Origin of the sequence: Amycolatopsis sp., assembly GCF_035546795.1 — a bacterium.
Taxonomy (GTDB): Bacteria; Actinomycetota; Actinomycetes; order Mycobacteriales; family Pseudonocardiaceae; genus Amycolatopsis_E.
The window spans coordinates 1-55070 of sequence record NZ_DASZWC010000065.1; the positions used below are offsets into that span (position 1 = coordinate 1).

Annotated in this window: 54 protein-coding genes and 2 pseudogenes (1 of these 56 running past the window's edge); 22 read left to right on the top strand and 34 right to left on the bottom strand. The window is 69.1% G+C overall.

Annotated elements, in window-relative coordinates:
- Positions 1-2047, bottom strand: a 2047-nt coding sequence (locus tag VHD82_RS31800) for an AfsR/SARP family transcriptional regulator (protein WP_325712388.1), incomplete at its 3' end; no start/stop codon positions are given.
- Between the two features lie 120 nt (positions 2048-2167).
- Between VHD82_RS31800 and map the strand changes: the two are divergent.
- The 3 genes and pseudogenes from map (at position 2168) to VHD82_RS31815 (ending at position 4873) form a co-directional block, all read left to right on the top strand.
- Positions 2168-2934 (top strand): annotated as a pseudogene (gene map / locus VHD82_RS31805) (type I methionyl aminopeptidase).
- 56 nt (positions 2935-2990) lie between these two features.
- On the top strand, positions 2991-3827 hold the full coding sequence (locus VHD82_RS31810; protein WP_325712390.1) for an SDR family oxidoreductase: 837 nt from the start codon (positions 2991-2993) through the stop codon (positions 3825-3827).
- A 5-nt stretch (positions 3828-3832) separates the two neighbouring features.
- Positions 3833-4873, top strand: a complete 1041-nt coding sequence (locus VHD82_RS31815) for an alpha/beta fold hydrolase (protein WP_414637604.1) — start codon at positions 3833-3835, stop codon at positions 4871-4873.
- On the opposite strand, the gene VHD82_RS31820 is transcribed toward VHD82_RS31815, so the two are convergent.
- Positions 4870-5496, bottom strand: coding sequence for a YdcF family protein (locus VHD82_RS31820; protein WP_325712392.1), 627 nt, complete (start codon positions 5494-5496; stop codon positions 4870-4872). The two genes, VHD82_RS31815 and VHD82_RS31820, sit on opposite strands and share 4 nt — an antisense overlap.
- A gap of 62 nt (positions 5497-5558) precedes the next feature.
- On the opposite strand from VHD82_RS31820, the gene VHD82_RS31825 reads away from it, so the two are divergent.
- Positions 5559-6116: a GrpB family protein gene (locus tag VHD82_RS31825; RefSeq protein ID WP_325712394.1), complete on the top strand. Its 558-nt coding sequence runs from the start codon at positions 5559-5561 to the stop codon at positions 6114-6116.
- A gap of 33 nt (positions 6117-6149) precedes the next feature.
- Here VHD82_RS31825 and VHD82_RS31830 read toward each other — a convergent pair whose 3' ends face one another.
- From VHD82_RS31830 to VHD82_RS31845, 4 genes are all read right to left on the bottom strand, one after another.
- Positions 6150-6491, bottom strand: coding sequence for a DUF1801 domain-containing protein (locus tag VHD82_RS31830; protein WP_325712396.1), 342 nt, complete (start codon positions 6489-6491; stop codon positions 6150-6152).
- Positions 6492-6533: 42 nt separating this feature from the next.
- Positions 6534-7742 carry an acyl-CoA dehydrogenase family protein gene (locus tag VHD82_RS31835; protein ID WP_325712398.1) on the bottom strand — a complete coding sequence of 403 codons (1209 nt, stop codon included), beginning with the start codon at positions 7740-7742 and terminating at the stop codon, positions 6534-6536.
- Between the two features lie 15 nt (positions 7743-7757).
- Positions 7758-9053 carry an acyl-CoA dehydrogenase family protein gene (locus VHD82_RS31840; protein ID WP_325712400.1) on the bottom strand — a complete coding sequence of 432 codons (1296 nt, stop codon included), beginning with the start codon at positions 9051-9053 and terminating at the stop codon, positions 7758-7760.
- Positions 9054-9115: 62 nt separating this feature from the next.
- Positions 9116-10336 carry a TetR/AcrR family transcriptional regulator gene (locus VHD82_RS31845; protein ID WP_325712402.1) on the bottom strand — a complete coding sequence of 407 codons (1221 nt, stop codon included), beginning with the start codon at positions 10334-10336 and terminating at the stop codon, positions 9116-9118.
- Positions 10337-10445: 109 nt separating this feature from the next.
- On the opposite strand from VHD82_RS31845, the gene VHD82_RS31850 reads away from it, so the two are divergent.
- The gene (locus VHD82_RS31850) at positions 10446-11657 is read left to right on the top strand and encodes an acetyl-CoA C-acetyltransferase (protein ID WP_325712404.1); all 1212 of its coding nucleotides are present in this window, start codon (positions 10446-10448) and stop codon (positions 11655-11657) included.
- Positions 11654-13819 (top strand): 3-hydroxyacyl-CoA dehydrogenase NAD-binding domain-containing protein, encoded by a 2166-nt coding sequence (locus VHD82_RS31855; protein WP_325712406.1) that lies wholly within the window; start codon positions 11654-11656, stop codon positions 13817-13819. Before VHD82_RS31850 ends, VHD82_RS31855 begins: the two co-directional genes overlap by 4 nt.
- A 326-nt stretch (positions 13820-14145) precedes the next feature.
- Here VHD82_RS31855 and VHD82_RS31860 read toward each other — a convergent pair whose 3' ends face one another.
- From VHD82_RS31860 to VHD82_RS31875, 4 genes are all read right to left on the bottom strand, one after another.
- Complete coding sequence (locus tag VHD82_RS31860; protein ID WP_325712407.1) at positions 14146-15699, bottom strand: acetolactate synthase large subunit; 1554 nt, start codon at positions 15697-15699, stop codon at positions 14146-14148.
- A 7-nt stretch (positions 15700-15706) separates the two neighbouring features.
- Positions 15707-17080 (bottom strand): FAD-binding oxidoreductase, encoded by a 1374-nt coding sequence (locus VHD82_RS31865; protein ID WP_325712409.1) that lies wholly within the window; start codon positions 17078-17080, stop codon positions 15707-15709.
- A gap of 650 nt (positions 17081-17730) precedes the next feature.
- On the bottom strand, positions 17731-18231 hold the full coding sequence (locus VHD82_RS31870; RefSeq protein ID WP_325712410.1) for a DUF3830 family protein: 501 nt from the start codon (positions 18229-18231) through the stop codon (positions 17731-17733).
- Positions 18232-18244: 13 nt separating this feature from the next.
- Positions 18245-19501 (bottom strand): aspartate aminotransferase family protein, encoded by a 1257-nt coding sequence (locus VHD82_RS31875; protein ID WP_325712411.1) that lies wholly within the window; start codon positions 19499-19501, stop codon positions 18245-18247.
- Between the two features lie 66 nt (positions 19502-19567).
- Between VHD82_RS31875 and VHD82_RS31880 the strand changes: the two genes are divergently transcribed.
- The 4 genes and pseudogenes from VHD82_RS31880 to VHD82_RS36920 all read left to right on the top strand — a co-directional run bounded on the left by VHD82_RS31880 (position 19568) and on the right by VHD82_RS36920 (position 22183).
- Positions 19568-21040 (top strand): NAD-dependent succinate-semialdehyde dehydrogenase, encoded by a 1473-nt coding sequence (locus VHD82_RS31880; RefSeq protein WP_325712412.1) that lies wholly within the window; start codon positions 19568-19570, stop codon positions 21038-21040.
- A gap of 68 nt (positions 21041-21108) precedes the next feature.
- Positions 21109-21729 (top strand): annotated as a pseudogene (locus VHD82_RS31885) (isocitrate/isopropylmalate family dehydrogenase); the annotation flags it as partial.
- Between the two features lie 95 nt (positions 21730-21824).
- Entirely contained in the window at positions 21825-22025 is a 201-nt protein-coding gene (locus VHD82_RS36915) for a hypothetical protein (RefSeq protein ID WP_414637601.1), read from the top strand.
- Positions 22022-22183 carry a hypothetical protein gene (locus VHD82_RS36920; RefSeq protein ID WP_414637602.1) on the top strand — a complete coding sequence of 54 codons (162 nt, stop codon included), beginning with the start codon at positions 22022-22024 and terminating at the stop codon, positions 22181-22183. Before VHD82_RS36915 ends, VHD82_RS36920 begins: the two co-directional genes overlap by 4 nt.
- On the opposite strand, the gene VHD82_RS31895 is transcribed toward VHD82_RS36920, so the two are convergent.
- The 6 genes from VHD82_RS31895 to VHD82_RS31920 are packed head-to-tail and all read right to left on the bottom strand — an operon-like array spanning position 22150 to position 28237.
- Positions 22150-24315, bottom strand: a complete 2166-nt coding sequence (locus VHD82_RS31895) for a hypothetical protein (protein ID WP_325712414.1) — start codon at positions 24313-24315, stop codon at positions 22150-22152. The genes VHD82_RS36920 and VHD82_RS31895 overlap by 34 nt on opposite strands.
- On the bottom strand, positions 24312-25745 hold the full coding sequence (locus VHD82_RS31900) for a PrsW family intramembrane metalloprotease (RefSeq protein WP_325712416.1): 1434 nt from the start codon (positions 25743-25745) through the stop codon (positions 24312-24314). The genes VHD82_RS31895 and VHD82_RS31900 overlap by 4 nt, the downstream gene beginning before the upstream one ends.
- Positions 25742-26029 (bottom strand): hypothetical protein, encoded by a 288-nt coding sequence (locus VHD82_RS31905; RefSeq protein WP_325712418.1) that lies wholly within the window; start codon positions 26027-26029, stop codon positions 25742-25744. The genes VHD82_RS31900 and VHD82_RS31905 overlap by 4 nt, the downstream gene beginning before the upstream one ends.
- A gap of 59 nt (positions 26030-26088) precedes the next feature.
- Positions 26089-26763: a GntR family transcriptional regulator gene (locus VHD82_RS31910; protein ID WP_325712420.1), complete on the bottom strand. Its 675-nt coding sequence runs from the start codon at positions 26761-26763 to the stop codon at positions 26089-26091.
- Positions 26754-27467: a maleate cis-trans isomerase gene (locus tag VHD82_RS31915; protein ID WP_325712422.1), complete on the bottom strand. Its 714-nt coding sequence runs from the start codon at positions 27465-27467 to the stop codon at positions 26754-26756. The genes VHD82_RS31910 and VHD82_RS31915 overlap by 10 nt, the downstream gene beginning before the upstream one ends.
- A gap of 29 nt (positions 27468-27496) precedes the next feature.
- Positions 27497-28237, bottom strand: coding sequence for an Asp/Glu/hydantoin racemase (locus VHD82_RS31920; RefSeq protein WP_325712424.1), 741 nt, complete (start codon positions 28235-28237; stop codon positions 27497-27499).
- A 151-nt stretch (positions 28238-28388) separates the two neighbouring features.
- Between VHD82_RS31920 and VHD82_RS31925 the strand changes: the two genes are divergently transcribed.
- The 3 genes from VHD82_RS31925 to VHD82_RS31935 are packed head-to-tail and all read left to right on the top strand — an operon-like array spanning position 28389 to position 30877.
- Positions 28389-29306, top strand: coding sequence for a D-2-hydroxyacid dehydrogenase (locus VHD82_RS31925; protein WP_414637605.1), 918 nt, complete (start codon positions 28389-28391; stop codon positions 29304-29306).
- 9 nt (positions 29307-29315) lie between these two features.
- Positions 29316-30713 carry an amidase gene (locus VHD82_RS31930; RefSeq protein ID WP_325712428.1) on the top strand — a complete coding sequence of 466 codons (1398 nt, stop codon included), beginning with the start codon at positions 29316-29318 and terminating at the stop codon, positions 30711-30713.
- Between the two features lie 8 nt (positions 30714-30721).
- The gene (locus VHD82_RS31935) at positions 30722-30877 is read left to right on the top strand and encodes a hypothetical protein (RefSeq protein WP_325712430.1); all 156 of its coding nucleotides are present in this window, start codon (positions 30722-30724) and stop codon (positions 30875-30877) included.
- Here VHD82_RS31935 and VHD82_RS31940 read toward each other — a convergent pair.
- From VHD82_RS31940 to VHD82_RS31955, 4 genes are all read right to left on the bottom strand, one after another.
- Positions 30874-32079: an MFS transporter gene (locus VHD82_RS31940; protein ID WP_325712432.1), complete on the bottom strand. Its 1206-nt coding sequence runs from the start codon at positions 32077-32079 to the stop codon at positions 30874-30876. The two genes, VHD82_RS31935 and VHD82_RS31940, sit on opposite strands and share 4 nt — an antisense overlap.
- The gene (locus tag VHD82_RS31945; RefSeq protein ID WP_325712433.1) at positions 32076-32504 is read right to left on the bottom strand and encodes a hypothetical protein; all 429 of its coding nucleotides are present in this window, start codon (positions 32502-32504) and stop codon (positions 32076-32078) included. Before VHD82_RS31945 ends, VHD82_RS31940 begins: the two co-directional genes overlap by 4 nt.
- A gap of 104 nt (positions 32505-32608) precedes the next feature.
- Positions 32609-33130 (bottom strand): helix-turn-helix domain-containing protein, encoded by a 522-nt coding sequence (locus tag VHD82_RS31950; RefSeq protein ID WP_325712434.1) that lies wholly within the window; start codon positions 33128-33130, stop codon positions 32609-32611.
- Positions 33131-33190: 60 nt separating this feature from the next.
- A complete protein-coding gene (locus VHD82_RS31955; protein WP_325712435.1) occupies positions 33191-34555 on the bottom strand; it encodes a wax ester/triacylglycerol synthase family O-acyltransferase in 1365 nt (454 codons plus the stop codon).
- A 68-nt stretch (positions 34556-34623) separates the two neighbouring features.
- On the opposite strand from VHD82_RS31955, the gene VHD82_RS31960 reads away from it, so the two are divergent.
- Both VHD82_RS31960 and VHD82_RS31965 read left to right on the top strand, forming a co-directional pair.
- Positions 34624-35625 (top strand): glutathione S-transferase family protein, encoded by a 1002-nt coding sequence (locus VHD82_RS31960; protein WP_325712437.1) that lies wholly within the window; start codon positions 34624-34626, stop codon positions 35623-35625.
- Positions 35626-35769: 144 nt separating this feature from the next.
- Positions 35770-37404, top strand: a complete 1635-nt coding sequence (locus tag VHD82_RS31965; protein WP_325712547.1) for a thiamine pyrophosphate-binding protein — start codon at positions 35770-35772, stop codon at positions 37402-37404.
- On the opposite strand, the gene VHD82_RS31970 is transcribed toward VHD82_RS31965, so the two are convergent.
- The 6 genes from VHD82_RS31970 to VHD82_RS31995 are packed head-to-tail and all read right to left on the bottom strand — an operon-like array spanning position 37394 to position 41794.
- Positions 37394-38365: a zinc-binding dehydrogenase gene (locus tag VHD82_RS31970; RefSeq protein ID WP_325712439.1), complete on the bottom strand. Its 972-nt coding sequence runs from the start codon at positions 38363-38365 to the stop codon at positions 37394-37396. The genes VHD82_RS31965 and VHD82_RS31970 overlap by 11 nt on opposite strands.
- 50 nt (positions 38366-38415) lie before the next feature.
- On the bottom strand, positions 38416-38838 hold the full coding sequence (locus tag VHD82_RS31975; protein ID WP_325712441.1) for a VOC family protein: 423 nt from the start codon (positions 38836-38838) through the stop codon (positions 38416-38418).
- Between the two features lie 48 nt (positions 38839-38886).
- Positions 38887-39717: an alpha/beta hydrolase gene (locus VHD82_RS31980; protein WP_325712443.1), complete on the bottom strand. Its 831-nt coding sequence runs from the start codon at positions 39715-39717 to the stop codon at positions 38887-38889.
- A gap of 10 nt (positions 39718-39727) precedes the next feature.
- Positions 39728-40027: an EthD family reductase gene (locus VHD82_RS31985; protein ID WP_325712445.1), complete on the bottom strand. Its 300-nt coding sequence runs from the start codon at positions 40025-40027 to the stop codon at positions 39728-39730.
- 9 nt (positions 40028-40036) lie between these two features.
- The gene (gene styA, locus VHD82_RS31990; protein ID WP_325712447.1) at positions 40037-41266 is read right to left on the bottom strand and encodes a styrene monooxygenase subunit StyA; all 1230 of its coding nucleotides are present in this window, start codon (positions 41264-41266) and stop codon (positions 40037-40039) included.
- 15 nt (positions 41267-41281) lie between these two features.
- Positions 41282-41794, bottom strand: coding sequence for a flavin reductase family protein (locus VHD82_RS31995; RefSeq protein ID WP_325712449.1), 513 nt, complete (start codon positions 41792-41794; stop codon positions 41282-41284).
- Positions 41795-42015: 221 nt separating this feature from the next.
- Here VHD82_RS31995 and VHD82_RS32000 point away from each other — a divergent pair, with 221 nt between their 5' ends.
- Positions 42016-42708 (top strand): IclR family transcriptional regulator, encoded by a 693-nt coding sequence (locus tag VHD82_RS32000; RefSeq protein WP_325712451.1) that lies wholly within the window; start codon positions 42016-42018, stop codon positions 42706-42708.
- Between the two features lie 58 nt (positions 42709-42766).
- Positions 42767-43891, top strand: a complete 1125-nt coding sequence (locus VHD82_RS32005) for an erythromycin esterase family protein (RefSeq protein WP_325712453.1) — start codon at positions 42767-42769, stop codon at positions 43889-43891.
- A gap of 1 nt (position 43892) precedes the next feature.
- On the opposite strand, the gene VHD82_RS32010 is transcribed toward VHD82_RS32005, so the two are convergent.
- A complete protein-coding gene (locus tag VHD82_RS32010) occupies positions 43893-44723 on the bottom strand; it encodes a PaaX family transcriptional regulator C-terminal domain-containing protein (RefSeq protein WP_325712549.1) in 831 nt (276 codons plus the stop codon).
- 544 nt (positions 44724-45267) lie between these two features.
- Between VHD82_RS32010 and VHD82_RS32015 the strand changes: the two genes are divergently transcribed.
- On the top strand, positions 45268-46119 hold the full coding sequence (locus VHD82_RS32015; RefSeq protein ID WP_325712455.1) for a DUF2127 domain-containing protein: 852 nt from the start codon (positions 45268-45270) through the stop codon (positions 46117-46119).
- On the opposite strand, the gene VHD82_RS32020 is transcribed toward VHD82_RS32015, so the two are convergent.
- The 3 genes from VHD82_RS32020 to VHD82_RS32030 form a co-directional block, all read right to left on the bottom strand.
- Positions 46109-47218, bottom strand: a complete 1110-nt coding sequence (locus VHD82_RS32020; protein WP_325712457.1) for a DUF1015 family protein — start codon at positions 47216-47218, stop codon at positions 46109-46111. The genes VHD82_RS32015 and VHD82_RS32020 overlap by 11 nt on opposite strands.
- Before the next feature lie 25 nt (positions 47219-47243).
- Positions 47244-47960, bottom strand: a complete 717-nt coding sequence (pepE, locus tag VHD82_RS32025; protein ID WP_325712459.1) for a dipeptidase PepE — start codon at positions 47958-47960, stop codon at positions 47244-47246.
- Positions 47961-48052: 92 nt separating this feature from the next.
- On the bottom strand, positions 48053-48337 hold the full coding sequence (locus tag VHD82_RS32030) for a helix-turn-helix transcriptional regulator (RefSeq protein WP_325712461.1): 285 nt from the start codon (positions 48335-48337) through the stop codon (positions 48053-48055).
- Positions 48338-48403: 66 nt separating this feature from the next.
- Between VHD82_RS32030 and VHD82_RS32035 the strand changes: the two genes are divergently transcribed.
- Complete coding sequence (locus tag VHD82_RS32035; RefSeq protein WP_325712463.1) at positions 48404-48673, top strand: GntR family transcriptional regulator; 270 nt, start codon at positions 48404-48406, stop codon at positions 48671-48673.
- A gap of 8 nt (positions 48674-48681) precedes the next feature.
- Here VHD82_RS32035 and VHD82_RS32040 read toward each other — a convergent pair whose 3' ends face one another.
- Positions 48682-49722 carry a J domain-containing protein gene (locus VHD82_RS32040; RefSeq protein WP_325712465.1) on the bottom strand — a complete coding sequence of 347 codons (1041 nt, stop codon included), beginning with the start codon at positions 49720-49722 and terminating at the stop codon, positions 48682-48684.
- 107 nt (positions 49723-49829) lie between these two features.
- Here VHD82_RS32040 and VHD82_RS32045 point away from each other — a divergent pair, with 107 nt between their 5' ends.
- A complete protein-coding gene (locus tag VHD82_RS32045) occupies positions 49830-50435 on the top strand; it encodes a hypothetical protein (protein WP_325712467.1) in 606 nt (201 codons plus the stop codon).
- Here VHD82_RS32045 and VHD82_RS32050 read toward each other — a convergent pair.
- The 3 genes from VHD82_RS32050 to VHD82_RS32060 form a co-directional block, all read right to left on the bottom strand.
- A complete protein-coding gene (locus VHD82_RS32050) occupies positions 50419-50811 on the bottom strand; it encodes a DUF2237 domain-containing protein (RefSeq protein WP_325712469.1) in 393 nt (130 codons plus the stop codon). The genes VHD82_RS32045 and VHD82_RS32050 overlap by 17 nt on opposite strands.
- 119 nt (positions 50812-50930) lie before the next feature.
- Positions 50931-52217 (bottom strand): MFS transporter, encoded by a 1287-nt coding sequence (locus VHD82_RS32055; RefSeq protein WP_325712471.1) that lies wholly within the window; start codon positions 52215-52217, stop codon positions 50931-50933.
- A 99-nt stretch (positions 52218-52316) separates the two neighbouring features.
- Positions 52317-52955, bottom strand: coding sequence for a TetR/AcrR family transcriptional regulator (locus tag VHD82_RS32060; RefSeq protein ID WP_325712473.1), 639 nt, complete (start codon positions 52953-52955; stop codon positions 52317-52319).
- Between the two features lie 52 nt (positions 52956-53007).
- On the opposite strand from VHD82_RS32060, the gene VHD82_RS32065 reads away from it, so the two are divergent.
- Positions 53008-54759: a bifunctional sugar phosphate isomerase/epimerase/4-hydroxyphenylpyruvate dioxygenase family protein gene (locus VHD82_RS32065; RefSeq protein WP_325712474.1), complete on the top strand. Its 1752-nt coding sequence runs from the start codon at positions 53008-53010 to the stop codon at positions 54757-54759.
- Positions 54760-55054: 295 nt separating this feature from the next.
- Positions 55055-55070: the 5' end (the start) of an ECF RNA polymerase sigma factor SigK gene (gene sigK, locus VHD82_RS32070; protein WP_325712476.1), read on the top strand. The gene runs 572 nt beyond the window's last position; only the first 16 of its 588 coding nucleotides appear in the window; its start codon is at positions 55055-55057; its stop codon lies off the right edge, out of view.

A 55070-nucleotide genomic window follows, 5' to 3' on the forward strand; every position in this document is an offset into this window, starting at 1 on the left:
TGGCGGTTTCGGCGAGCCGGCGCCGGATCGCCGCCAGCTGCTCGAAACCACCGCCGAGGTGCAGTGCCGGTACGACCAGATCGGCGAGCCGGGCGGCGTCGGCGTGCCAACCCGCTTCGCAGGCATTGTCGATCACCGACAGCAACAGGTCGCGTTCCCGCCCGGCCCACACCCCTGGCGGGCAGCCCAACGGCGGCAGGTCCATCCCCGGCCTGCTGGTTCCTTGATAGGGCTGGAGTTCCTCGGTCCACCGAGCAGCTTCCTGATGCACTTCCTCGCCGCGCGTGAGCAGTACGTCCAACAGCCGGCGAAGCGGCGCTGTCTGATCCTCTTCGGACGCGAGGTCCTGCGCGAACAACGCGACCAGGTCGTGGGTGCGATAGCGGGCGTCCCCGCACGGCTCCAGCAGCGCCGACGCCGCGAGCGACTCGATCAGCCGTTCGCCGTCGCTCTCGTCGGTGACCGCACCGAGCGCCCAGGCCGGAAAACCCGTGCGTGGCAACAAAGCCGTCCTGCGCAGGGCGATCTGCGCGGGCGGGGAAAGACCGCCGTAGGTCAGCGCGAGGCTGGCGCGGACCTCCATGCCTTCGACCGCGAGTTCGTCCAGCCGCGTCCGCTCGCCGTACAGCCGTTCGACGAGCGTGCTCAACGGCGCCTCCGGCCGGAGCGACAGGCGGGCGCCCGCGATTCGCAAGGCCAGCGGCAACGCCCCGCACAGCCGGACGAGTTCTTCCGCGTGCGCGCGCTCGGCCGCCACCCGGTCCTCGCCGATCATCTGGTTCAGCAACCGGATTCCGCTTGCGCTGCCGAGCGGATCGACCCGCAGCCGCCGCGCGCCGGGCAGATCCAGCAAGGAACGCCGGGAGGTGACGAGCACCCCGCAACCGCCGGTACCCGGCAGCGCAGACGCTATCTGCCCAGCTTCGGCGGCGTCGTCCAGCACCAGCAGGACGCGCCGGTCGGCGAGCCGCGCACGCAGCCCCGCCGAACGTGCCCCGGTCTGCACCGGGATCTGGCCCGCGGGCAGGCCGCTGGCGAGCAGGAGCTGTTCCAGGAGTTCGTGTGCGGAGGCCCGGCCGGAATGGTGGTCATAAAGCGCTGCGAACCATTGGCCGTCGGGATAGCGTTCGCGCAGGCGATGCGCGGCCTGGATGGCGAGTGTGCTCTTGCCGACGCCCGGTTGCCCCCAGACGACGAGCACGCGGGTGGTCTCACCCGGTTCGAGCAGCTCCTCGACCCTGGCCAGCGTCCCTTCGCGACCGACGAAATCTTCGATCCGCGCGGGCAGCTGGCAGACCGGCTCCCATTGCGCGCCCTCGGCGGTGAGCGCGTTCGCGTGCAACTCCCGCAGCTGCGCGCCCGGTTCCACACCGAGCTCCTCGGCCAGTACCGCGCGGGCGTCGGCGTACACCGCAAGCATTTCGGCCTGCGCGCCGGTCTGCTGCAGCGCGCGCATCAGCTGTGCCCAGAACTGTTCGCGTAGCGGATAACGCTGGGTGAGCCGCCGCAGCTCGGGCACGGTTTCCGTGGCCCGGCCGGTCTGCAGGTCCAGCTCGATACGGCGGCTCAGCGCCGTCAATCGCAGCTCTTCCAGCTCTTCCCGTTCGCCTTCGGCGAGCGGCGACAGCGCCAGATCGTCACCCCAGAGCGCGAGCGCGGTAGCCAGCTGTGCGCGCTCCGTTATCGGATCCGGCGCCTGGCGGGCTGCTTCGGTGCACTTGGTGAACTCCAGCAGATCGAGCTCGCATTCGGTGACGTCGATCCGGTAGCCGCCCGGTTCGGCGCGGATCCGGTCCGCGTCGCCCAACGCCGTCCGCAGGCGTTTGACCAGCACGTGCAGGCTGTTGGTGGCGTTCTTCGGGCGCCGCTGCCAGATGGCGTCGATCAGGTCGTCGGCCGGGACGACCTCGCCGGGGTGGGCGAGCAGTGTGGCGAGCAGGCTGCGGTTCAGGCGGGACCGCAGGTCCAGCGGCGCGCCGTCGGCCTCGACGGAGAACCGGCCGAGCAGGCGGAAGCGCCACTTGGCGCGCTGGTTCGCTTTCTCCACGGCGTGATCTCCATTGACGGCTTCCGGAACCAGACGATACGGAAGCCGATCAAGACCGTTGCCGCGCCCGCACCCCTGTGCTAGGAATTCCGGTATAACTATACCGTGAGGATGAGTTCAGTGATCGAGTTGAAGACCGAGAGCGAGCTGGCCGTGCTCCGCGAGGCCGGCCGGGTCGTGGCGACAGTACTGCAGGCCTTGCGCCGGTCCGCGGCGGTCGGCACGAGCCTGCTCGAACTCGACGCGCAGGCGGCCGCCCTGCTTTCCGAGGCCGGGGCGAAGTCCTCGTTCCTGCACTATCACCCGAGGTTCGCGCCGAGTCCGTATCCGGCCGTGCTCTGCACGAGCGTGAACGACGCGGTGGTGCACGGCATCCCCACGGACTACCGGCTGCGTGACGGGGACCTGTTGAGCGTGGACTTCGGCGCGTCCGTCGACGGCTGGCACGGCGACGCGGCGATCAGTTTCGTCGTCGGCACGGCGGATCCGGCGGACGAGGCGCTGATCCAGACCACCGAACGCGGGCTCGCGGCCGGTATCGCGCAGGCCAAGCCCGGCAACAGGCTGGGCGACGTGTCGCACGCGGTGGGTGTCATCGGGCGCCGCGCCGGGTACGGGCTGTTGCCGACCACGGTGGGCACGGCGTCGGCCGGGCGATGCACGAGGAGCCGCATGTGCCCAACGAAGGCCCTGCCGGCAAAGGAATCCGCCTGCGGCCCGGCATGGTCCTCGCGATCGAGCCGATGTTCGTGGCGGGTGGCCGCGACGAGTACCGCTACGGCGAGGACGGCTGGACGCTGTTCACCGTGGACGGCAGCCGCGCCGCGCATGTCGAGCACACCGTGGCCATCACCGAGGACGGCCCGCGAATCCTGACGGCGCTGTGAGAATCCGCCCGGGTGGCTGTGACACCTCCTGGTAAATCCGTCTCGTGGCAGGCAGGATGACCGGTATGGCAAAGACGCTGCTTGGAAAGGTCATCGTCATCACCGGTGGTGCGCAGGGCATCGGGGCGACCACCGCGAAGGCGCTGGTGCGCGAAGGGGCGCGCGTCGCCATCGGCGACCTCGACGAGGCGCGCGCGGAGAAGACGGCGGGCGAGCTCGGCGGCGAAACACTCGCGCTGCGGCTGGATGTCACCGACACCAAGGCGTTCACCGAGTTCCTCGACGAGGTGGAGCGGCGCCTCGGCCCGATCGACGTGCTGATCAACAACGCCGGGATCATGCTGCTCAACCCGTTGGAGCAGGAGGACGACGACGCCACCACGCGCCAGCTGGACATCAACCTGCACGCCGTGATCCACGGCACCCGCGAGGCCGTGCGCCGGATGCGCCCGCGCGCCGGCGGGCACATCGTGAACGTCGCGTCACAGGCCGGGAAGGTCGGTTTCCCTGGCGCCGCAACGTATTGCGCCACGAAGCACGCGGTGGTCGGCCTGTCCGAGGCGGTCCGGCAGGAGCTGCGTGGGTCCGGTGTGGACATTTCGTGCGTGATGCCCACCGTGGTGCGCACCCACCTCGCCGACGGGCTGGTCGAGACCAAGCTGTTCAAGCCGGTGCAGCCCGAGGACGTGGCGACGGCGATCGTCGCGACCCTCAAGGAGCCGAAGTTCGACGTTTACGTGCCGCGCTCACTGGACGCGACCGGCAGGCTGGGCCGGTTGCTCCCGCGCGCGGCTTCGGAGTGGTTCATGCGGACCATCGGGGCGGATAAGGTGTTCTCGAAGGCGCACGCCGGCGAGCGCGCGGAGTACGAGGCGAAGGTGCGGCACTCTTGATCACGATGTCCCCGGTCAGCATGGCCGCCGCCGCGGCGAACGTGGTCGGCAAGCTACAGGGCGGGCTGGCGGACCTGCGGCCGGTGCCGCGCACGCTGATCGACCAGGGGCCGAACCGGTCCCTGTACCGGCTCGCCTCCGCCGGGGAGGCGGAAGGGCCGCCCGTCCTGCTCGTGCCGCCGCTGGCCGCGCCCGCGCTGTGCTTCGACCTGCGGCGTGGTTGTTCGCTCGCGGAGCATCTCGTCGAGGGCGGGCGCCGCACGTACCTTGTGGACTACGGCAATGTGGCCTTCTCGGACCGGCGCCTCGGCATCGAGCACTGGATCGACGAGGTGCTGCCGCGCGCGATCCGGAAGGTCAGCGAGGATTCCGGCGGGCAGGGCGTGCACATCGTGGCGTGGTGTCTCGGCGGGCTGTTCTCGTTGCTGACCGCCGCCAGCGGGGGCGACCTGCCGATCGAGTCCATCGTCACGGTGGCCTCGCCGGTGGACTTCACCGCGATCCCGTTGATCGCCCCGTTCCGGCCGCTGGTGGAGGCGACCGGCGGGCATCTGCTGACCCCGTTCTACCGGATGTTCGGCGGCGCACCGTCCTATGTGGTCGGCCGGGTGTTCTGGGCGACCGGGATCAACAAGGAGATCACCAAGCCGCTGGCGATCCTGCGCAACCTCGACGACCGGGACTACCTGGCCCAGATCGAGGCCGTGGACCACTTCATGGACAACATGATCGCCTACCCCGGGCGCACGTTCGGCCAGATCTACCACCGGTTCTTCCGCGCGAACGACCTCGCCGACGGTTCGCTGGACCTGAACGGGCGGATCATCGCGCTGGCCCACATCAAGGTGCCGACCCTGATCATCGCGGGCGAGAACGACACCATCGCCCCGCGCCCCGCCGTGGAGCGGTTGGCCGGGCTGCTGACGGGCGCGGCGTCCGTCCGGTTCGAGACGGCGCCGGGCGGGCACCTCGGCGTGCTCACCGGTCGCCGCGCACGCGGGACGACCTGGCACCACATCGACAACTTCCTCGACGAGATGGCCTAGATCAGTCGCCGCGTGTATCCGGCGTCCACGAGCCGCTGATAGGCCGCGGCCACATCGGCCGGGACTTCTTGCGGAATGGCGAAACCACGCCGGGCGTACTCGGTGATCCGCTGGGTATCGCCGACCAGCATGTTGATCACCTTGTCCTCGTCGCCGATGGCGGCGAGGTACTCCGCCAGCGGCAGCGGCCTTGACGTACAACGGACTTCTACCTCGGGCCAGAGCTTGCGGCACGTGGCGAACGCCCGCCGCTGCTGGTACGGACGGCAGATCAGCAGGACGGAGCGGATGTCCCGGCCGGCGAGCAGGCGCTGGGTGAACAGGATGTTTTCGCCGGTGTTGCGCGCCTCGGGCTCGACGAGGATCGCGCTGTCCGGCACGCCGAGTTCGAGCGCGTGCTCGCGGTAGTGCACCGCCTCGCCGCGCGGAAAGCGGTCGATCGTCGTGGGCGCGTTGGACCCGGTGAACACGAGCAGCGGGAACAGTCCATTGTGGAACAGTTCGGCGGACCGGGTGGCCACCCCGAGGTCGTGGCTGCCGAGCCCGATCCCGACGTCGGACGGCCGCGGTTCCTGGTGCAGGTCGTGGTAGTCCCACAACGTGCGCACGTCGGCTTCTCGCATCGCGCCGACTCTAGTTGACCGCTGAGATATGCTGGCCTGCTGCCCGGAGGGAGGCACTGGGGATGTCCGAAGGACTGAATGACGAGAAGCTGTCGGCGCTGCTCGTGCGCGGGCCGCGGCCGGCGAAGGTGACGCTCGCCGAATACGACCCGGCCTGGCCCGCGCGCTTCGAACGGCGTGCCGCGGAGCTGCGGGAAATCCTGGGGGAGCGCGCCCGGCTGATCGAGCACATCGGTTCGACGTCGGTGCCCGGCCTTGCCGCGAAGCCGATCGTCGACATCGTGGTGGGGATCGAGGATCCGGACGATGAGCCGGCGTATCTGCCGGACCTGGAGGCGGCGGGCTATGACCTACGGGTGCGCGAGCCGGCGCATCGCGCCCTGCGCGCCGGTGACCCTGGCGAGCCGGTGAACTTGCACTGTTACCCGCCGGATCACGTGGAGACGCGAAAGTACCTGGCGTTCCGCGCCCGCCTGCGCGCGAGCGATGCCGACCGCGAGCTTTACGAGGCCACGAAACGGGAATTGGCCCGGCGTGAGTGGCGGGACATCAACTATTACGCGGAGGCGAAGGGCCCGGTGATCGCGGAGATCCTGGCGCGGGCTGGTTGGCGCGGGTGAACGGCGCGACGATCGCCTTCCGCGAGCGGTCGCTCAGGCTCGGTTGAGGCCGACCGCTTCGCGCACCAGCGCGACGAACGCTTTCTCGTCGAGTTCGGCACCCTCGTGGATGTCGATGGCGCGGCGCGTGCTGGCGCCCAGGCTCGCGTTGAACAGCCCGGCCGGGTCGGCGAGCGACGCGCCCTTGGCGAAGGTGACCTTCACCTTGTCCTTGTAGGTCTCGAGCGTGCAGATCAGGCCGGAGTACGAAAACGTCGGCACCCCGTCGGGGTTCGATGCCTTGCGCCACTTCGCTTCCTCGACCACGTCGGGCTCGGCCTCGACGATGAGCGCCCGCACGCGGTCGCGGATTTCGGCTCTCCAGTCAGCGGTCATGGGACGGGACTTTACAGGCATTCCCCGGTACCGGCAGTCGAGCTACTTCAGTTCGCTCGACGTCTTCCCCAGCACGCGACGGGCCACGATCAGCTGCTGGATCTGCTGCGTCCCTTCGAAGATGTCCAAAATCTTCGAGTCGCGCGCCCACTTCTCCAGCAACGATTCCTCCGAATACCCGTACGCCCCGGCCAGTTCCACGCACTTCAACGTGATGTCCACGACCGAGCGCCCGGCCTTGGCCTTCGCCATCGAGGCCTGCAGCGAGTTCGGCTTGCGGTTGTCCGCCATCCACGCCGACTCCAGGGTCAGCAGGTACGCCGCCTCGTAGTCCGCCTCCAGGTCGAGGTAGGCGGCGGCCGCCGCGTGCTGGGTGTTGGCGGGCTGGTCGTAGTCCACGGTCACGCCCGCCTCGGCGAGGATGCGCGAGGTCTCCTCCAGCGCCGCCCGCGCCACGCCGAGTGCCATGGCGGCCACCAGGGGGCGCGTGTTGTCGAAGGTCTGCATGACCCCGGCGAACCCCTTCTTGGTGTCCACCTCGGGGCTGCCCAGCAGGTTCTCCTTCGGCACCCGGCAGTTGTCGAACCGCAGCACGGCGGTGTCCGACGCGCGGATGCCGAGTTTGTGTTCCAGCCGCACGACCTCGAAGCCGGGCGTGCCCTTCTCCACGACGAACGACTTGATCGCCGCCCGGCCCTTCGACTTGTCCAAAGTGGCCCAGACGACCACCGCGTCCGCGCGCTGGCCCGAAGTCACGAAGATCTTCTCGCCGTTGAGAATATAGGCATCACCGTCCTCGACAGCCGTGGTGGTGATCGCCGCCGAGTCGGAACCGCAGTCCGGTTCGGTGATGGCCATCGCGGCCCACAGTTTGCCGAAGCGCGTCAGCTGTTCCTCGTTCGCGACCGAGGCGATCGCCGCGTTGCCAAGGCCCTGCCGCGGCATCGACAGCAACAGTGCCACGTCACCCCAGCACATCTCGATCGTGCCGAGCACCGTGTTCAGGTTCCCGCCGTTGCGGTTGCCCTTCGAGGTTTCCTTGTCGTCACGCCGGACACCGGCCGCACCGGCACCGCCTTCGCCGGACGAGTTCAGCCCGTCCAGCACCGCGGCGAACATGTCCAGTTCGGACGGATACGCATGCTCGGCGCGGTCGTACTTCCGCGAGATCGGGCGCAGCACCTGGGAAGCGGCCTGGTACGCCTGGTTGATCAGCGCGCCGGCCTTCTTCGGGGGTTCAAGATTGATCACAGCCAAAACCCTTCTCTACAGGAGGACGACGCCCTCGGCGATACCGATCGCGCGCAGATCGCGGTACCACCGTTCCACCGGATGCTCCTTGGTGAACCCGTGCCCGCCCAGCAGTTGCACGCCCGCGCTGCCGATCCGCATTCCCTTGTCCGTGGCCAGTTTCCGTGCCAGTGCCACCTCGCGGGCGTAGGGCTTGCCCTGCTCGGCACGCGCGGCGGCGCGCAGTGTCACCAGCCGCATGCCCTCCACCTCGATCGCGATGTCGGCGACCGAGAACGCGACCGCCTGCCGGTGGCTGATCGGCTCGCCGAACGCGGTGCGGTCGTTCACATACGGCACCACGTAATCGAGCACGGCCTTCGCGGTGCCCGTCGCCAGCGCCGCCCAGCCCAGCCGCGAAAGCCGGACGACGTCGGTGAAGACGTCCGGCGCGGCGCCGCCCAGCAACGCGTTCGCGGGCAGCTTCACGTTCTCCAGGAACAACCTCCCGGTCGCCGCGCCGCGCAGGCCCATCGCCGGTTCGGCCTCGATCGAGATCCCCGGCGTGGACGATTCGACGATGAACAGCGCCGGCCCGCGCCCTTCCAAATCGGCCGAGACGATGAACAGTTCCGCTTGTGCCGCGCGGGGAACCAGCGACTTGACGCCGTTCAGCTGGTAGCCCGAGGGCGTCCGTTTCGCGTGCACGGCGGGCTTGAACGGGTCGAACAGCGGCCGTGCCTCCTGCAACGCGAGCGCTGCGGCCGGCACGTTCTCGCCGACGAAAGCCGGCAGGTAGTCGGCTTGCTGTTGCGCGTCGCCCCACAGGACCAGCGCCGTGCTCACCGCGGAGGGAGCAAGCACCGCCACGGCGAGACCGAGGTCGCCGTGCGCGAGCGCTTCGGCGATCAGCGCGCTGGTGACCACGGACCGCTCCGTGCCCGCGCCGCCGAGTTCCTCGGGTATACCGATCTGTGTAACGCCCAGCTCCGCGGCCCGCGTCAGCAGGCCGTCCGGCGGAGCCAGCTTCGCGTCCGCCTCGGCTGCGGCCGGGCGCAGCTGCTCGGCCGCGAACTCGGCGACCGTCTCGGCGATCAGCTGCTGTTCTTCGCTCGGGGTGAGGTCGAACAGGCCGTTCGTCGAAGGCGCCGCGGGCCGTGCGGGCTGGCCGAGCCGCCGCGCGGAGGTGAAGGTGCGGTTCGCCGCACCCGCCACGCGGAAGCCGTTCTTCGTTGCCGTGCCGACCAGGTTCTGCACCGGCGCGCGGAGCCCCGCGCGCTCCAGTGTCCTGCTTCCGGCGAGCTTCGTCAGCCCGGCGAGCGCGGCGCCCATGACGTCTCGCTTTCGCCGCGGTGTTCGGTTGAGCGCTGCCACGTCGCACTCCCATCAGACCATTACCTACTCGTGAGTAGGTTACCACGAGTCAGGTCTCCGGCCACGTGCAGCGCGGCTTCCATCAACGTACGCAGCTCGGCGGACAGATTCGGGCGGCCGGCGACCCGGCGCGTGCGGGCGAGATCGTTGGCGATGGTGAGTGCCGCATGCACGGTGATCTTGGCTTCCTTCGGCGGAAGTTCCGGCCGCGCGGCGCAGAGCAGGTTCACCCAGCGGCCGACGTATTCCCGCTGCGTACGCAACAAATCCGCGCGCTCGGCCTCGGCGAAGTTCACCCCGTCGACGGCGAACGACACGGTCAGCTCGGCGGAGCCGGTCAGCACCTGAACGTATGAATCGACCAGGCCGCGCAGCGCCGAGGCCTCGTCGGGGCTGCGACGCAGCACCTCGTCGGCCGCGAGCGCCAACCGGTCCGCCGCGCGTCGTCCGATCGCGTAGACCAGGTTGGCTTTGCTCGGGAAATGCCGGTACACGCTCGGGCCCGCGATACCGGCGGCCGATCCGATGTCCTCCATGCTCACCGCGTGGAAACCGCGCTGGCGGAACAACTCCGCGGCCTCGGTCATCAGCTGCTCACGTCGCGACGGGGTGCCGACGCCGAGCGCGGCCACGGGCTCCACCACGTCAGCCTGCGGAGGGAGATCGGCGGACAGGACCCGCTTCGCGAGCTCGACGAGCAACTGCACGAAGCGCCGCTTCGGCACCGTCGTGCGGTGCACGGACACGCTGCCGTACACGCTCAGCGCGGCCCAGCAGAGCAGCTCCGCGTCGGCCGCGTCCAGCTCCGGGCGGACGTCCAGCAGCACCTTCGCCCAGCTCGTGAGGATCGCGCTGGATTTCTTGCCGATCTCGCGCTGGTCCTGGGCCGACAAATGCCGCCCCTCCCAGCGCCACAGCGCCGCCACGTCGCGCCGCTCGACCGACGCCGAGGCGATCCGGCTCAGCAGCTCGTCGACCTGCTCGCCGCTCGGACTGCTCAGCGCGGACAGAGCCGCCGTGGTCTCCGCCTCCATGTCGCCCACGGCCGAGAGGAGCACGTAGGAGAGCACGGCCTGCTTGTCCGCGAAGTGCCGGTACAGCGCCGGGCCGGTGATGCCTGCCGCCGCGGCGATGTCGTTGATCCCCACCCCGTAGTAGCCGCGGGCGCGGAACAGCTCGGCCGCGACGGCGGCCAGCTGGCTCTTCCTGTCCCGTGGACGACGGGTTTTCGAGGGTTGCATGGTTAGACCACTCTAGCTCTGGTGAATCACAGCGCAAGCGGTTGACACCAGGGGATATAGGCGGATTATGTTAGTGGAAATTAGCATCATCCGAGGAAAGGCCGTCGGTGTGAGCAACGAGGCATACATCTACGAGGCGATCCGCACGCCTCGTGGGAAGAACAAGGGCGGGGCCCTGCACGGGACCAAGCCGGTCGACCTGGTGGTCGGCCTGATCGACGAGCTCAAGGCGCGCCACCCGGGACTGGACCCGGCCAAGATCGAGGACATCATCCTTGGCGTGGTTTCGCCCGTCGGCGACCAGGGTGGCGACATCGCGCGCGCCGCATCGATCGTCGCCGGCCTGCCCGAGACCGTCGCCGGGGTGCAGCTGAACCGCTTCTGTTCGTCCGGCCTGGAGGCCGTCAACCAGGCCGCCGCGCGGGTGCGCTCAGGCTGGGAGAGCCTGATCCTCGCCGGTGGCGTGGAGTCGATGTCGCGGGTGCCGATGGGGTCCGACGGCGGCGCGATGTTCACCGACCCGGCGACCAACTACGACTCCTACTTCGCTCCGCAGGGCATCGGGGCCGACCTGATCGCCACCATCGAGGGCTTCTCCCGCGAGGACGTGGACCGCTTCGCGGTGCGCTCACAGGAGAAGGCCGAGGCGGCCTGGTCCGGTGGCTACTTCGCCAAGTCCGTGGTGCCGGTCAAGGACATCAACGGCGTCACGATCCTCGACCACGACGAGCACCGCCGCCCCGGCAGCACCGTGGAGAGCCTTGGCAAGCTCAAGCCCGCCTTCGAGACCGTCGGCGAGTTCGGCGGTTTCGACGCGGTGGCGCTGCAGAAGTACCACCAGGTCGAGAAGATCGACCACGTGCACACCGGCGGTAACTCGTCGGGCATCGTCGACGGCGCCGCGCTGGTGCTGATCGGCGACGAGCAGGTCGGCAAGGACCTCGGACTGACCCCGCGGGCGCGCATCGTGTCCGCCGCGATCACCGGCTCCGACCCGACGATCATGCTGACCGGCCCGACGCCTGCCACCCAGAAGGTGCTCGCCAAGGCCGGGCTGACCACGGACGACATCGACCTGTTCGAGCTCAACGAGGCCTTCGCCTCGGTGGTCCTCAAGTGGATGAAGGATCTGAAGCTGCCGGACGAGAAGGTCAACGTGAACGGCGGCGCGATCGCGATGGGGCACCCGCTGGGCGCCACCGGCGCGATGATTCTCGGCACCATGGTGGACGAGCTGGAGCGGCGGCAGGCACGCCGCGCGCTGCTGTCGTTGTGCATCGGTGGCGGAATGGGTATCGGCACGATCATCGAGCGGGTGTGACAATGACTCAGACCATCAAGTGGGACAAGGACTCCGACGGAATCGTCGTGCTCACCCTCGACGACCCGAACCAGTCGGCGAACACGATGAACGCCGATTTCCGGGAGTCCCTCGGGCAGATCGTGGACCGGCTGGAGTCCGAAAAGGACTCGATCACCGGCGTCGTGATCACCTCGGCCAAGAAGACGTTCTTCGCGGGCGGTGACCTCAACGACCTGATCCAGGCGAAGCCCGAGCACGCCGCGGAGCTGACCGAAAGCACCAACGCCATGAAGGCGCAGCTGCGTCGGCTGGAGACGCTGGGCAGGCCCGTCGTCGCCGCGATCAACGGCGCCGCGCTCGGCGGCGGCCTGGAGATCGCGCTGGCCACGCACCACCGCATCGCGGCGGACGTCAAGGGCAGCGTCATCGGCCTGCCCGAGGTCGGCCTCGGCCTGCTGCCCGGGGGTGGCGGGGTCGCGCGCACCGTGCGGCTGCTCGGGATCCAGAGCGCGGTGCTGAACGTGCTCGTGCAGGGCCAGCGGCACAAGCCCGCCAAGGCGCTGGAGCTCGGCCTCGTGCACGAGCTGGTGGCGGGAGTGGACGAACTGCTGCCGAAGGCCAAGGAGTGGATCAAGGCCAACCCGGAAGCGGCGCAGCCCTGGGACGTCAAGGGCTACAAGATCCCCGGCGGTTCCCCGTCGAGCCCGTCGTTCGCGGCGAACCTGCCCGCGTTCCCGGCGAACCTGCGCAAGCAGATCAAGGGCGCCCCGATGCCGGCCCCGCGCGCGATCCTGGCCGCGGCCGTCGAGGGCGCGCAGGTCGACATCGAGACCGCGACCCTGATCGAGACGCGGTACTTCGTCAGCCTCGCGACCGGCCAGGTCGCGAAGAACATGACGAAGGCGTTCTTCTTCGACCTGCAGCACATCAACTCCGGTGGCTCGCGGCCCGAAGGCTATGAGAGGTACACCGCGAAAAAGGTCGGCGTGCTCGGCGCGGGCATGATGGGCGCCGCGATCGCTTACGTGTCAGCGAAAGCGGGCATCGACGTCGTGCTCAAGGACGTCTCGCAGGAGGCGGCCGAGAAGGGCAAGGGCTACGCGGTCAAGATCGAGGAGAAGGCGCTTTCCCGGGGCACGACCACGAAGGAGAAGTCGGACGAGCTGCTGGCGCGCATCAAGCCCACCGGCGACCCGGCCGACTTCGCCGGCGTGGACTTCGTGATCGAGGCCGTGTTCGAGAGCCAGGAGCTCAAGCACAAGGTCTTCGGTGAGATCGAGAACGTCGTCAACCCCGACGCCGTGCTCGGTTCGAACACCTCGACGCTGCCCATCACCGGTCTCGCGCAGGGCGTGCAGCGGCAGGAAGACTTCATCGGCATCCACTTCTTCTCGCCGGTGGACAAGATGCCGCTGGTGGAGATCATCCGCGGGGAGAAGACCTCGGATGCCACGCTGGCCAAGGTCTTCGACTACACCCTGCAGATCAAGAAGACGCCGATCGTGGTGCACGACAGCCGCGGCTTCTTCACCTCGCGCGTGATCGGCACGTTCATCAACGAGGCCGTCGCCGCGGTCGGCGAGGGTGTCGAGCCCGCGTCGATCGAGCAGGCCGGTTCGCAGGCCGGGTACCCGGCGCCGCCGCTGCAGCTGATGGACGAGCTGACACTGACCCTGCCGCGCAAGATCCGGCAGGAGACCCGCGCCGCGGTCGAGGCCGCGGGCGGCACCTGGAAGCCGCACGCGTCCGAGGCGGTCATCGACCGGATGCTCGACGAGTACGACCGCAAGGGCCGCTCCACGGGCGCGGGCTTCTACGAGTACGTGGACGGCAAGCGCACCCGGATCTGGCCGGGCCTGCGCGAGGCGTTCAACTCCGGCAGCGGGCAGGTTCCGTTCAAGGACCTGCAGGAGCGGATGCTGTTCGCCGAGGCACTGGAAACGGTGAAATGCTTCGACGAGGGCGTGCTCACCTCGGTGCAGGACGCCAACATCGGCTCGATCTTCGGGATCGGTTTCCCGGCGTGGACCGGTGGGGTCATCCAGTACATCAACCAGTACGAGGGTGGGTTGAAGGGCTTCGTCGCCCGCGCCCGCGAACTGGCGGACAAGTACGGTGACCACTTCCTGCCGCCCGAGAGCCTCGTGAAGAAGGCCGAAGCCGGCGAGATCTTCGAGTAGTTTCCCGCGTTGCAGGCTGCCCTCCCCGGTGCTGTCGGGGAGGGCAGCTTTTTTGTTGGTGCGCAAACGCTTTCCGCGGCCCGGCGGAGGGGTGCACGCGGCACGGCCACGCCGCGCAAGGCCAAACGTCGGCAGCGGATCATCCGCCTTTTCGCCGAATGGCACGGCGTGGGCCGCGTTCGACGCCAGGCAGGACTTGGCAGCTGGTCACCGAGTGTTCGCCGTGACCAACGTCGAACTGGATGGACCCAGCCGGGCCCGACGCTGCCCTACCTGTTGAGCCCAGCCTGCACCGCACAAGCAGGGTGCGGGCCCGTTGTGCGTCCCTACAACAGCGAAGGCACCGCAGCGTCGATCAAATGCGGACCGGGCTCCGCCAACGCCGCCCTGAACTGCTCCGCCAGTTCCTCCGCGGTGGTGGCCCGCGTCGCCGGCACGCCCATGCCCTGCGCGATCTGCACGAAGTCCATGTCCGGCCGCGAAAGGTCCAGGAGGCCGTTCGCCTTCGGTCCGCCGGCTTCCGCGCCGACGCGCTGCAGCTCCATCCGCAGGATCGCGTACGCGCGGTTGTTCAGCAGAACCGTTGTCACGTCGAGGTTTTCCCTTGCCTGCGTCCACAGCGCCGAGATCGTGTACAGCGCGCTGCCGTCGGACTGCAGTGCGATCACCGGACGGTCCGGAGCGGCGACGGCGGCGCCCGTGGCGACGGGCAGGCCCTGGCCGATCGCGCCCCCGGTCAGGGTGAGCACGTCGTGCCGGGGCGCGCCGGCGGTGGCGCCCGGCAGGAGCACGCCGGAGGTGTTGGCCTCGTCGGAGATGATGGCGTTCTCCGGCAGCAGCGCGCCGATCACCTCGACCCAGTTCTGCGGGGTCAGCGGACCGGTGGGCAGCTCCGGGCGCTTTGCTTGCTGCAGCACGGGTTCCGCGTCCGGGGCGACCTGGTCTGCGAGCGCCTCGAGCGCCGCGACGACGTCCTGGTCGATTTCGGCGAGCGTGTGCACCTGCGCGCCCTCGGGCACCAGCTCGCTCGGCTTGCCGGGGTAGGCGAAGAACGAGACGGGCGCCTTCGTCCCGGCGACGACCACGTGTTTCGTGCCGTCCAGCTGGTAGGCCGCCTGCTCGGCGAGATAGCCGAGCCGCTCGATGTCCGGCAGCCCGGCGCCCCGTTCGAGTCGGTTCGGGAAGGTTTCGAGGAACGGCTTCGCTCCCGTCGCGACGGCGATCCGGCTCAGTGCGCGGAGACCGGCCTCGTGGCAGGCGGCGCCACCGGCGAGCAGCGCGACCTGCTCGCCGCTGCGAAGCAGTTCGGCGATCGCCTTGACCGTCGTCTCGGCGACGGCGTGCCGGACGCGCGGCGGGATCGGGGGCACGGGCACGCCACCGTCGCCCCACGAGACGTCCGCGGGCAGGATCAGCGTGGCGACCCGGCCGGGCGGGTCCTGTGCGGCGGCGACCGCGGCAGCCGCGTCAGCACCCACGTCGGCCGTGCTGTCCGAGGTCCGGACCCAGCCCTTGAGCGTGCCGGCGATCGCCTCGATGTCCGACTCCAGCGGCGCGTCGTACTTCTTGTGGTACGTCGCGTGATCGCCGACCACGTTCACGATCGGCGTGTACGCGCGCCGCGCGTTGTGCAGGTTCGCCAGCCCGTTGCCGAGCCCGGGGCCCAGGTGCAGCAGCGTGGCCGCGGGCTTCCCGGCGATCCGCGCGTAACCGTCGGCGGCGCCGGTGACGACCCCCTCGAACAGGGCGAGCACGCCGCGCATCTCGGGCACCGTGTCCAGCGCCGCGACGAAGTGCATCTCCGAGGTACCGGGGTTGGCGAAGCACACGTCGACACCCGAGTCGACGAGTGTGCGGATCAGGGACTGCGCGCCGTTCATACTGCTCCTAGTCGAAAAGTACGCCGGGGTTGAGGATGGCTTCGGGATCGAAGGACTGCTTGATTCGCTTCAGCAGCTCGACCTTCGCCGGGTCCTCGAGTTCCAGGTAATGGTCCTTTTTGGCCTGTCCGATCCCGTGTTCGCCCGAGATCGCGCCGCCGGCGGCCATCCCGGCGGCGAAGATGTCGTGCAGCAGCCGGTGCCGTTTTTCCGGGTCCTTGCAGAAGATCGCGAGGTGGACGTTCCCGTCGCCGGCGTGCCCGCAGCCGATCGCGCCGGACTCGGCGGCGGTGGCGAGTTCCCGCACCTTGGCAAGGAAACCGGGCATCTCCGAGCGGGGCACCACCACGTCGATCACGTCGTCCGCACCCGCGGATTTCGCCGTCCAGAACGCCTTTTCCCGCGCTTCGATGAGCTTGCGGGCAGAACCACCGTCGAGCACGTAGACATCCGCGGCGCCCAGTTCGCCGAGCAGCTCCCCGGCCCGCTGCACGTCGCCGTCGAGCCGGTCGCCGTCGCGATTTTCCAGGCCCACCACGAGATACGCCTGTGTCGCGTCGCGGATCTCGTCCGGGACGCCGAGCGACAGCTTCTCGTTGTAGCTGATCGCGGCCATCGTCAGGTTGTCGATGTACTCCAGGATGTTCGGTCCGAGCCCGCTGGCGATCACCTTCGGGACGGCGCGCATCACCTGGTCGAGGTCGTTGAACGGGGCCAGCAGGGTGGCCGAATGCGCCAGCCGCGGATACAGCTTGACGATCACCTCGGTGGCCAGCGCGAGGGTGCCTTCGGAGCCGATGATCAGCTGTGTGAGGTCGTACCCGGTGGAGATCTTGGACGTCTTCCCGCCGGTGCGGATGATCTCGCCGGTGGGCAGAACCGCTTGCAGGCCAACGACATTGTTGCGGGTGACGCCGTATTTGACGGCGCGCATCCCGCCCGCGTTGGTGCCGACGTTGCCGCCGACGCTCGCGCTCAGCTCACCCGGGTACACGGTGTACGCGAGGCCCGCGGCGGCTGTCTTCTCGTCGAGTTCGGTCAGCGTGACGCCGGGCTGGACCACCGCGACCTGGTTGTCGACGTCGACTTCGAGCACCGAGTTCATGCGCTCGAAGGAGATCAGCAGGCCGTCCTCGCGCGGGCGCGCGGCGCCGGAAAGGCCGCTGCCGGAACCCCGTGCGGTGACCGGGATGTGCTGCTCGGCCGCCGTGGTGAGCAGCGCCGCGACTTCCTCGGCGCTGCCGGGTTTGGCCACGTAGGCCGGTTTGCTCGGTTCGCAGGTGAGCGCTTCGTCTCGCGCGTAGTCCTCGCCGACCTGCGTGCCCGTGAGCAGGTTGCGCTCGCCGACGATCTCGGCGAAGCGTGCCGCGACGTCTCCCATGACTCGCCTTTCCGTCCTCGCTTGTGGGCAGCGTAGTACGGACGATACCGGCTAGGTCATGAAGATGTTTCACGTCTAGCGGGAGCGCGGGTGTCGCCACCCGCGCTCGGGGTTTGCGGGGCCGGCCCGCGCCAACGTTCCGGCCCCGCGGAACTCATCTCGATGCTATTCGCGGATGGATCAGACCAGCCAGCCGATGAAGTGGGCCAAAGCCGCGACGGCGTGGGTCAGAATGTCGTGGGCGTGGTGGAAGTGCGCGGAAAACGCGTGCATGGAGAGGCTCCCTTACGGATTCGAAATGTGCGATTCTGCCTGCTTTCGAAAGCGAGGAGGAGATTTCCATCGAAACGGATCGGCTGTCAACGAGCATTCGCCGCAGGGGTCACGCACGCCGTTGGGCGAAGAAATCCCATCAGCTTAAACACGTGACCCTTTCGGGTTTTGTGGAGGGGGTTGCACCGGTTCGGGTGTCGACCAGTAGTAGTCCTCTGTGGACGGCCGACGTGGGACGATGACGATCTTGATGCGGCATCCGGGCGCCGCGCCCTCCCGATCGGGTGAAAGCGTTGCCACGATTGGTGAACTCGTGGATACCACGCGAACGGGTGACGGGAACCTCGCCGAGGCTCCCGTCACCCGCGTGCTCGACGTCACTCCGCCCTGGCGAACGAGAGGGTCTCGCCCTCCACGCCGCGCAGCCAGAGGTCCTGCGCGGCGGCCGCCATTTCGGGCAGGCCTTCCACGATCGTGGCGAAAACGTTACCGGGAACCCAGCCCGCGTCCCCGTTGATCAGCAAATTGTTCCGGCCGTAGAAGATCGCCAGATCGGTCGCGCCCTGATCGCCGTGCGCCTCGCTGGAATCCTCGTACCCATAAGCCGGGTTTCCGATTTCCCATGCTTCGAAACCGAAATAGCAGACGTCGCCGGGAATGGGCGTGATGGTCGGATTCTCCCGCCCCGGTTTCGGGTCCGCGAATGGCGGGACCAGCGTGTACACTTCGTTCCGCGCGTATTTCGCGTGATAGGCCGAGCCGCTTTGCGGGAGCGCGTTCCACACCGCCTGGCAGGTGCGGGGCGCCTCCTGGTCGAGCAGCACGGCACGGCAGGAAACGCCGCGCTTGTCGAGGCTGATGGTGATGTAGCGGGCCAAGGAAGTCGTCCTTTCAGCTCTTGGTCACTGCGGAGACGGTGTCCGCCCAGATGCGCAGCGCGTCGTCGATCTGCTCGGCGGTCACCACGAGCGGCGGGATCATCCGGACCACGTTCATGTACGCGCCACAGGTCAGCATCAGCAGCCCGCGCTTCGCCGCCTCCTGCTGTGCGGCCTGCGCCGTCGCGTTGTCCGGCTTGCCGTCCGCGGTGGTGAACTCGGAGCCGACGAGCAGGCCGAGCCCGCGCACGTCGCCGATCTCCGGAGTCTTGTCGCCGATCAGGCGGGCGCCTTCGAGCAGCTGCCGGCCGCGGGCGGCCGCGTTGGCGACCAGGCCCTCTTCCTCGATCACTTCGAGGGTGGCCAGCGCCGCCGCGCACGAGACGGCGTTGCCGCCGTAGGTGCCGCCCTGCGAACCGGGGAACGCCTTGGCCATCAGCTCCTTGGACGCGGCGATACCCGACAGCGGGAAGCCGCTGGCCAGGCCCTTGGCGATGGCCACCACGTCGGGCCGGACATCGAAGTGGTCGTGGCCCCAGAACTTCCCGGTGCGGCCGAACCCCGTCTGGATTTCGTCCAGCACGAGCAGGATCCCGTGCTCGTCGGCCCGCTGCCGCAGGCCCTGCAGGAACTCGGTGTTCGCCGGCACGTAGCCGCCCTCACCGAGCACCGGCTCCACGAAGAAGGCCGCGATCTCGTTGGGGGCGCTGAGGGTCGCGAACAGGTAGTCCAGCTCGCGCAGCGCGAACTTCGTGGCGGTTTGCTCATCCCAGCCGTAGTGGTAGGCGTAGGGGAAGGGCGCGACGTGCACCCCGGACATCAGCGGCGAGATGCCGGCGCTGAACCGCGTGCCGGAGGTGGTCATCGTGGCGGTGGCGACGGTGCGGCCGTGGAACCCGCCCTGGAAGACGACCACGTTCGGCCTGCCGGTGGCCTGGCGGGACAGCCGCAGCGCGGCCTCGATCGCCTCGCTGCCGGAGTTGGCGAAGAACAGCGAGTCCAGGCCGGTGGGCAGTACGTCGCCCAGCTTTTCGGTCAGCTTGAGCAGCGGCTGGTGCATGACCGTCGTGTACTGGCCGTGGATGAGCTTGCCGACCTGCTCCTGCGCGGCGCGCACCACCTTGGGGTGGCAGTGGCCGGTGGAGGTCACCCCGATGCCGGCGGTGAAGTCGAGGTGGCGGTTGCCGTCGACGTCGTAGAGGTAGGCGCCTTCGCCGTGGTCGACGACGACCGGCGTCGCTTGCTTGAGCAGGGGTGACAGCTGCGCCATCGGTACGCTCCTAGCGAGGTTGTAGATTGTTGACAATATGCATAGCATGGACCCCGGAGCGGTGCAATGACAAGGAGGGCGAGCGTGAGCGAGACCAGCGTGGTCGAGTCCGTGGACAAGGACCTGTTCATCGGCGGGAAGTGGGTGCAGGCCACGGGTGGCCGCACGTTCGCGGTGGAGGATCCCGCGACCGGTGAGGTGCTGTGCCAGGTCGCCGACGCGACCCCGCAGGACGGGCTGGCCGCGCTCGACGCCGCCGTTGCCGCGCAGCAGGAATGGGCCGCCACGGCCCCGCGCGAGCGCAGCGAAATCCTGCGCCGCGCCTATGAACTCCTGAACGCGCGCAACGAAGATCTCGCGCTGGTGATGACGCTGGAGATGGGCAAGCCGCTGGCCGAGGCGCGCGGCGAGATCTCCTACGCCGCCGAGTTCTTCCGCTGGTTCTCCGAGGAGGCCGTCCGGATCGATGGTGGCTACCAGACCGCGCCCAACGGCGCCGGCCGTTTCCTCGTCACCAAGCAGCCGGTCGGGCCGACGCTGCTGATCACGCCGTGGAACTTCCCGATGGCCATGGGCGGGCGCAAGATCGGCCCGGCGATCGCCGCGGGCTGCACGATGGTGATCAAGCCCGCCGAGCAGACCCCACTGTCGATGCTGGCGCTGGCCGCGATTCTCGTCGAGGCCGGGCTGCCCGCCGGGGTGCTGAACGTGGTCACCACAAGCAACCCCGGTGGCGTCATGGAGCCGCTGATCAGGGACGGCCGGGCACGCAAGCTGTCGTTCACCGGCTCGACCGCGGTCGGCCGCAAACTGTTGGAGCAGTGCGCGGACAAGGTGCTGCGCACGTCGATGGAGCTCGGTGGCAACGCGCCGTTCGTGGTCTTCGACGACGCGGATCTGGATGCGGCCATCGAGGGCGCGATGCAGGCGAAGATGCGCAACATCGGCGAGGCGTGCACCGCGGCGAACCGGTTCTACGTGCAGCGCGGCGTCGCGGACGAGTTCGCCCGCCGGCTCACCGAGCGGATGTCCGCGCTGCCGCTGGGCCGTGGCACCGAGCCGGGTGTCGTGGTGGGCCCGCTGATCGACACCGACGCGGTGGAGAAGGTGAAGACCCTCGTGCAGGACGCGGCCGACCGCGGCGCGACCGTGCTGACCGGCGGCGCGACGGTGGACGGGCCCGGGAACTTCTACCAGGCCACCGTGATCACCGACGTGCCGCGTGACGCGCGCATGGCCGGCGAGGAGATTTTCGGCCCGGTGGCGCCGATTTCGGTGTTCGACACCGAGGACGAGGCCGTCGCCGCGGCGAACGACACCGAGTACGGGCTGGTCAGCTACGTGTTCACGAACGACCTCAAGCGGGCGCTGCGGGTCTCGGAGAACCTGGAGGCCGGGATGATCGGGCTGAACCAGGGCATCGTGTCCAACCCGGCGGCGCCGTTCGGCGGGGTCAAGCAGTCCGGGCTCGGGCGTGAGGGTGGCGCCGTGGGCATCGACGAGTTCCTGGAGATCAAGTACATCGCGGTCGCACTGTGACGGACTGACGGATCGCGTCCATCCCCGGTGACGGCGTCGGGGTGGTCGTGGTCGTCGAGGCGCGGAAGGTGCTCGCCGGTCGCGCGGCCGACGAGCACCGAGGTGGTGATCGTGCGGGAGAACTCGGAGGGTGAGTAGTCGCGGATCGGTGGCAGGCACGAGGATTTCGCGCTGCTGGAGTCGGTGTTCACCCGGACCGGGGTGGAGCGGATCAGCCACACGATGCCGTTCTGGGACGAGATCTTCGCCGAGATGGCACTGTCCACAGTGAACAGTGCCATCTCGGCGCGCCGGCGGCGAGGACGGTGCGGCAGCCGGACCGGATCGACGTGGAGGTCGCATCCAACCTGTTCGGTGACATCCGGAGCGATCTGGCCGCGGCGGTCACCGGCGGGCTGGGCATGGCGCCGTCCGGCAACATCAACCCGCCGGGCGAGCACCCGTCCATGTTCGAAGCGGTGCACGGCAGCGCCCCGGACATCGCGCGCCATGGCATCGCGAACCCGGTGGCCCAGATCCTCGCGGGCGCGATGATGCTGACCCAGCTCGGTGAGACCGCCGCGAGCGCGGTTTCGCTTGCGGTGGAACGGGTTCTGGCCGACGGCATGGTGGCGGCCCCGGACCTCGGCGGCAAGTCGACGACCAGCGAACTGAGGGACGCCGGCGTGGCCGCGCTCGGCACGCGATAACTCCGTTCCGGCGGAAGACGCATGTTCCGGCGCCGGGCGGGGCATCTCTTCTCGCGAGGAGGAGATGCCATGAAGCTGCTCGGCTGGGGTCGGCGTTGCAGCGGCAGATCGGCCTGCGTGCCGGAGTGACGACACTCGGCGCGACGACGGCGTGGACACTCGCGCGCCTCACCGGCCCCGGCCGTCGGGCTAGCACAGTCGCGCTGGCCGGATTGGTCGGCACGCTGCTCGCCCAGACCCTGCTGACCGGCGGTGGGACCGTTCGACGCTGGCCGCCGCCGTGCTCGCTCTCGTGATCCGGACTCCGGGCGTGAGCGGGTTCTTCGGCTGCACCCCGGTGGGCCCGGTCGGCTGGACGATCGCACTCGGCTCGGCCACGTCGTCGTCGCTGCTGGGCGCGTTGTTCGAGCGGCGGTGGCTTCAGGAAGACGGAGAGGAGCGCAGCTCGAACTGACGCAGGCTGTATCCGGCGTACTGGTAGAGCTGCCCTCTCGTAGGGTGGATCGGACCGAGTTCGGCCATGGCGCGCACGTAGCCGTAGAAAAGGTTGTTCCCCGCCGCGGCCGCACGGAGGGTGCGCGCAAGCGCGGCTTCTTCGCCACCCCGTTTTTCCATCGCCTCGAGAATCGCCTCGAAGTAGCGCGGATGGCCCTGTTCGTAGCGGTTCGGATCCCCACTGGGCCCGTTGCGGCTGCCCAAACCCGCGTGTTGTCCCTTCGCCTCGATCACCACGTAGCTCTTCGCCCCGTCCGGGCCGGTCCATTCGTAGACCAGGTCGAACCGGCCCGCTCCCGCGAACCGGAGATCGTTCAGCAACCGGAAATCCCCGCCCCACCGGCGAAGCATGTCCACCGCCGCGTGCTGCCCGGCCAGCTCGCCGAACGCCTCGCCCATCGCCGTCCGGACGAGCACGAAAGCGCTCTGGTCCGCTCGGCTGAACTGCTGGACGTTCCACCGGGAGTTCGGGTTCGGCTTCCCCTGGGACGCGGCGACCAGGTCGCGGGCGAGGGACCGGCCGCCGTGTTCCTTGCCCGCCAGCACGTCGGCGAGCCATTTCCGGTCCTCGGCCAGGCTTTCCCTGGTGCCCTGGAATTCCGGCCGGATCTGGAACCGCGCCCGCACCGTCTCGCGCACGGCGGGTTTGAGCCGGAACAGGCCATCCGTGCCGCGCTCGATCGCCGGCACGGGGAAGCCGAGGAAGTTCATTTTCTCGTAGTTCTTCTTGCGCTGGACCGGCGTGCGGTTTTGGTAGAACTGCTCGAACAACTTCTGGTTACCGGCGTTCAGCTCGCTGATCAGGAAGTCGCAGGCCTGCTTTGCCGCTTCGTTCGTCGCATAGGCGAACTGTTGCTTCGCAAGCTCGGTGACCTGGCCGAGCGGCATTCCGTTCCGGGCGGCGTCGGCGGCCACCTGGTCGAGTTCGGTCGCGGTTTCGGTGAGCTGCTGGGCGTAGTCCGAGCCCAGAGGTGCTTGCCGGGCCAGCGCGCGCGCGTGCGCCGCGAGGTTTCGCACCTCGGCGACCGGAGCGGGAACCGCTACCGGAGCCTGCTGTTGCGCGATGGCTTGCGCGGGAGCCGGGTGCGGCGCCGCAGCTTGGATGTGCGTGGCCGCGTCGTGGGTGGCCTGGGTGAGTTGTCGTGCGGCGCCGACGGCCTGCGGCACCGATTGCGCGTTCTGCAAAGCCGTAGCGGCTTGGGTGGCGGCCTGTGCGGCTTGTGTCGTCCGCGCGGCGGCGGGGGCCGTCCGCTGTGCGACGCTCTTGGCGTTGTTCGCCGCTTGACGGGCGTTCCGGGCCTGGTCCCCGGCCCGGGCCGCGCGCTGCTGGAGGTCGTGGGCCTTCCGGGTCAACTCGGGTTTCGGCGTACCCGCGTCGTGCTGTGCGCCGGCTTCGGCCCACGCCTGGTCTGCCCGGGCTTGCGCTCCCGCGGCCGCCGCTTCTTGTTGCTGGGCAGTGCTTTCAGCTTGTTGCGCCGCTGCTTGCGCGTGCTGGTCCGCTGCCTGGGCGTGTTGTGCGGCTTGCCCAGTGGCGGTGGCCGCGCGCTGTGCCTGTCGTTTCGCCGGCGCCGACTCGTTTTGCGCCGCCGCCGCGCTTGCTTCCCAGGCGAACTGTTCGGCCTGGAAAATCCGCGCCTGCGCTGCCTGGAGTTCCGGGGCGACGAGCGGTACGGCGGGAGGCGGCGCAACGGTGGCCTCCGCCGCGACTTCCTCGGCGACCGTCTCTTCTTCGGCCAACTCCTGACCGAGCGTGGCCTCTTGGGCTATCGCCGTTTCCGCTACGGCGGTCTCCTCGGCGAGTTCCGCCAAGGCCATCTCTTCCAGCGCCGCCAGCTCAGGCGTTGCCGCGGCCGACAGTGCTTGGAACAGGTTGAACAGTGCCGGCGCGGCCGCCCCGCCGGCCAGCACCCCGCCCACCACCAGCATTCCCACCAACGGCGAAGCCGTCGAGCAGGCCGCGCCCACGGACGGCAGCCCGGTCTGGTAGCTCACCTTCGTGCAAGCCGACGCCTGAGGTGCGTTGCCGAGCAGGAAGAACATCGCGCACACGCCGATTGCGAACGCGCGCGCAGCCAGGTCACGGAGGGTCATACCGGCACCCTCATCGGCACCGAAGGTGCTTGTCGCAGCTGGGGTTTCCGCGCTCTGATCCGCAGCACCCGTTGCCGGAGTTCAGTTTCGTCGGGCGAGTGCACAGCTACCTCTCCCCGTGACCGGTGCCAGCGTTGGAGGCCGAGATCCAGCTGCGCGTTGTGCAGTCTGGTGAAGTAGCGATAGGCGCCGAAACCCGCGCGCCGCCACGCCTTGATCCGGAAGATGAACCGGCGCCGCGGGCTGAGCAGCAGCGCGACCTCGTTCGGCCGTACGGCACCGAACGGGGTCCTGGCCTCGGCGGGCAGTTCCTGTGCCAGCGCGGCCGCCATCGTGCGGGAACCCTTGCGCAGCAACAAAACATACAGCAGCACGGCAGGCCCGGACGTGATGATGATGGTGAGTGGCATCGCGACGAGCGTGTCGAGCCACTGGTTGTCCCCGGCCCAGGAGTCGGTGAACCTGGTGATGTGCGGCAACGCCGAGTCGGTGGCGAAGTGGAAGGCCGCCGCCGCGCCCACCCCGCAGCCGATCACCAGCGCCTTGTCCCGGCGCGCCCGCAACTGCCGCGCCACCCCGAACCCGGCGCCGGCCAGCGCCGTGAACGCGACGTGCGCGGCCATCAGCCCGAGCGACTGTCGTTGGTAGTACTGGTAAACCGCCGCGGTCGCGCCGCCGTGGCTCATGTACAGGATGCTTTCGCTGAAGTTGAACCCGAGCCCGACGGCGGCACCGAGCACGATCCCCGACACGAGTCCGTTGAAGTACCGCCGGAACACGAAGTAGCCGAGCGCGATCCCGGCCGCCTTGCCGAGTTCCTCGAACACGCCCGCGACCAGCGCGCTCAACGTCATCGCCGCCTGTTCGGTGCCGTTGATGTCGTTCCAGTCGATCAGGAATCCGGGCGCCGAGTACATCCACCAGCTGTTCATCGAACCCGCGAACCCGGCCGCGACGAAGCCGCCCCAGCCGAAGCCGGCCAGCAGGATCCGGACCGGCATGCGCCCATAGCGCTGCATCCGGTGGATCGCCCACAGGCCGAGCGCGCTGCTGGGCAGGCACGACAGCAACGCCAGCGGGGCCGCCGCGCAGATGGCGGCCGGCAGGATCAGGAACGGCATCACCAACAACGCGGTCACCATCGCGAGGCCGGTCCGCCGCTGGTGTCCCGCGAGGAGGGGGTCGGGCGTTGCCCGTGCCTGCCAGCGGACCGCGAGCCAGACGACCAGTGCGGCCAGCCAGCTGACCACGACGGCCGCCTTGGTCACGGTGAACGCGGGCACCTGCGGCAGCGGGATGATCGTCGCGAACCAGTACGGGCTCCGCACTTGCGGGCGCAGCAGGTAGACCAGCCAGCCGAGGCCGAACACCGCCGACATCCCGCCGAGGATCAGCAGCGCGGCGCGCTGTCTCGTGTCGCGCGGCGTCACGGCGTCCCCGGCAGCTGTGGCAAGGACGGGAAGTCGGTCGGCAGGTCGCTCGGCAGACCCGTGGGGAAATCCGTTGGCAGCGAAGGATAACCCGACGGCAGGCTCGGCAGCCGGGGGAGCGACGGCAGCTGTGGCAGCGCCGGTACCTCGATCGCCGGGCCGATGCCGAGCCCCACCACAAACCCGGCGATCGCGACCAGTAGCCCGATCACCCCGCAGACGACGAGCGCCCGGAAATGCGGCCGCGCTTCATAACCACGTGGTGCGGGCGAGCTCCGCGTCATCTGCCGCCTCCCCGGACGCCGGTCGGGGATGAGCGTGGCAGCGGCGGCTTACATTTCGCCTACCTCGACAGCAGGCTGGTGCCCGGCGCCAGCCGTTGCACCGCGTCCTCCATATGCGCTTCCAGCAGCGACAGCGCCGCATCCCGGTCACCGGCGCGGATCGCCTCGGTGATCTGCTTGTGCTCGGTGACCCGTTCCTCGTCGCTGGCGTAGGTCAGCCGCAGCGCGGAAAGGCACATGCGGGTCTCGATGAGCAGCGTCCGCGACATCCGCTCCAGCCGTTTGCTGCCGGACGCGGCCACGAGCACCTCGTGGAACCGGATGTCGGCCTCGGACACCGCGCTCCAGTCCTCACCGTGGGTGGCGGTGGCCATGTCGCCCACCGCCTCCTCCAGGCCGGCGACCGCCTCGTCCCGTGGCCCCTGCAGGATCCGGATCACCGCGGCACCCTCGACGGCGAGGCGCGCCGCGTAGATGTCGCGGATGTCCTCGGCCTCCAGCTCGATCACGAACAGGCCGCGATGCCGTTCGCTGCGCAGCAACCCCTCGGAAACGAGCCGCTGCATCGCTTCGCGCAACGGGCCGCGGGACACCTGGAACTGGCCCGCCAGCTCGGTTTCGCCCAGCTGGCTGCCCGGTGGCAGCGAGCCGTTCATGATCGCCTCGCGCAGCTGGCGCGCGATGATCGCGGCCGTCGATTCGCGGTTGACCGGTTCGATCTCCGCTAATGGCATCGGAACAACGCCCCCAGTTCTGCCTGCTCGGGGGTCTCACCCACGAGCCGCAACCCTTCCCAGATGGTCACCTGGTTCGCGGTGAGCACCGGCTTGCCGAGCCGCTCTTCGATCGTGCCGAGCACACCGAGAGTACGCATCGCGGTGTCCGGGATGAGCACTGCGTCGGCGTCCGGGTGGTCCTGGCTCACGGCCAGTCCCACCACGGTTTCGGGGCTGAGCCTGCCGACCTCGGCGGCGGTGTCGATGTCTTCGCTGGACATCGACACGATCTCGATCCCGCCGTGTCCGAGGAATTCCACGAACAGCTTCGCCACGTCGTCCGGGTAGCTGGCCGCGACCGCGACCCGCTTGAGCCCCAACGCTTTCGCGGCGTTGACGAAGGCGTACGAGGTGCTCGACGCCGGCTTGCCCGCGGCCTTGGCCAGCTTTTCCACCTGGTCCCGCGCGCCGTCCCAGCGGTAGACGAAGCTGCCGCTCGTACACGCCCACACCACCGCGTCCGGCTCATGCTTGGCCAGCAGCGACGCGCCTTCGGCCAGCCGGTGCTCGCTGCCGAGGTCGAGCAGCTCGGGCACCGCGTGCAGGTCGGTCCCGTAGATGTGCTCGACCGGCAGCGAGTACCGGCCACCCAGCAGCTGCTCGGCGAACGGGTAGTCGTCCTCGGCCGCGTGGTCGGGGTAGATGAAGCCGATCGTCGGCATACGCTGCACCTCCAGGGTTGTAGACAATCCTACGATACGTCCTTGAGCCATTTGCCCGGTCCGACGATGGGCAGTTCCATGCGCTTGAGACAGGCCCACATGGTCAGCTGGTTCGCGGTCAGCACGGGTTTGCCGAGGGCCACCTCCAGCGGCTCGATGAGGTCGTAAGTCGGCAGGTTGGTGCAGCTGACGAAGATCGCCTCCGCATCGGGGTGGTCGGCGCTGAAGATCCGCTCCGCGATGGTGCGGTAGCTGACCTTCCAGATCCCGCCGCCCAGCCCGAGGTGCTCGCTGGACATGGTGCGGACGTTCATCTCGGCCAGGAAGTCGTGCAGGCTCCCGGTGAGGTCGGCGTCGTACGGGGTGATCACCGAGACGCGGTGCACGTCGAGCTGGTGCAGCACCTCGGCCAGCGCGCCCGAGGTGGTGACCGCGTCCGGCGCCCCGGCGTCGCAGATCGCCTTGCGCAGGGAGCGTTCGTAGTCGATGCCGTTGACGAAGCTGCCCGAGGTGCACAGGTACGCGACCACCTCGGGCTCCACGTGCAGCACGTCGCGGGTGGCGGCCGCGAGGTGCTGGCTGTTGCTGACCAGCTGTGCCATCTCCATGCTCACCGGCACCGGCTCGTACGGGGTGCGCGCCAGGTGCAGGGACACTTCCATCGGTACCCAGCGCCAAAGCTCTCGCTCGAGCGCGAGATCGAAGGGCGCGATGACGCCGATCCCGCGCTGGGCAAGCGGGCCGTCGAAGGCAAGGGCATCTAAATCCAAGGCTCGGGCTCCGTGGCGAGATGGAAGGGAAGCCTCCGGGGTGGCTCCTCGGATTGTTGACAATCATACGACCGGCTCCTACCGTGTCAACGTGATCGGCACGGAGAGCCCGGTGCTGGCTGTGCTCTGTGGAGATCGACAGCCCCCGGATATGGACGACATCGAATCGGTGGCAACTGTTCGTTACACCAAGGAAAACGGACTGGCCGACGCCCTGCGCGGAGCGGATGCCCTGTTCGTCTACGACTTCCTGTCCACCGCGGTCCCGGGTGCCTGGCACGCGGCCGACCGGGTGCGCTGGGTGCACATCGCCAGCGCCGGGGTGGACCCGGTGATGTTCCCCGGGCTGCGGGACAGCGACGTGGTACTGACCAATTCGCGCGGGGTGTTCGACGACTCGATCGCCGAGTACGTGCTCGGCGTGATCATCGCCTTCGCCAAGGACCTGCCCCGCTCGATCGACCTGCAGCGACGGGTCCGCTGGCAGCACCGCGAAAGCGAGCGCATCGGCGGGAAGCGGGTGCTGGTCGTGGGCACCGGGCCGATCGGGCAGGCGATCGCGCGGATGCTGCGGGCCGCCGGGATGTCGGTGGCGGGCATGGGCCGCCGGGCCCGCGAGGACGACCCGCATTTCGGCAGCGTGCACGCCTCGGCCGAGCTGGTGCGTTGGCTGCCCGAGTTCGACTACGTGGTCGCCGTGGCGCCGCTGACCGAGCAGACCAAGAACATGTTCGACGCGGCGGCGTTCGCCGCGATGAAGCCGGGCGCCCGGTTCGTCAACGTCGGCCGTGGCGAGCTGGTGGTCACCGGCGATCTGGTGGCGGCGCTGCGGGACGGCAGGATCGCCGGCGCCGCGCTGGACGTCTTCGACACCGAGCCGCTGCCGCCGGACAGTCCACTGTGGACGCTGGAGAACGTGCTGATCTCGCCGCACATGTCCGGGGACTTCGTCGGCTGGCGCAACACGCTGGTCGAGGTGTTCGCGGAGAACTTCCGGCGCTGGCACACTGGCCGCCCACTTCGTAATGTCGTGGACAAACAGCTGGGCTATGTGCCGTCGGGGCAGTAGAGGAGCAACATGAGCACCCTGTTGACGGCGAGCGAGCTCGTCGCCGCGTACTCCACCGGGGAGATTTCGCCGGTGGAGGCGACCGAGGCAGCACTGAGCGCGATCGAGCAGCGTGACGGCGAGTGCAACGCCTACTGCCTGGTCGATCCGGAGATCGCCCGCGAAGGCGCGAAGGCGTCGGAAGCCCGGTGGCGCGAAGGCAACCCCATCGGCTGGCTGGACGGGGTGCCGACCTCGATCAAGGACATGTTCCTGACCCAGGGCTGGCCGACGCTGCGTGGGTCGAAGTGCGTCGACCCGGACCAGCCGTGGGACGTGGACAGCCCGGTCACCGCCCGGCTGCGGGAGAACGGGCTGGTGCTGCTGGGCAAGACGACCACGCCCGAGCTGGCTTGGAAGGGCGTCACCGACAGCCCGCTGACCGGTATCACGCGCAACCCGTGGAACACCTCGGTCACCGCCGGCGGTTCCAGCGGTGGCAGCGCGGCCGCGGTGGCGGCCGGTATGGGCGAGCTGTCGGTCGGTACCGACGGTGGTGGTTCGGTCCGGATCCCGGCGGCGTTCTGCGGCATCGTCGGCCTCAAACCGACGCACGGCCGGATCCCGCTGTACCCGGCGAGCCCGTTCGGCCCGCTCGCGCACGCCGGGCCGATGGCGCGCTCGGTGGACGACGTCGCGTTGATGATGGACGTGCTCGCACTGCCCGATCACCGTGACCCGGCGGCCCTTCCGCCGCTGATGAGCGCGTACCGCGAGGCCGTCCGTCGTGACGTGCGCGGGCTGATCGCGGCGTTCTCGCCGACCCTCGGGTACGCGAAGGTGGATCCCGAAGTCGCCGAGATCGTGCGCTCCGCGGTGAACGCGCTGGACGACGCCGGGCTGCGGATCGAGGAGAGCGACCCCGGGTTCACCGACCCGAAGGAAGCCTTCGACGTGCTGTGGTCGACCGGCGCGGCCCAGTGGCTCAACACTTTCCCGGCCGGTTCCGCCGAGAAGATCGACCCCGGGCTGCGACGGGTTTGGGAGCAGGGCAAGACGTTCTCGGCGGCGGACTACCTGGCGGCCACGGCGGAGCGGGCCGCGCTCGGGATCCTGATGGGCGAGTTCCACACCCGGTTCGACGTGCTGATCACCCCGACGTTGGGGATCGCGCCGTTCGAAGCCGGGCACGAGGTGCCGCCCGGCAGTGGGTTGTCGGGCTGGCCGGACTGGACCCCGTTCACGTACCCGTTCAACATGACCCAGCAGCCGGCGATCAGCATCCCGGCGGGCCTGACTTCGGCGGGGCTGCCGGTCGGGCTGCAGATCGTCGGGCCGCGGCACTCCGATGACCTGGTGCTGGCCGTCGCGAAGCTGTTCGAGGAAGTCCGGCCCTGGCCGGTGAGCCGGCTGGCTTCGGGGGTTTAGCCGATTTGGTGCCGGCTCTGGCGCACGACAGTCGCGCGACCGCCGAACGCGAAGGCAAGTCACTCAAGGCGGTAGCGCACGACGAAAAGCTCGTCCTCGGGGTGGCCCGGCGCGAAATCGACACCCCGGAGATCGCGAGCGGTCTGCGGTCCTTCGCGCGTTAGGTCACCGGGGTCGGCACCTTGCGCCGTAGCGTCCGGATGTCCTTGCTGAGCAGGGCGCCCGCCGTGGCGAGTATGACCAGCGCGGCGGCGCCGAGCAGGGTGGCCTGGGTGCCGAACCGTTCGGCGAGCGGGCCGGCGATCGTCGCGCCGAGTGGGAGCGTGATCAGCGAGCCGAGGATGTCGTAGGAGTACACCCTGGCCAGCCGGTCGGTGGGGATGTTCTCCTGCAGCGACACATCCCACGCCACCACGAACAGCTCGATCGCGATCCCGTTCAGGAAACTGGCCACCAGCAAGGGAACCAGCACGGGCGCGTGCGCGAGCAGCAGTAGTGGCACGGCATCCACGAAGGTGACGCCGACGCCGACCAGCAGTGGGCGCTTCAGGCGCAGCCGTGCGGCGAGCAGCCCGCCGCACAGGGAGCCGATGGTCTGCGTGCCCAGCACGAACCCCCAGGCGGGGCGGCCCATCCAGTTGTCGGCTACCAGCGGGCCCAGCACGCTGAAACCGCCGGCGTTCACGGCGTTGATCACAGCGAACTGCACGACCACCGCCCACAACCATGTCCGGGAGGAGAACTCGCGCCAGCCCTCCGCGAGTTCGGCCAGCGGGCGGCTGCCCGCGGCCGGCCGGGCGGTGGCGCGGATTCCCCGGTAGCAAAGGGAAGCGAACAGGAACAGGGCGGCGTTGACCGCGATCGCGGAGCCGGTGCCGAGTAGACCGACCAGTATACCGCCGAGCGCGGCGCCGGTGAACCGCCCGATGTTCGCGCCGATCCGGATGGTCGCGTTCGCCTGGGTCAGGGCCTCCGGCGGCACGGTCTGCGGGGTCAGCGAGGATGCCGCGGGCAGGGAAACCGCGGCGACGGCGCCGTTCACCAGGCTCAGGCCGATGAGCAACGGAATCGACGCGAATCCACAAAGGACACTGATCGCGATCATGCCCTGGCTGACCGCGGCCGCGATCTCGGTGCCCTGCAGGATGACCGAGCGCGGCAACCGGTCGGCGAGCATCCCGCCGAACAGCACCAGCAGCACGTTCGCCAGCGATCGTGCGCCCACGACGAGACCGAGGTCCACCGCTGACCCGGTGAGATCCAGGACAGCGAAGGCGAGCGCGACCGGCGCGATGGCATTGCCGAGTTCGGCGCACGTGCGGCCACCGAGCAGCCAACGGAAATCACTGCTGTGCAACAGTTTCATCGGCCCGCGTCCTTGGCGACCGGGCCGCGGCCGCTGGTGCGGGTCATCGCGCGTGGGCGTTTGGTGGCCCGGCGGCGGTCGTTGGTGTGGGACAGCGTCGTCGGGCGCGGTTGTTTGGTGGGGCTGTGGGGGTTGGTGTTGGGGAAGAGTGTTTTCGGGTGCGGGGTGTTGGCGGACGGGGCGGGGTCGTTGGTGTGGGGAGGCGTCGTCGGGTGTGGGCGTTTGGTGGGGCTGTGGGGGTTGGTGTTGGGGAAGAGTGTTTTCGGGTGCGGGGTGTTGGCGGACGGGGCGCGGTCGATGGTGTGGGAAGGCGTCGTCGGGCGTGGGCGTTTGGTGGGGCTGTGGCCATTGGGGCTGGGGGAAAGCGTCTTCGCGCGTGGGCGTTTGGTGGCCCGGCGGCGGGCGCTGGTGTGGGACAGCGTCATCGGGCGCATCCCCTGGGCGGACCTGCGGCGATCGTTGCCGTGTAGACGTTTCCTCGGGCGCGGGGCCTTGACGACCCGGCCGCGGTCGGTGCTGCGGAAAAGCGTCATCGGCCTGGGTCCAAGGTGAACAGCGCTACTGTCGCGCTGACGCGAAGCGCGCCGTCGGTGCGGGGCGGGCCTGCGGCCTCATGCAGCAGCCGGCCCAGTTCGTGTGCCTTCTCGATAGCTTGCCGCCAGGTCGCCTCGTCCACCCACAGCTCGGCATCGGTCAGCGAAGCGGGCGTGTCTGCCAGCCGCAGTTCGGTGCGGCGCTGCAACTCGTCGGCCATGACGGCCGCCAGGAGCCGCTCCTCCTCCGGCCGGTCATGCGTGAATCGTGGTCCGCTTTCCGGGGCGTGCCGGTAGCGTTTCGCTTGCCCACCACGGATTCGCACCTCTTCGGCCACGTCGAGCAGCCCGGCCTCGTGTAGCCGCCGGATGTGGTAGCTCACGTTCGCCTGCGTCTCGCCGAGCTCCCGTGCCGCCTCCGCCGCGCTCATCGCGGCACCCGTCAGCAGCGACAGGATCCGCATCCGCAACGGGTGCGCGAGCACGCGAAGGCTGTTCAGGCCGGGCTTTTCGGACACGACCCCAGTGTGCGGGCCGCGCTCGTCGACTGTCAAACAGTTATTTGAGGGTTCCTTCCGTCAGTGATGCGCGACGTGCTCCAGTTCGGCGAGCGCCGTGTCCAGGTGCAGCAGCAGGCGTTGCAGGTGCGGCACGCTGGTGCGGCAGCCGGTGATCCCGAAGTCGAGATTGTCCCCGCTGTTGGTCAGCGTGATGTTCAGCGCCTGTCCGTCCAACAGCACGGAGGCCGGGTAGATACCGTCGAGTTTCGCGCCGTTCCAGTACATCTGCTTGCGGGGGCCGGGCACGTTGGAGATCACGAGGTTGAACGGCGGGCGGGTGTTGGTGACCACGCCTGGCACCGTGGAAACGCCCAGCTGCGCCACGTTGATCCCGGACAGCAGCAGCGCCTGCAACGGCGTGAGCTCCTTGAAGATCCGCTTCGCGTCGCGCATCGAATGGTGGATCGTGCTCAGGCGGGCGGCAGCGTCACCGCGGTCGGTGGCGAGATTGCACAGCACGGCGCCGATCTGGTTGCCCGTCGACTCCGCCTCGGTCTGCTTGCGCATCGACACCGGCACCATCGCGATCAGCGGCGCGTCGGGCAACGCCTTCTGCTCGATCAGGTAGTCGCGCAACGCGCCCGCGCACATCGCCAGCACCACGTCGTTGCGGGAAGTGCCGGTGGCCGTCGCGACGTCGCGTACGCGCGCGAGGGGCCACGACTGCGCGGCGAACCGGCGGGCGCCGCCGATGGGGACGTTGAGCATCGTCTTGGGGGCCTGCATCGGCAGGGTCAGGGTGTGTTCGCGGAACGCCTCGTTCGCCACCTTGAACGCGGCCGGGGCCACGCCTGCCAGCTGTGTCAAGGAGTTCTCCGCCGTGCGAAGCAGTGATCGCGCGTTGCGCGCCTGCTTTTCCCGCGGCGGGCGGCGGGAGCCCCACGGCGGCGGGCAGTTCCGGTCGTCCGGGTCGTCGCTGAGGGTGCCCTGCAGATGCCGCAGGGCGGAGACCCCGTCGAGCAGCGCGTGGTGGATCTTGCTGTACATCGCGAACCGGCCGTCCCGCAAGCCTTCCACGAGGTGGATCTCCCACAGTGGGCGGTGCCTGTCGAGCAGGGTGCTGTGCCAGCGCGAGGTCAGCTCCAGCAGCTCGCGGACCCGGCCCGGCCGCGGCAGCGCGGAATGCCGGAAGTGGTAGTGCAGGTCGACGTCGGTGTCATTGGCCCAGGCCAGATAGCCGGCGGTGTTCACCGGCCGCGCGGGACGTCGCCGGAAGATCGGCGGGATCTCCTCGTTCTTGAGCAGATCGTCCCGGATTCCGCGCAGATAGTCGGATTCGGCGCCGTCCGGGGTCTGGAACAACTGCAGGCCGCCGACGTGCATCGGATGCTCGCGGCTTTCCACCAGCAGGAACATCGAGTCGGTGAAGGGCATCAGCGCCATCGGTGGCCACCTCTCGTGCCGGAGTTTCGGAGGATGCTAGGTGGAACACCCGGATCTACTGTGGTGGCATGACCATTCCGACGGATCCGGAAACCGGTGAATTCGTTCGCTCCCCCAATCACTTTGCCGCCCGTATCACGGCCGACGGCCGCGACGGCTGGCCGGTGGAGCCCGGTCGGTACCGGCTCGTGGTGAGCCGGGCCTGCCCCTGGGCCAGCCGTGGTCTGATCGTACGCCGGTTGCTCGGCTTGGAGCAGGTGTTGTCGGTGGCGGTCGCGGACCCGATCCAGGACGAGCGCAGCTGGCGGTTCACGCTCGACCCCGGCGACAGGGATCCGGTACTGGGCATCGGTTTTCTCTACGAGGCCTACCAGGCGGCCGATCCCGGCTACGACGGCGGGATCAGCGTGCCGGCGGTGGTGGACATCCCGAGCGGCAAACTGGTCACCAACGACTACCCGCAGATCACCGTCGACCTGTCCACGGAATGGACCGAGTACCAGCGCGAGGGCGCGCCGGACCTGTATCCGGAGAAGCTGCGGGACGAGATCGACGAGATAAACCGGGCGGTGTACAAGGACGTGAACGCGGCGGTTTACGAGGCCGGGTTCGCCGGCAAGCAATCCGCTTACGAGGACGCGTACACGCGCCTGTTCGACCGGCTGGACTTTTTGTCGGAGCGCCTTGCCACGCAACGCTTTCTGGTCGGCGACACGATCACCGAGGCCGACGTGCGGCTGTTCACCACGCTCGTCCGATTCGACGCGGTGTACCACGGGCATTTCAAATGCAACCGGCAGAAGCTCAGCGAGATGCCGGTGCTGTGGGCCTACGCGCGGGATCTGTTCAGCACTCCCGGGTTCGGTGACACGGTGGACTTCGACCACATCAAGCGGCACTACTACCAGGTGCACGAGCAGATCAACCCGACGCGGATCGTGCCGAAGGGTCCGGACCTCTCCGGCTGGGCCACGCCACACGGCCGCGAGGAACTGGGTGGCCGCCCCTTCGGCGACGGCACCCCGCCCGGCCCGCCCCCTGAGGCTGAGCGCCTTCCGGCCCAGTGGTGATGCGCTCGGCGGGTGGCTGAGGCGGACCGATGAGGTCGCCCGCGCGCAGGAGCCCGGCCGGTGTGGAGCGGTTGCCGGTCCGGGGAGCGGTGGGTGGCACACCGGCCGTGCGCACGCTGGGTGTGGGCCTAACCTGGGTGGGTGATGAAGACCGGCGCCCAGCATCTAGTCGACACACTGACCGAGCTCGGGGTCGAGGTCGTTTTCGGGCTGCCCGGCGTGCACAACCTGCCCATCTGGGAGGCATTGGCGGACAGCGGTATCCGGCTCGTCGGCGTCCGGCACGAGCAGACCGCCGGCTACGCGGCGGACGGGTACGCCAGGGCGACCGGCAAGATCGGCGTCGCGCTGGTCACCACCGGCCCGGGCGCGGCGAACACGCTGGGTGCCGTGGGAGAGGCCATGGCATCGGCCTCCCCGGTGCTGGTGGTGGCTACCGACATCCCGGCGAAACTGCGCCGTCCCGGGGTGGTGCGCGGTGTGCTGCACGAAACCAGCGACCAGGCCGCGATGTTCGCGCCGGTCACCAAATCGGCGAACACCGTCGAGGTCGCCGAGGACATCGCGCCCGCCGTGGCGAGGGCAGCCCGGCTCGCGGTGCAACCGCAGAGCGGTCCGGTCTACGTCGGTATCCCCACGGACTTTCTCCGCGAGTACACCACCCGGCTGTCCAGTCCGGACGCCACCGAACGGTTCTCCGCGCTGAACTTCACCGACCTCGACGAGGCACAGCGGCTCCTGTCGGAGTCCGCGCGCCCGCTGATCTGGGCAGGCGGCGGCGCCGTGCGCGCCGAAGCGGGCCCGGTGATCGGCGAGCTGGCCGAGCGGCTGGCCGCGCCCGTGGTCACCACGTTCGCCGGCCGCGGACTGCTGCCGCCCGCGCATCCGTGCGCGGCGCCGAACCCGGTGCACGATCCGGAAGTCGGCGCGCTCTGGGACGAGGCCGACGTGGTGCTCGGCATCGGCACCGACTTCGACGGCCTGATGACCCAGAACTGGCTGATGCCCAAGCCGCCCAAGCTGATCGCGGTCAACGTCGACCCACAGGACGCGGCGAAGAACTATCCGCCGGACCTGACCCTCGTCGGCGACGCACGTGACGTGGTGGGCCAGCTGCTGACCGGCCTCACCCCGCGCACCGGACTGGACGAACTTGCCGTCCGGATGCGCAGGCTGCACGACACCGTCCGCCGCCGGATGCGCGCCGACGAACCCCAGGCGGCGGATTTCCTTGGCACGTTGGAAGAAACCCTGCCCGAGGGTGCGGTCGTGGTGGCGGATATGTGCGTCGCAGGCTACTGGGCCGGTGGCTACCACCGGGTCAGCGCGCCCAGGCGATTCGCGTACCCCATGGGCTGGGGCACCCTCGGTTTCGGCTTCCCAGCGTCACTGGGTGCGGCCGCAACCGGTGCGGGACGCGTGGTGTGCGTCAGCGGGGACGGCGGTTTCCTTTACGGCTGCGGCGATCTGGCCACACTCGCGCAGGAGTCGCTGCCCGTCACGGTGATCATCGTGGACGACGGCGGCTACGGCATGCTCCGCTACGACCAGGACCGGGAAGGCCTGCCGCAGCGCGGCGTCAACCTGCACACTCCCGACTTCGTCGGGCTGGCCCGCTCCTTCGGCGTGCACGCCGACCAGGTCAAGGGTTTCGGCCGGGCCTTCCGCCGGCTGCTCAGCGAATTCGTCCGCTCCGATGAACCCAATGTGCTGGTCGTGCGCGCGAACCTCGCGCCACCGCTCAACACCTCACCACGCTGGTACCGGGCTAATCGTTGAGCCCCACCACCTTTCCGGCTGCCTGGTTCTGCTCCATGTACCGGTGCGCCTCGACGATCTCCGCGAGCGGGAACACCTTGTCGAGATGGGACAGGTACGCCCCGGAGGCGACTCCGTTCACAATGTGCTGCAGCGGCTCGACGCCGGCCGAACCCCGGATGTCGTCGGAGTGGAAGGCCGTCAGCTTGGTGCCGGACGGGACGTGGCCCACCGGCTCGAACTCCCGGATCTTCCATACTCCGCTGAGTATCCCGCTGACGCACACCGTGCCGCCGCGCCGGGCGAGCCGCAGCGAATCGACCGTGGTGGGCGCGCCCACCAGGTCGAGCACATAATCCGGACCCGCCGGCACGATCTCGCGGACCTGCTCGGCGAGCTCTCCGTTGTCCAGCACCACATGCGTGGCCCCGGCCTTGCGCAGCGCCGCCACCTTGTCCGGATTCCGGGTGGTGGCAAGGGTTTCCAGCCCGTGATCCTTCGCCAGCGACAACATTGCCATCCCCACCGAAGAGGTGCCGCCGCGGATCAGCAACGACCGGCCCGTGCCCTCGACCCCCAGCGCCTGCAGCGAACCGTACGCCGTCAGGTAAGTCTCGGGCAGGGCCGCGAACACTTCCCACGCAAGGGAAGTCTCCACCGGGATGAGCAGCTCGTCCGGCAGCAGGGCCCACTCGGCGTAGCCCCCGTCGAACTCACGGCCCATCTCGCCCATCACCGCGGCGACCTTCGTGCCCGGCGCGAGCGCGGCCGACTCCTCGACCACGCCGACGCACTCGATCCCCAGCACCCGTGGGAACTGCACGTTCGGCGAATGCCCCTGCCGCGTCATCAGCTCGGACCTGTTGAGCCCGAACGCCTTCACCCGAACCAGGCTCCAGTCCGGACGCACCTGGGGCCTCGGCAGCTCGCGAACCTCGAGCACCTCCGGCCCTCCGGGCCCGGTGCAGACCGCCGCCCTCATACCGCTTTTCCTTTCCACGCAACCAAACTCGCTCCCCCTTCTTCGCCTGCTCAGTGCAGGCAGAACTCGTTGCCCTCCGGATCGGTGACGGTGACCCAGGTGGACGGCCCCTGGCTGCCGCGGTGGAGCACCTTGGCGCCGACCGCGACGAGCCGCTCCACCTCCGCCTCGCGCTTGTCATCCGGTATGTGCACGTCCAGATGGACGCGGTTTTTCACGGTCTTCGGCTCAGGTACTCGCTGGAACAGAATCCGCCTGCCGGACTCCGGATGCCTGATGCCGATGCCGACCTTCCAGACCAGCACCCCGCGATGAGTCATCGTGTCCTCTTCGCGGGCATACCCCTCCGCCACCATTCGGCGGATGAAGGCCTCGTCGCTGGGCTCGACGATCCAGCCGAGTGCGTCCGCCCACCAGTCGGCGAGCGGGTGCGGCTCGGTCGAATCGATCGTGACCTGGAAGTCGTATGCCATACCGGACAAGCTAGCGCGACCCACCGACAGTTTCGGGCCGCAACGGGTTCACTTGCGGGCGAGATGCTCCAGGATCAACCCGGTCAGGATCTCCGGGTGCTCTTCGGGCACCCAGTGCGAGACGTCTTCGAGCATCTGGAACCAGTACGCCCCGGTCACCCAGTTCTCGGTGTCGAGCGCGGCCGTGGATCCGAACGCGACGTCCTCGGTGCTCCACACGTACAGCGTGGGCACCTCGATCTTCCCGATTTTGGCGGCGGGACGGCTTGCGCGGTACCAGTTCAGCGCCGCCGTCAGCGCGCCCGGCTCGGTGAGCCGTTGGATGTATTCGTCGACCCGGGTCTGGGAAACCCGCCACTCGAACATGGCGCGCAGCGCCGCGCCGTTGTTCGCCAGCATCCGGCGTTCGGTGCTGCGCTCGCGCCAGTCGCGCATGTACTGCGAGCGCATCGCCTGGTCCTCGTCGGTGCGCAGGGCCTGCGCGAGCGCGCCAGGGTGCGGGGTGGACACCGCCGTCAACGTGCGCACCCGATCCGGGTGGTCCCATGCCGTCCACCAGGCGACCGCGGCACCCCAGTCGTGCCCCACGAGGTCGAACCGGCTCCACCCGAACTCGTCCGCGATCGCGAGCACGTCGCTTTCGAGCTCACTCATTCCGTACTCCGCAACCGTTTCCGGCCGGACGCCGGGCGAGTAGCCGCGCTGGTCCGGGGCGACGGCACGGTAGCCGCGGTCGCCGAGCACCGCGACCTGGTCCTCCCACGCGATCGCCGCTTCGGGAAACCCGTGCAGCAGCAGGACGGGCCTGCCGTCTTCGGGCCCGGCCGCGATCGCGTCGAAGGAACCGGCAGGGGTCGCAATGCTGAGGTGCTCGGTCACCTCCAGCACACTAGTCGGTGACCGGATAGTCGAGGATCAACACGTCGCCCGCGTAATTCGGCACGTCGGCGGCGACCGCTCGCCCTTCCGGTGAACCCAGCGCCGCAGTGAGCGCGTCGGCGTCGTCGAAGTCCGCCTCGAACAAGGCGAAGTACGGCGATTCGCGCCCGCCCGCGTGCACGTCGAAGCTGTAGCGCATGGCGCGCAGCCCGGGCAGCTTCGCGGCGAGCGGCAAGTGGTTGTTGACGTAGTACTCCTTGAACGCCTCGGTGTCCTCGACCGGGGAGTAGAGCACGAGCAGTTTGTGCATGGGTCCTCCTTAAGCCATCCCGTGGCCGGCCAGGAACTTCTGTACCCGTTCGGGGGTCGCGAGAATGTCCCACTGCCGGTCCGGCCAGCTGAAGTTCTCGGTGAACTCGTCGGCGACCGCCTGGTTCTGCGACATGGACACGAGCAGCTGCAGCAGGTGCGGCGGAGGCGGGTTGCGGATCATCAGGTTGGTCCAGTCCGAGGTCGCGTGCACCCGGTTGCGGCGGCGGTCGGCGACCTTCTGGCAGAACCGTTCGTCGAAGTTCGGGTCCTCCAGGATGGTCTGGCCGAGCTCCCACGCCGAGTACGAAGCGCAGTTCGCGCCCTGGCCGATCACCGGGTCGACCACCGTGTGCGCGTCGCCGACCGCGATCACGTAGCGGCCGTTGGGCAGCCGGGCGTAGTCCTCGCGCACCGACGGCAACACCCCGCCCTGCAACAGATCCAGCGGCCCGGTCAGCCGGAACTCGCCGGTGTCGATGCGCTCGAAAACCGTCGGATGGTGCTGTCTCGTCTTCTCCAGCACGAGCTTCTCGAACCCGGCGGGATCGCTGTCGTAACTCGTTTCCGCGAGCACTTCCAGGTCCCCGCCCGGCACGGTCTCGAAGAGCAGCACCGTCACGTGCCCGGCCGCCGAATACATCGGGATCTCCAGCAGCTCACCGTGCCCCGGCGAGATGCTCATCGTGACGCCGTTCGGCTCGGAGCGCGCGATTCCTTCGTACAGCCCGGAACAGAGCTTGCGCTGCGGGGTGTCGTACGGGGATTTGTCGGCCCGGCGCGGGAACATCGCGCTCATGTTGCCGCGGCCCGACGCGATGACGACGAGATCGTGCCGGTCGGACAGCTTGACCACGTCGGCGGCCTGCACCGGGCGCACCTCGAACTCTCCGCCGCGCGCGACGTAGTCCTCCAGCAGCGTCGGCAGATAGATCCGGTAGTCGATGGCCCGCGACGGCGCCTTGAAGAAACCGGGGAACACCATCGGCTGCGGGCCGCCCGCGATGTAGTGGTGGTGCCCGAAGTAGCCGTACTCCTCGATGTTCCAGTGGTCCACGCCGAGCGCGCGCTCACGCTCGATCGTCGAATGGTGGTGGGCGACGCTGTTGAGCATCCGCCCGCCCGCCATCTGCTCGGCGGTCCGGTCGCTGTAGATGGTGACCGGAATATCGTGCCGGCGAAGCAGAAGCCCGAGGTGCAGGCCGGCGATGCCGGCCCCGACGATGCCGATCCCGTCCATTGACCGCTCCTTCTCTCAGTAGGTGAACAGTTCTTCGGATGCTTCCGCGTAGAGCGCGCGATAGGAGCCGGTGAAGAAGACGAGTGGTTCGCGGTCGGCGTCCGCGAGATGTGTGACTCTGCCCAGGAACAGCAGGTGATCACCGGCGGGATGGATTTCCGTTACATCGCAACCGATTTGGCCTATCGCGCCGCGCAGGAACGGGATGCCGTCGATCCGGTCGAACTCCGGTTCGAGGCCCGCGACCGGGCGTCCGGCGAAATGCCGGGAATGCGCCTGCTGGTCGTCGGCGAGCACGCTGACGCCGTAGCGGCGGGTGCGCCGCAGCAACGCCGCCATCCGGGATTCTTCGCCGAGCGACACCAGGACCAGCGGAGGGTGCAGGGAGACGGACAGGAAACCGTTGGCGGTCATCCCGTGGATGCGCTCGCCGGCGACGGTGGTGACCACGGTGACCCCGCTGGTGAAGCGGCTCATGGTGCGCCGGAAGGTGGCGGGGTCGATCGAGGGACGGTTTCGCGGCGACATGTCGGCCCGGACGTCCTCCCGATATTGGCTCTGGTATCGAGCAATGACGCCGTTGTCAGCTCGATATCCGAGCAATATAGCGTGTTGCCCAGCCGACCGAAAGTGGGCGGACACGATCCGCAACGGGCCTGCTCATGGGCGACGGTTTCCGCCGCGGCTGCGGTCGGCCTGGCAACCAGCCGCACAGTAAAGTGACCCGGGCGACAGCCGGGGAGGTAGCGGTGGAAGCCAAGTCTGGAGTGCGGGCGCAGACGCTGGACCGTGCCCTCGACGTGCTGGACATCCTCGCCGACGGGCAGGCCCGGTCGAGTCAGGATCTCGCGGCCGCGACGGGACTCCACCGCTCGATTGTGTACCGGATCCTGCGCACACTGGAAGATCGGGAACTCGTTCGGCGTACCGCCGAAGGCCGCTACACGATGGGCCTTGGGCTCCTCGTGCTCACCCGCACCGTCCTCGGCGACGCGCAGGCGCAGATGCACGACGTGCTCGGCGAGCTGGCGAACTCGGTCGCGGCGACAGCGTTCTTCGCGGTACCCCGCGGCGGTCAGGTGGTCACCGTCGTCACCGTCGAGCCGGACAGGGACAGGGCGCACGTCGCGTACCGGCCGTGGACGCGCGCGCCGATGGACCGCGGCGCGTGCGGCCTGGCGATCCAGTCGACGAGGCCGGCGCGGCCGGATGAGCGGCCCGAGGTGGGTTGGGCGCGGCAGACGGGTTACGTGCGCACGGTGGGTGAACTGCACGCGGGGTTGACGGAGATCGCCGCTCCGGTGCGTCTTGCGCAGGGTGCGGTGGGGTGTGTGGCGGTGGTGTTCGTGGCCGGTGATCTCAGTGACGAGAAGGTTGCCGAGTCGGTGCGCCGGACCGCGATCCGGTTGACCAGGCCGCCGGACGAGGTCTGGGAGATCTGAGCACCGTCCGAAGTGGATCCCTTGACCTCTACCTTACTTGAGGTTGCAGGCTGGGGTCATGAACGCAGTCGCTTCGGCCGGGTCGCTGACCGAAACCGGGATAGCCGCGAAGATCGGCGCCGACGCCGTGATCGCCGGTCTGGGTGAGTCCACCCGCTTTTCCACGGAGACCTTCGTGACCCGGGACAGGTTGTTCCGGATTCTGGTGTCACAGCATGGTTTTCGCGCGTTGGCGGTCCAGGACGATGCCGCCGTCGCCGCCCGGCAGGACGAGTTCGTCAACGGCGGGCCGGGCACACCCGAGTCCGCGCTGGACGGGGCGTGGCGCCCGTGGCGGACGGCCGAGATGGCCGCGGCACTGGCGTGGATCCGCCGGTTCAACGACGCGCATCCCCAAGACCCGGTCCGGATTTTCGGGGTGCAACCTGCGCGAGCCCAGCCCGCGGACTACGACGCGGTGCTCGACGGCGTGCGGGAACTGGCGCCGGGCCGGGTGGCGGAGCTGGGCGCGCATCTCGCGCCGATCCGGACAGCGCACGAGACGGACGAACACGTGCAGCGCGCCCGCGGCTTCCACCCGGGGCGGCCGTTCGCCGAGCACGCCCGTGACGCATTCGAAATCGTCGAATCCGTTGGGGCGCAAGACGATCTGCTGGCTCGGATGCGGCTCATCGTCACCTTCCACGAGACCAGTGTTGCCGGGCGTGGCAGTTTCGTGGGCGACGACGAGGGAGCGGCCGCGACCATCGGCGATTTCCAGGGCGAGTCCGGCCTGCGCGTCGTCTATTGGGACGGTATCGCGCACACCGCGGCGACGCCGGTGACTTCGGGACTCGCGCCGGGCGGCCCCGCGAAACCGACCATCGGCAGCCTGTTGCGCGAGCAGTACGGCGACGGTTACGTCTCCGTCGGAATCGGCTTCCACCACGGGAACCTGGGCGTTGCGACGGTGCCGGCGCCTGCTGCCGACTTCGCCGACGCGAAGCTCGAAGAGGGCTGGCTGGACTTGCGTGACGAAACCGTCCGGAAGCAATGGCGCGAGCCGACGAAGGTCCGGGTGATCAGCGGGGTTTACGACCCGGCCCGTGACACCGCCGAACACATCGGCGTGCCGGCGCTGGCCGCCGCCTTCGACGCCTTCTTCCACGTCCGCGAGGCGACGGCGGTGCGCTGGCTGCCCTGAGTCAGGCTGCTTCCGCTTCCTTCGTCAGCCGGTCCCAGTGCTCCTGCGCGGCCGGGCGCCATTCGACGTGCTTGCAGTGGAACAACTCCGCTGCCTGCGCCCCGCTCCAGTCGCGCGGCAGCAACCGCGTCGGCAGGCGTGGGTCGAGGAACGGGAAGCGCCGCCACTCGTGCACGAGCTTGGTCTGGGCGTGCAGGGCTTCGTCGCCGCCGGCCGGGTTCAGCCCGGTGAACTCGTCGATGAAGCCCTCGTACCGGCCTTCCAGTGCGCTGAGATCCCAGGCCTGGGCGACCATCGCGTCCTCGTCGCCGATCTTGCCGTACGCCGCGACGAACGACATCGCCTCGGCGTCCAGGCCGAGCTCGTGGACGATCTTCTCGGCCTCGCCCTGGCGGGAGACGTCGGCGCTGATCCACACGCCGGGGGTCGGCGAGCCGAAACCCGCCCACGTGAGTTTGGTGCGCAGGCTGTGCCGCAGGTCCCGCTTCGTCTCCGGGACCGATACCAGCAACATCAGCCAGTTGCCGTCCCAGTCACCGTCGGCCCGGCCGAAGCCGTAGATCCGCTCCGCGCCTTCGGTGAGCAGCCGGCGGCCGGGCGGGGTCAGTGACCAGCGCACGCGGCGGCCCACCCGTTCCGACACGAGCCAGCCTTCGGCCGCGGTGCGCGCGAGCGCTTGGCGGGCCGACTTCTCCTCGACCGCGAACGCGGCCAGCACCTCGACGAGCGTGGACGTCCAGACCGGGCGTCCACGGGGGAGCACGTACTCGCCGAGAACGGTCATCAGCAGGGAGCGGGCGCTGGTATGACTGACCTCGCGCCGCCTGCTCATCGTCGGGCGCGCGGCGGAGTCCCCCATCGGCTCCTCACCTCCCATTACCGGGCGTCAATTCCATCCACGGTACCGCGTAGCCGCGATGGGACGAGGGAATGGGGGGCGAATTCGGGGGTCAGGGCAGTAAATACGACAGGTCGGCCAGTGCGCGGGGCCGTGGCTCGGCCATCGGGAGAGTTTCCGGCCACGGTTCGTGTATTACGCACTCGTCACGGGCGCATTGCCCGCACAGCGGCCCGAAACACCATTCTTCGTCGTTCGGTGTCTGTTCCCGCGGTACGAGGCAGGAAAAACAGATGTCGCCGGGCTCGAAATCAATGCGTGTTGCCATGATCGCATCCGGTTCCTCGTGGGGTTTCAGGCATCGTAAGCACGGCTGCGACGAAGCCAGAAGCGATGTCACCGTAATGTAGCAAACCATCGTCTCAGTGGATGAAACCGAAGAAACTGCAATTTGCAGATGGCGTTTTTCCTTTCGGCTGGGGAGCCTTGCGAGGTCGAGATTTCGCGATCTTCCTGCGGTCGGGATAGCCTGCTCGGCATGATCGGCGAGGACGAACTGCGCCCGCCACCGGGCACCGACGGGCGCCGTGGCTGGCTGGTCTACGAGCTCATCGGCTGCGCGCGGCACGGCCACCTGCTCGCCGGACGGGACGCGGCGCACATTCGGCGGCAGGACGAAATGATCGTCCGGGAATCGGGCGGACTGCGCTGGCATCGTTGCCTGCGTTGTGACTCCTGGTTACCGTTGCCGGTTCCGGAAAATCCTGCCCGTGAATTCTGTCCCGCCCCGGATGAATTGGACATACCGCCGCGCGGGAAGCTGCTCCGGGATCGTTATGTACTGCGATTGATCGCACTCGACCGGCTGTTGCATTTTCTGGTGCTGGCCGTTCTCGCGGCAGGTGTATTCGTGTTCGCGCACGAACGGGACGCGTTGAGCGGTCCGTTCTTCCGGATCATCGACGCCGTGCAGGGCGCGCTCGGCGGGCGCACCGGGGAATCGGGACAGGGCATGTTGGGGGAACTGACGAAAGCGTTCGCCGCGCGGTCTTCGACGATCTGGATCATCGGCGGGGTCGTGGCGTGCTATGCCGTGCTGGAGGGGGTCGAGGCGATCGGGCTGTGGCTGGCCAGGCGGTGGGCCGAGTACCTGACCTTCGTGGCGACGGCCGTGCTGCTCGTCCCGGAGTTGTACGAGCTCAGCCACCGGGTGAGCGTGCTCAAGATCCTCACCCTGCTGGTGAATCTCGCGGTGGTGATCTACCTGCTGTTCGCGAAACGCCTGTTCGGCCTGCGTGGTGGCGGGCGCGCGGAGGAGGCCGAACGCGAGCGCGATTCCGGCCTCCAGGCACTGGAACGGGTGCAGCCCGGCGGCCGGTTCAGGGAGTGAGTTCGGCGATCAGCAGGCCACTGCGCGGTTTCGGGGTGAAGTAGGTGCTCTTGCGCGGCATCCGGCGGCCCTGTTCGTGCACCGCGAGCACGTCGGCGAGCGGGACCGGCGCCAGTTGCAGCAGCGCGTCGACGTCCGGACCGGCCGGATGCCCTTCGGGCAGGGCGCGCACGTGCGGCCCCTCCGGATCGATGCCGAGCGCCTCGGCGATGAGCACCTGCTCGACGACGCCGTGATCGATACGGGGCAACGGGTCCCGTGGCTGCGGCAGCTCGACCAGTAGCCCGGACGGAACGGTGACGGTGCCCGGTTTCGACGGGGGCTCCGGCGCCGTCACCTCATGCACGGTGAGGCCGACGCCACGCCAAGCCGAGGCGAGATCTTCCTTGCGCAGCCCGGTCCGCACGAGTGCCCGGTGGATCGCGCCGATCCGCAGGTCCGGCCCCGCGGTGACCAGCGCGAGCAGGTCCGCGCCCGCCGCCGCGACCCGGTGGTTTCCGTCGGCGACCAGCAACGGCCCGCCCCGGAACAGCGCCAGCAGTTCGTCCTGCGCCGCGCCAGGGCCGACAAGCCAGAGCCGGTGGCCGCCGCTGACGACGTCGGGCGCCTTGCCCGCGACCAAGCGCTCCACCAGTTCGGTGAGCCCTGCGCCACCGGTGAGCGGGACAAGCATCGCCGCGCTCGTCGCCCGGCCGAGCCCGGCCAGCATCGCGGCGCGCTCGTCGACGATCCGCGGGTAGATCTCCTCGCTGTTCCGTATTCCTTGCGCCGGATCCACCAGGCAGAACACGCCGACAGCCGTCCCGTCGGAGCCGTCGATCCGGCAGACCGCGACGAAATCGCGCACCTGCCGGTAGTGCCGCGCGAGCAAGCGATCGAGCGTCCGGCGCGCTTCGGGGAGCGCGTCGGTGAGGGAGAGGCCTCGGGCACGCGCCGCCGGGGTGCGATGCGGATGCTGGACGGCGAGCAGTGTCTCGCCGTTCGCACTGGCGAGCGCCTCGATCACCTCGCTGGGTTCGGCGAACTCGTCCACGTTGGGCCCTGGCACGGCGCCGTCGACCACCCACCCGGTCCGGATCGCTCGCGCAGACTGGCTCATACCCCGATCTTGCCCGGATGGTGAGTCAACGAAACAGTGCGACGGTTTCCAGCAAGGCACTCAGATCGGCGCCGGAGCGGATCTCCTTCGCCGGTTCCCCCCGCTGGAACAGCCGCGCGCCGGCGTCGTCGCCGCCGAGGGTGAGGGTCTCGTCGATCCGGCGGAGCCAGGTGCCCTCGCGCATGCCGAGCACCGGCACGTCGTTCTCTTCCAGGAACTGCTCCAGCCGTTCCTCGCGCGTCTCGCCCATATGCGTGCCGTCGTCGAGCGCGTCGAGGTAGTGCGGGTTGATCTGGAACGGGACGAGCCCGCTGGCCTCGAACGCCGGCGGCTGCACGATCGGCATGTCGTTGGTGGTGCGGATGGTCGGGCAGGCCACGTTCGTGCCCGCGCTCGATCCGATGTAGACGGTCCCGTGCGCCACCCGGTCGCGGATCGGGGCGAGCAGCTCGCGGGCGTACAGCTCGCGCAGCAGCCGGAAGGTGTTGCCGCCGCCGACGAACACCGCCTGCGCGCTGTTGAACAGCTTGATCGGGTCGTCGGAATGCGCGCCGACCACGTCCACCCCGACCGGCCGCAGCGCTTCGGCGACCTTCGCCGTGTAGCCGTCGTGGTCGGCCAGCGCGAAGGGGACGAACACCAGCCGGCGGACGCGGTCGAGGATTTCGCCCAGCTCGTCCATCGCGTGTTCGAGGTACTGCTTTCCCGGCGCGGTCGAGTTGGACAGCAACAGCAGGCGCATCAGGCGTACCTCTCCGGGCGCGGGCACATCCCGGCATGCCTATCACGCGAGATCGTCCGCGACCCGCCGAGAGTGAGGGTGCCCACAAGCCGTCAGCGATCGTCGAGCAGCTCCGCCGGGTGCACTTCCAGCGCCTCGGCCATCCGGAACAACGTGTCCAGCGTGATGTTGCGGGGCGGGCGTTTCCGCGGATCCTGCCGGCGCCTCGGCTGATCGAGCCGGGAGCGTTCCAGTTCGGCAACCACCGAGCGCGAGACGCCGGCGCGGTCGGCGAGCTCCTCCTGGCTGAGGTCCCGCTCGCGCCGCGCACGGCGCACCTGGGTGGCCAGCGCGCGCAGCCGCGCGTCGAGCGCCTCGTCCAGTTCCTGCTCAGCCATCGGAAGTGCAGCTTACTTGGGGTGCGGCGAGCGACATTTTGTCGTTTCCGTGCTACTTTTTGTTCCGTGAGTATCGATTTCGAGGCACCCGGATATCTCTACGAAACGGTCGCGAAGCGCATCGCCGAGCGGATCGAGACGGGCGAGCTGGCGCCGAACACACCGCTGCCGGCGGAAGGGCAGCTCGCCAGGGAGTACGGGGTGGCGCTGGGGACAGTCCGGCAGGCGACGCGGCTACTGCGGGAATGGGGATTGGTGGTGACAGTACGGTCGAAGGGCACGTATGTCCGGCGCCGGGAGAAGACGCCCGAGTTCTGCCTGTGGAGCGCTCCTTAGCCGAGGCGTCAGACCACCCGCTCGCGCACCTTCCGCAGCAGGTCGATGTCCACAGTGGAGGGTTCGGCGGCCAGCCAGGCGCCGATGTCGCGCACGAACTGCTCCGGGGTCATCGGCGGGGCGGGCACTTCGAAGTCCGCCTCGGTGGTGATCTCCCCGGCGCGGCTCGGGTAGATGACGAGCGCGCCGCGCACCTCCACGCCCGGCAGCAGTTCCCGGTACGCCCCGATGGCCTCGATCAGCCGGGTGGCGCCGCCGCGGAAGAGCCGGTCGTCGCGCCACAACGTGCCGTCGTCGTCGGCGCCGTAGTGGCCGGGCAGCCACGTCTTGGATTCGACGAGCACGAGACGTTTCCCGGCCAGCACGGCGTGGTCCACGTCGGCGAACACCGAACCCGGCAGTGAAAGTCCGTGGAACACCCGCACGTTCGGCAGGCGGGTGAGGTAGCGCGCGAGCAGTTCCGCGGTGAGGCGTTCGCCCCACTGGTCGGCGTCCGCGCCCGGCCGGCCGAACACGGTCACCTTCCCGAATTCCGTGCTGAACCGGGCGCGGGCCCGTGCCAGGTCGAGATGCCTTCGCACAAGCCAGATCGCGACGGCGGTGGCCAGCAGCAGCCACACGGTGAGCAGCAGCCAGCCCGCCATCAGCGGCAGGACCACCAGCAGCAACCAGGCGAGCAGGATCACCGCCGGGGCGTGGCCCGGCGGGCGCGGCGAGGACGGGCAGGCCCTTTCCTCGCCGCGATGCCACCAGGAAAGCGTTTGCGGGTCCAGGCGCGGCATCGTCGCGACGAACGACGGGTCCTCGCCGAATTCCCGGGGTCGCCGGCGCGTGCGCACCGGCGTGGGCGCCAGGCCGCGGTCGTAGTCGGCACGACGGTGCGGATCGCTGAGGATCTCGTAGGCCGCGCGGAGCAGGTGGAACTCGCGGGGCGAACCACCGGCGTCGGGGTGCATCGCCCTGGCCCGGGAGCGGTAGGCGGACTTGATCTCCGTCGCGGAGGCGTCCCGCTCCACACCGAGCATCTCGTAGTAGCCGGGATCGTGCACGCGGTCACAATACAAGGGCGGCTTTCCCGGAGCCGCCTGCTTCGAAAGTGTTGCGCCGGCCAGGCGAAACCGATCACCGAAGCCGGTTCCGCGGTTAGAGTTGCGCGATGGCAGGCTCTCCCGCGGACGTTCTCGCCCGAAGACTCGGGTTGCGCACCGGCAGGCTCACGGCCGGGTGCGGGCTGCTGGCCATCCTGGCCGCGGCCGTGATCTTCCTGCTCCCGCCGCACAGCACCATCGCGGCGATCGTGCTCGGCATCGTCGGCATCGCCGCGTTTTCGCTCGGGATGTCGCGTTACGCCGGTGGGCCGTGGTGGGCATTGGCCACGTCCTTGGTGACCTCGGGGCTGTTGTTCGCGGCACTCACCGTGGCCGGGCGAGGCGTGGCCTTGCAGGCTTTCGGGCTGACGGAATCCTGCGAAGTGACGTATCGGGAAGAAGTCGACACGCATTCGCGGTACCAGCACTACGGTTTCGTGCACACCCTCGCCTGCCCGCGGGGCGGCACGCTCACCATCCGCACCGATTCCACGGACCGCCAGCAGCAGGGCACCCGGGTGGACGTCCTCGACGATCCCGGTGGACTGCTGGAACCCGATTTCGCGAGCAGGCACGACCTCGTGGTCGATCTGCTCGCGATCCTCGTCTCGATCGGGGTCGTCGCGACGAACGTGGTGTTCGTCCGCCGCGCGGCGGTCAAAGCAGCGAGCTAGGGTCCGCCGGCACGTCGACGGCGTGCTCCCGCAACGCTTCCAGGTTCACCACTTCCAGCGCCCGCTCGTGTGTCGCGGCGAGTACCACCGGCGGTGCAACCCCCGCTTCGTACGCTTCCTGCCAGCGCGCCGCGACGACACACCAGCGATCGCCGGGGCGCAGGCCGGGGAACTCGTACTCGGGGCGAGGGGTGATCAGGTCGTTGCCCGCGCGGAGCTGATGCGCCAGGAAGTCGTTCGAGACGACCGCGCACACGGTGTGGCTGCCGAGATCGTCGGGACCTGTGGTGCAGCTGCCGGTCCGGTGGAAGCCGGTGCGGGGTTCGGTGCCACACGGTTCCAGTTCACCGCCGAGCACGTTGCGATCGTCCGTCATGGTCTCAAGCTTGACATCTTTGCCGGCGCATCGCTGTGAATCCGGTTCTCCGCAGTTCAAGGGCGTCTATTGTGGACGGTCAAGCCAGGTCGTGCGGCTCGGACCGCGGCGCGGCGCAGCTACCGCGCGCTCAGTGGCGCTTTCGCAGGCGTGGTGCGCAGTCCCAGTTCCGCGGTCGGGGTCCGGTAGGTTTCGCGGCCGGTGGCCACCGCGATCACGTTGAGCAGGCACAGTCCCGCGGTGAACGCGGCCACCCCGGTCCAGGAGCCGATCGCGGAGGCGATGGTCGGGGTGAAACCGGCGATGGCGAACCCGATCTGCGTGCCGACCGCCGTGCCGGACAGCCGGACCTTGGCGGTGAACATCTCCCCGTAGAACGAGGGCCAGCTGGCGTTCGTCGCGCTGTACACGATCCCGAACATCACGATGCCGACCACGAACACCCAAAGGTAGCTCTTCGCCGAGATCGCGCCGAGGTAGCCGAAGATCAGCACCGCGCAGCCCAGCGAACCGCCGATGAACACCGGGCGCCTGCCGATCCAATCGGCCAGCTTGGCCCACAAGGGAATCGCGGCCAGCGCCATCACGTTCGCGAGCACGCCGACCCAGAGCATCGGCGTCTTCGCCAGGCCCGCGTCGTTGACCGCGAACGACAGCGCGTACACCGTGAAGAGCGTGCTGACCGCCGCGATCGTCGACGCGACCACGACCCTGATCACGTCGCGCCAGTGGTCGCGGAACAACAGCACCACCGGCAGTTTCGCGGCTGCTTCCCGTTCGAACACCGGGGTTTCGTCGAGTTTGCGCCGGATCACGAAGGCCGCCACGACGACGATCGCGCTCAGCCAGAACGGCAGCCGCCAGCCCCAGGACTGGAGCTGGGCCGCGGGCATCGCGGCGACCGGCAGGAAGACCGCTGTCGCGAGGATCTGCCCGGCTTGGGTGCCAGCCAGCGTGAAGCTCGTGTAGTAGGCCCGCCGGTTCTCCGGCGCGTGCTCCAGTGACATCGAGTTCGCCCCGGCCTGCTCGCCGGCCGCGGACAGTCCCTGCATCAGCCGCAGCGCCACGAGCAGCACCGGGGCCAGCACGCCGACCTGTCGGTACGTCGGCAGGCAGCCGACCAGGAACGTCGACGACCCCATCAACAACACGGTCAGCACGAGCACTTTCTTGCGGCCGAACTTGTCGCCGAGGTGCCCGAGGAAGAACGCCCCGACCGGGCGCGCCAGATACCCGACGCCGAACGTGGCCAGTGCGAGCAGGGTGCTCGCCGCCGGATCCGACGACGGGAAGAACACCTTGCCGAACACCAGCGCCGCCGCGGTGCCGTAGATGAAGAAGTCGTAGTACTCGAGCGCGCTGCCGATCCAGGCGGCGACTGCGGCCTTGCGCGATTTGCCGGTCACGGGGGCCTCCTGCCGTCTTGCTCCGTTGCGGGACGAGGGCCGTCGGGATAATGTACCGTCTGGTTAAGTACCAGATGGTGAGTTGTCGCGGTGGCGTTGTCAAGTCACCGTCAGGTAGTCGATCACCAGCTCGCCGAGCATTTTCCGGTAGTGCTCGCGGCGGCCGGGGTCGAGCAGGTCGCGGTCGAAGATCGCGTTGAAGGTGTACCGGTTGGCCGTGCGGAAGACGCAGAAGGAACTGATCAGCATGTGCACGTCGAGCGCGTCGATGTCGTCGCGGAACCGGCCGTCGGCGCGGCCGCGGGCGAGGATGCGCGAGGCCACGTCCAGCGCCGGGTTCGCCAGCCCGGGCAGCACGGACGACTTGAGCAGGTGCTCGGCCCGGTGCACGTTCTCGATGCTGACCAGCCGGATGAAGTCCGGATGGGACTCGTGATGGTCGAAGGTCAGCTCGGCCAGCTGCCGCAAGGCCTCGACGGGGTCGAGGTGCTCGACGTCGAGCTCCTGCTCCTGCGCGCGGATCACCGAGTACGCGCGCTCCAGCACCGCGACGTAGAGGCCTTCTTTGCTGCCGAAGTAGTAGTAGATCATCCGCTTGGTCGTGCGGGTCTTCGCGGCGATCTCGTTCACGCGCGCCCCGGCATAGCCCTGGTCGGCGAATTCGTGGGTGGACACGTCGAGGATCTCGGCGCGCGTCCGGTCGGCGTCGCGTTGCCGTTCGGGGTTGTCTGAGGGCATACGCCGCACCGTAGAACTCACCGATTGGTCCGTCCACCGCGAAGGAGGAGACGTGCGGAAGAAGACGATCGCGACGGTGTGCCTTTCCGGCACGCTGGAGGACAAACTGGCCGCGGCGGCCGAAGCCGGTTTCGACGGGATCGAGCTGTTCGAGAACGATCTCGTGGTTTCCCCGCACTCGCCTGCCGAGATCCGGCGCCGATGCGCGGGCCTGGGCCTGTCGATCGACCTGTACCAGCCCTTCCGCGATTTCGAGGCCGTGCCGCCGGACGTGCTGGCCGCCAATCTCCGCCGGGCGGAGCGGAAGTTCGACGTGATGGCGGAACTGGGGGCCGACACGGTCCTCGTCTGTTCCACCGTCTCGCCGCACGCGGTCGACGACGACGATCTCGCCGCCGAGCAGTTGCACGCGCTCGCCACGCGGGCCGCCGACCGGGGCATCCGCATTGCCTACGAAGCGCTGGCCTGGGGCCGCTTCGTCAACACCTACGACCACTCGTGGCGGATCGTGCGCCGCGCCGATCACCCCGCGCTCGGGCTGTGCCTGGACAGTTTCCATGTGCTCTCCCGCGGCAGCGACATCGCCGCGATCCGCACGATCCCGGGGTCCAAGATCTTCTTCCTGCAGCTCGCGGACGCGCCGCGGATGCACATGGACGTGCTGCAGTGGAGCAGGCATTACCGGCTTTTCCCCGGTCAGGGCGCTTTCGACCTGTCCGCCTTCGTCGAGCACGTGCTCTCCACCGGCTACTCCGGCCCGTTGTCGCTGGAGGTGTTCAACGACGTGTTCCGCCAATCCGACCCGCACCGGGCCGCGGTGGACGCGATGCGCTCGCTGTTGCTGTTGTGCGAGCACGAGTTGCCGACCGCGCCGGCGTTGTCCGGGCACGCCTTCACCGAGCTGGCCGTGACCGGCCCGGAGATCGCGAACGCGTTGGCCGGTATGGGTTTCACACATGTCGGACAGCACCCGGCCAAGCCGGTCCAGCTGTGGCGGCAGGGCGCCGCGCGCGTCGTGCTGAACGAGGGCGCGGGCGAGATCAGCGCGCTGGCGGTGGAGAGCGCGGACCCCGCGCGCTCGATCGCGCGGGCCGAGGCGTTCCGTTCGCCGGAGCTGTCTCGCGAGCAGGTCAGCCTGCCCGGGGTCGAAGCACCGGACGGCACGGCGGTCTTTTTCTGCGGCGACGGCTGGCAGGGCGATTTCGAGCCGACCGGTCTTGCCGAGGACGACGGTGCCGGGCTGACCCGGACCGATCACGTCTCGTTGAGCCAGCCCTTCGACAACTTCGACGAAGCCGCGCTGTTCTATCGGACGGTGCTGGGCCTGCGACCGGAGCTCCCGACCGAGTTCGCCGCGCCCTTCGGCCTGATCCGCAGCCGTGCGGTGACCAACGCGGCGCGCGACGTGCGGATCTCGCTCAATGTTTCCCTGCTGCGGCGCGGAGAGTGGGCGCCGGGCGTGCCGGACCCGCAACACGTCGCCTTCGCCACGGACGACGTGTTCGCCAGCGCGCGGGCAATGCGTGAGAAAGGCGCGCCGCTGTTGGAGATCCCGGACAACTACTACGACGACCTCGACGCGCGCCTCGCGCTCTCGCCCGAACTGCTGGCTTCGCTTCGCGAATACTCGGTGCTCTACGACCGTGACGGGGACGGCGAATTCCTGCACTTCTACACCGAACTGCTGGGCTCGCGAGTGTTCTTCGAAGTGGTTCAGCGCGTTGGCGGTTACCTCGGCTACGGCGCCGTGAACGCCCCCGTGCGGATGGCCGCGCACCGGCGGCTGCGCCTGGCCCGCGCCTGAGCCCCGGGGAGACCCTCGGCGGGCGGGGAGGTAGGGAGAGGTGCGCGCCGAGGGGCTCCTGAGCCCGGAGCTACACAGGAGGGGCGATCGCCCGGGCTCGGCCGGCGCGCCTCCGGGGAGAGACGGCGCCGGTTGGTTGTGCGGGGCCCATCCTGGCTGCTGTGCGCCCAGCGAACAATACTCCGAACGGGCTAAAAGCAAACGTGAGTTTCGTTCATCGAAACAGTAGCGCCGACCAATCCGAACCTGAAGCCGCCGCGAAGAACAAACAGGCGAAGTAGGGAAGGATCGGTGCATGGACGAGTCGGTGC

Coding starts and splice junctions, on each gene's coding strand:
- VHD82_RS31845 (WP_325712402.1), bottom strand. CDS start 10,336: ATGCAACCCTCGAAAACCCGTCGTCCACGGGACAGGAAGAGCCAGCTG.
- VHD82_RS31905 (WP_325712418.1), bottom strand. CDS start 26,029: ATGACGCGGAGCTCGCCCGCACCACGTGGTTATGAAGCGCGGCCGCAT.
- VHD82_RS31940 (WP_325712432.1), bottom strand. CDS start 32,079: ATGAAACTGTTGCACAGCAGTGATTTCCGTTGGCTGCTCGGTGGCCGC.
- VHD82_RS31955 (WP_325712435.1), bottom strand. CDS start 34,555: ATGGCGCTGATGCCCTTCACCGACTCGATGTTCCTGCTGGTGGAAAGC.
- pepE (WP_325712459.1), bottom strand. CDS start 47,960: ATGCGCCTGCTGTTGCTGTCCAACTCGACCGCGCCGGGAAAGCAGTAC.
- VHD82_RS32010 (WP_325712549.1), bottom strand. CDS start 44,723: ATGAGCAGGCGGCGCGAGGTCAGTCATACCAGCGCCCGCTCCCTGCTG.
- VHD82_RS31910 (WP_325712420.1), bottom strand. CDS start 26,763: ATGCCATTAGCGGAGATCGAACCGGTCAACCGCGAATCGACGGCCGCG.
- VHD82_RS31860 (WP_325712407.1), bottom strand. CDS start 15,699: ATGAACGGCGCGCAGTCCCTGATCCGCACACTCGTCGACTCGGGTGTC.
- VHD82_RS31925 (WP_414637605.1), top strand. CDS start 28,389: ATGGACGACATCGAATCGGTGGCAACTGTTCGTTACACCAAGGAAAAC.
- VHD82_RS31895 (WP_325712414.1), bottom strand. CDS start 24,315: ATGACCCTCCGTGACCTGGCTGCGCGCGCGTTCGCAATCGGCGTGTGC.
- VHD82_RS32030 (WP_325712461.1), bottom strand. CDS start 48,337: ATGGCTGAGCAGGAACTGGACGAGGCGCTCGACGCGCGGCTGCGCGCG.
- VHD82_RS31915 (WP_325712422.1), bottom strand. CDS start 27,467: ATGCCGACGATCGGCTTCATCTACCCCGACCACGCGGCCGAGGACGAC.
- VHD82_RS32005 (WP_325712453.1), top strand. CDS start 42,767: ATGAACGCAGTCGCTTCGGCCGGGTCGCTGACCGAAACCGGGATAGCC.
- VHD82_RS31810 (WP_325712390.1), top strand. CDS start 2,991: ATGACCGGTATGGCAAAGACGCTGCTTGGAAAGGTCATCGTCATCACC.
- VHD82_RS31975 (WP_325712441.1), bottom strand. CDS start 38,838: ATGGCATACGACTTCCAGGTCACGATCGATTCGACCGAGCCGCACCCG.
- VHD82_RS31820 (WP_325712392.1), bottom strand. CDS start 5,496: ATGCGAGAAGCCGACGTGCGCACGTTGTGGGACTACCACGACCTGCAC.
- VHD82_RS31865 (WP_325712409.1), bottom strand. CDS start 17,080: ATGGGAGACGTCGCGGCACGCTTCGCCGAGATCGTCGGCGAGCGCAAC.
- VHD82_RS31825 (WP_325712394.1), top strand. CDS start 5,559: ATGTCCGAAGGACTGAATGACGAGAAGCTGTCGGCGCTGCTCGTGCGC.
- VHD82_RS31840 (WP_325712400.1), bottom strand. CDS start 9,053: ATGGGCGCCGCGCTCGCCGGGCTGACGAAGCTCGCCGGAAGCAGGACA.
- VHD82_RS32015 (WP_325712455.1), top strand. CDS start 45,268: ATGATCGGCGAGGACGAACTGCGCCCGCCACCGGGCACCGACGGGCGC.
- VHD82_RS32050 (WP_325712469.1), bottom strand. CDS start 50,811: ATGACGGACGATCGCAACGTGCTCGGCGGTGAACTGGAACCGTGTGGC.
- VHD82_RS31880 (WP_325712412.1), top strand. CDS start 19,568: ATGACAAGGAGGGCGAGCGTGAGCGAGACCAGCGTGGTCGAGTCCGTG.
- VHD82_RS32060 (WP_325712473.1), bottom strand. CDS start 52,955: ATGCCCTCAGACAACCCCGAACGGCAACGCGACGCCGACCGGACGCGC.
- VHD82_RS31830 (WP_325712396.1), bottom strand. CDS start 6,491: ATGACCGCTGACTGGAGAGCCGAAATCCGCGACCGCGTGCGGGCGCTC.
- VHD82_RS31970 (WP_325712439.1), bottom strand. CDS start 38,365: ATGAGGGCGGCGGTCTGCACCGGGCCCGGAGGGCCGGAGGTGCTCGAG.
- VHD82_RS31815 (WP_414637604.1), top strand. CDS start 3,833: ATGTCCCCGGTCAGCATGGCCGCCGCCGCGGCGAACGTGGTCGGCAAG.
- VHD82_RS31965 (WP_325712547.1), top strand. CDS start 35,770: ATGAAGACCGGCGCCCAGCATCTAGTCGACACACTGACCGAGCTCGGG.
- VHD82_RS31995 (WP_325712449.1), bottom strand. CDS start 41,794: ATGTCGCCGCGAAACCGTCCCTCGATCGACCCCGCCACCTTCCGGCGC.
- styA (WP_325712447.1), bottom strand. CDS start 41,266: ATGGACGGGATCGGCATCGTCGGGGCCGGCATCGCCGGCCTGCACCTC.
- VHD82_RS31985 (WP_325712445.1), bottom strand. CDS start 40,027: ATGCACAAACTGCTCGTGCTCTACTCCCCGGTCGAGGACACCGAGGCG.
- VHD82_RS31875 (WP_325712411.1), bottom strand. CDS start 19,501: ATGGCGCAGCTGTCACCCCTGCTCAAGCAAGCGACGCCGGTCGTCGTC.
- VHD82_RS32045 (WP_325712467.1), top strand. CDS start 49,830: ATGGCAGGCTCTCCCGCGGACGTTCTCGCCCGAAGACTCGGGTTGCGC.
- VHD82_RS31945 (WP_325712433.1), bottom strand. CDS start 32,504: ATGACGCTGTCCCACACCAGCGCCCGCCGCCGGGCCACCAAACGCCCA.
- VHD82_RS32020 (WP_325712457.1), bottom strand. CDS start 47,218: ATGAGCCAGTCTGCGCGAGCGATCCGGACCGGGTGGGTGGTCGACGGC.
- VHD82_RS31930 (WP_325712428.1), top strand. CDS start 29,316: ATGAGCACCCTGTTGACGGCGAGCGAGCTCGTCGCCGCGTACTCCACC.
- VHD82_RS31960 (WP_325712437.1), top strand. CDS start 34,624: ATGACCATTCCGACGGATCCGGAAACCGGTGAATTCGTTCGCTCCCCC.